Origin of the sequence: Mycobacterium neglectum (assembly GCF_002591975.1) — a bacterium.
Lineage (GTDB): Bacteria > Actinomycetota > Actinomycetes > Mycobacteriales > Mycobacteriaceae > Mycobacterium > Mycobacterium neglectum.
On record NZ_NVQE01000010.1, the window covers coordinates 1 to 57,671 of the forward strand.

Sequence of the window (57,671 nt, forward strand, 5' to 3'; positions counted from 1 at the left end):
CAAACGCACAGCGTGCGGGTTCAGAAACACAGAAAACTCGGCCCGCCGGATACGCTTCCACTGCACCCGCAAACAGCGGGCCGCAACCCAGACATCATGCTGATTGCCCGCTCAAAATCGAAGAGCCCCTATGACACGCTAGAGCCGTTGCTGAGAGAACGGCCAGATGCCTCAATTGTGCTCCTTCATATGGATTTAGACACCTATAAGAGCTGTTTGCATGCGTTGGAACCCTGCAAAGAACGGTTTGTGGCCGGATCTATACTTGTTTTTGAGTAATACCTTGTAACACACAGCGAACTACAAGCATTCTAGGAATTTCTGATTCGCTCTCGAAAGGAATGGCGATATTGAGCCTGGGGCCGCGAGATCATGGACATGAACTTCGAGATGGTTGCTAGTCGTTGGAGGCGCCTATTGTATTAGGTTCTCGCGATTCCGATGTATTGGATCGGAGAAGGCGCTTCGCCTGGGCATTCTTTCGCAAACCCTTCTGGCGATCTTTGCTCGGCGCGCCTATTGGCGATTTGATTTTCATGCTTGGTGCCGCAGGATCGCGGAAATCAGTTAGCATCGAAATTACAGGGCTACGCAAACTTCAACCGCGTCGACAACTTCGGCCAGGCCGCCCCACGCCGAAGCGCAAAGGCGCGTTCCACGCCGTGTGGTCTGTCGACAGAGACATGTTTATCGGCCACTTGCCATACCACGCCTAGCGTTGCCGGACGGCCACTAGATTACACCCAGACCCCTTGCCAGCTGCCAAAATCCAATCACTGCGAGGAGGGTAATCGCGAACTGTAAACGATATGCCCGTGACCAGTCGGCAATCGGACGCAGAACCACTTTGGTAGTGGTCGGCGCCACCAGATAACTTACGAGGATGATTTCGACGACGGCCAGCATCACTGCGACGAAGACAATGGCGGCGGTGATCTGCAGACCGATACCGGCTCCCGAGGCCGTGATAGTCGTAACCACGAAAAGAACGATAGGAGGACCCGGAAACAATGTCATGCCGAATAAGAACGAAATCCATAAGGAGCCATCCTCCCACGCTTTGTAGGCGCGGCTCCAAAGGCGGCGGAATGCAGATTCACGTTTCGCCGGTGCTTCTGTAGCGTTACCGACCTGAGGTGAGGTAACGAGTGATGCGCGGCGCCGACGCGCAACGTGTCGAGCTATCACCACGATAGCAACTGATAACGTGAACAAACCCAGTCCGATTTGAGTATTCCTGGCGACGGGACTAGTAGGTGTGGAGAAATCGTGAGCAAAAGAAATCGACGATGGGGCGAAATAGAGCATCAATAGTGGGATCAGCATAAAGGGTATACTCACCATTACGCTTCCACACCAAAACGCGAATAGGTTCTGCACACCCCGCGGTCGCGAGAGCAAAAGAACTATGACACCGACGACTCCCGGATTGAGCGCCCATAGCAGGCCCACCACCACCACGGAGCTCCACATAGCCCGCACACTACCTTGTCTAGCTATCCTCAGATGACCGTCCCGCGCCTAGCTGAAACTTGTAGCTGCGCGTAGAAGCGCATGCCTTTCACGGACGTAGAACGTTGTCGACCCAACTCGGAATCATCATGGATTGAGCTGTGGGTTCGGCCATTTTGCTGCCGTGCTTAGGACAGTACGCGAGTGGATATGGGCAGGTGGCATACGTGCGATCGGTCTCGGCGTGGTGGTGGTGTGGGCGGTGCGCCGTATCGACCTTGCGGCAACCAGAGTAGGCGGCAGCGGCAGGCAAAACATCCCAGATGGTTCCCATGGTTAGCCGTCGCAGCAAATCTTGTCGAGGCAGGACGGGGCGCAGCGAGATCGGTAATGCATGCTGATCGGTGCCAGACAGGTTATTAGGGGTTGTCTCGTTCTGAGCGCGCATGTGTCCCCTGGATTGGCGAGGATCCGACCGGCAGAATTCTCAGAAACACTGGGAGGCGTATAACTGCACCATCGCGGATCGGCACACGGGTTGTGAAGGAAACGACCTCTACCTCAAGGCGCCTGCCTCGCTGGGTCTTCATCTCAAGACGACCTGGAAAACGCTTAGGGGTCGACAACCAATCCAGGGTGCTCTCGATGGACCGCGCCAGATTCATAGAATTCACTATACCTGCCGGATGAGACCCGTAGGAGCAGTGAGACCCAGTATACGGACACGGATACACCACTCCCATTGCAGTGCAACGTGTTTGGAGAACCTAGGACGGTATGCCTTGAACCATCCCAGGGCCATGCGACTTTGGGGCTCACGCCGCGGACCGGAATACCCGAATCGGTGCGGTGACCGCCGCCGACTCGCTCGTTGATCCCTTTTTGTCGGCAGGACCAGTCTGCGGCGCCGTTCTTGCTCCCACGAAACTGCACCCTCCGAAGGGGGCGGGCACGCGTCAAGAACGCGAGACGCTTCATTTGTCACGAGACGAAACTGGTGCCTTTCGTTCCGCCCGGCCGGGGTAAGACGCATCGTCTTCCAGGTCCAGCAACCCGAGAGCCCCGTATTGCCTCGCCGCTGGTGACCGGTCTGCCGACTCCAGCCTTCTAAATTGGGCACCTTGCCGGTAGTTATTCGTCAACTATTGGGCGCTCGATGCCTCGGCTCGTGGCTGCAGCGGCAACGGGTGGGGAGCTCAGACGTGATAAGGTTTCCTCGCGTCGATTCTTTTGTTGAGGAGGGCCAATTGAACGAGATTGTCAAGGAATGCCGTTTATGTGGATCGACTGGTCCTCATCAAACTATTGCCGTTCGCGAGATGCAATTTGGGACTCAAGAATTGTTTCAATATTATTGCTGCGCGGTCTGCGATACTTTGCAGATCGTGGATTTGCTCGAGAGTGAAGAACTCGAGCGGCATTATCCAATCGATTACTACTCCTACAATGTGTCAACCCGGCCGCGGATTCGCCGTTGGCTGGCCACACAACAAGACCGGTTTGAACTGCAAATGGGCGGCCGCCTGGTCGGTGCCGTCATAGCGGCGGTACCACACAGCATCCGCACTGTCATCGGGACTCACGATGCGAGCGGAGATGTCGTCAGAATGCTCGGTCAACTATCACTTGAACGCGACGCGCGAATCCTCGACGTGGGCTGTGGTGGCGGTGCGCTGCTTGATCGGTTGGCACGAGTTGGATTCAACAACTTGTTCGGTGCAGATCCGCTACTTGCCGGCGATGGCGAGACGCCCGAAGGCGTGCCGCTGATGAAGCGATATATGAGTGATGTGCCTGGCGAATTTGACCTCATTATGTTCAATCATTCGCTCGAGCACGTACCCGACCCCGTCGCGACTATTAAGGCGGCATATGAAAAGCTCGCTGACGGGGGTATTTGCTTAGTTCGCCTACCGACGACCTCATCCGAAGCGTGGGAAATCTATGGGGCGGACTGGATAAGCGCCGACGCACCTCGACATACCGTTATCCCGTCCCGGTCGGGAATGGCGCTGGCAGCTGAAACGGTGGGGCTGCGAGTGGAGAAGACGTTCGACGATTCGACTTTCCTTCAGTTTATTGGAAGCGAGGCCTATCGGCATGATATTGCGTTGACCGATCCGCGATTTCTTCCGAAAGTGCTACGGATGTTCGGGTGGAAGAAAATCTGGAATTGGCAGAGGCGGGCGGAACGCCTAAATGGGCAGGGCCGTGGTGATTGCGCAGGGTTTGTCTTACGGGCCAAGTGACGGCATCCGCAGCGGAGCTGGCAAACGGACACCCTAGCCTGCGCGCGAGACCTACCGACAAGAAGTGACCAATACCGGAGCGACAAGCTAGTGCGACCGGCTGAGGTTCTAGGTGCCCGCCGTCTATCGTTGAGGACACAGTCGCTGCGACTCGGCGATTCAATCAATGGCCGCCCCGACTTCGCGCCGCGGCGCTCGGATTCGTTCACCATGACCGACTTGCACGCAAACTCCAGCACTGAGGCGCACGCCACTCGCCATCCAAGGCGCTCGAAAGACCGAGAGTTGGCGACCTTGGTTGCGGTGCCGCGGAAGCCCTGCGCGCTGATGCTATGGTTGCCGCCGTGGCGAACAGGCTGTCAGTCGGCGCCCGCCTCAGGTTGAGGTTGGTGCGCACGGAATACTGGCTCGCGCGCACCCTTCTACCCGATGTCTATGCCAACGATGCGTTCGTCAGTTTTCACCGCCACGCGTTCCTCGAGGACCCTGACTTCCAGCGCGCCTACGAGCGCGGCGCACGCGCCCTAGGCGGCCAGGACTGGTATCAGTGGGAGTGGCGCGTGCACATCGGCTTGTGGGCAGCGGCCAATGCCAGCCAGCTCGATGGTGATTTTGTCGAGTGCGGTGTCAGCTATGGGTTCTTGAGCAGTGCCGTAATGGAGTTCCTGGATTGGGATCAGCTGGGCAAGACGTTTTATCTCCTCGACACCTTCGCTGGCATCGATCCCCGGTTTATCACTGCCGGCGAACGCCAGGCTGGGGCTCTCGATAGAAGCGAGCTAAATCTGCGCAACGGTATGTACGTCAGCGGAGTCGACGGTGTCAAAGCCAATTTCTCGCAGTGGAGCAATCAGCGCATTATCGTCGGCGCGGTTCCGGAAACGCTCGAGCAGGTCGAAGCGTCATCGGTGGCCTTCCTGCATATCGACATGAATTGTGCTCCCCCTGAAGTCGCCGCGCTACGGTTCTTCTGGCCGAGGCTTACTCCCGGTGCCTTCGTGCTGCTGGACGATTACTCCTATAGAGGGCACGAAGAGCAGCGCCTGGCCATGGACGCCTTGGCGAGCGAATTAGGGGTTCCGATTTGCGCTCTACCCACTGGCCAGGGCTTGCTCATCAAGCCGGTACGTTGAGCCCGTGAGGGCCAATCCCTTAATACTGAATTTCTCGGGAATGTTGAATGGCTAGAGCCTTTTGGGAAGTAAGGTTTCGCATCGCTTGGCGCGCCGAGCAAATGGGGTAAATGCAGTAGCCCGGCGAGAAACAGCCCAAGAATAATATGCCTGCCTTTCTGGACCACCACACTTCCGACGCGCCATAAAGCCATCGATGGATGCCCTGAAGCCTGGCGCCGCAATGTTCTGCAACCACTCCACTCCCGCTGGCGGTCACAAGTGAATACGCGGTCCTGCACACACTTCTAAATGAGCTCTGCGGAGAGCCAGGCTTGTATCAACCTAAACTCGACAGTGTTCCGACGAATTTTCGCTCGGCGGCATGACAAGCGCAACGTCCACGAAACGATTTCCAGAAACTCGAGCAGACCATCACCGCCTCGGCTACTGGCATGTGGCTGAAGTATTCGCAATTTCTGCTGGCTCAGTAGTGCGATCTGTGTAGATATCGCGCTGGACGGCGACTCTTCGGGGATGCTTCTTTAGAGGATCACTGAAATACGTTGTAGCACAATGAAACTAGTCGGCGGCGCAGTGGTGCGCATCCCAGTGTTCATCGCGATTATGCCGGCTGGGTCTTTGCTCATCCAGAGTTCACGGGTTCCGTCAAAAGAGAACGGCGAATGGCACCTTATTCGTCGCAACGAGCCAGTCAGTATCGATTTGATCAAGCACCGTCTTGGCAACATTCTGGTGTTCGAAACGAGTCGCTGGTATTTGGGTATGCAAAGCCCCTGCCGCGCTGGGAACAGATAGCCCGAAGTAACTTTCGATCGCCGACCGCTGGCATCTACGCAGCGCAACCGCTGCACACTCGGACACTGACCGGCGATCGGCTTGCTTACTCAACGTGGACGATTCCGAATGCGGAACTCAGCGACAGCCAGATGTCGCGGCAGCAGATTCCGGTACTAATTCGTGACCTTGAGAAGTGTCCTGCAAAAAGCTAATTCGACCTTCTCAACGAAAAGTAACGTCGCCTTCTGCGCAGGACGAATGTTGAGCCCTCCGAAGCGGAGCATCCTCGGTGACCTGCTCGATTCACTCAGGCTTTTGCTGATCAAACGCCTGCTGATGGGCGCTGCGCGCCACCACTCACCCTCGCGCAAAGCGTGGTGTTTGGACAATCGCGGCCACCACAGTGGTCCTCTCCCGTGCTGTAGACTCGATGCTCGTCACCGGTAACGATGGGCGTCGCCCTTGTTGCCACGGTTCCCGGTTGCTGTACCGTCTCGCAGCTACACCAGTGATGAAATTCCAGGTCGCCCGGCACGTCGGTTTAGCGAGTTCAGGGCTACGCCGGTGGCTTTTGCCTGCCCGTTTGCTGCGATCGCGGTCTTTTTTGGCGGATTTCACGGTGGCGGTCGCCAAACCGCTTAGCGAGCCCACAGAATATTCATAAACCGGCAATCTCGGCAACTAGGCGGTCCCCGTAGGATTCGGCCGTGAGCTGGATAAACAGCAGCGATTATTGACGCTGTGGTTAATTAGTGAGCTTGGCTCCATATTGTTTGCTGGCATGGCCAACCTTGGGAACCTCGTGAGAATGTTTGGCCTTACCCTGCTGCCCGCGGAAGGTTTGCGATAGGCTCACCATCAGTTTGCGGTACACGATGACTACCCTGGAGAGTCGTGAGCATCAATCCGTTCGACGACGACAACGGCAGCTTCCTCGTCTTGGTCAACGACGAGGAGCAACACAGCCTCTGGCCGAGCTTTGCCGACGTGCCTGCTGGGTGGCAGGTGGTTTACGGCGAAGCGGACCGTGCTGCGTGCCTCGAGTATGTAGAGGAGCATTGGCCGGATATCAGGCCGAAGAGCCTGCGCGAAAGGTTGGCGCAGGGCGGAACTCTTGACGGCTAGCCGGTTTGGCGGGGGAAGTCGAAGCATGGAACCCAACAATGGGGGATTGCCGCTTTCGCGAGGCCAGCTGGATATCTGGCTTTCGCAGGAAAGCGGTCTCGTCGGAACGGAGTGGCAGCTCGGCCTCCTCGTAAGAATTGACGGCGCGATTGAACGCGATCTTCTGCACCAGGCGATCCGTCAAGCCCTGCAAGAAGCTGAACCGGCCCGGGCCGCGTTTTTTGAGATGGATGGCCAAGTCTTACAGAAGCCGGTTGATTACTCCGACCTCGAGTTGCCGTTCTATGACGTCAGCGATTCGGACGATCCCGCGGAAAGAGTCCGCGAGATAGCCTCGTCAATTCAGCACACCCTGATGCCGCTCACCGGCAAGTTGGTGACATTCGCCCTATTTAAGACTCAGCCAGATCAATATTTTGCGTTCGGCTTGGGCCACCACATTTCTGTAGACGGTGTGGGCATGGCGCTGGTCTGCCGTCGAATCGCATCGATTTACACGGCGATGGTCAAGGGGGAACCCGTCTCTCCCGCATATTTTGGCTCCCTGCGGGACTTGGTCGATCTCGAGGCTGGATATGCAGCGTCCACCGACTTTCAGGAAGACCAAGTCTACTGGAATAACAATCGTCCGCCGGAGAGCGGACTGGATCACCGAGCGTCCCAACTAGCCAGCCGGCATGACGCGTACGCGCCTTCGGCGTCCGTTCAAGTAGGTCAAGCGGCCATTGGTGGCATCAAGTCGCTGTCAAAGACATTGCGCATCCGGCGGCATACGGTGATGACCGCGGCGTTGGCGTTGTTGGCGCGATCGTGGTCTGGCAACGGCTCAGAGGTCGCGCTGGACTTCCCGGTCAGCAGGCGGGTGGGCGAAGAGTCGAAGACACTTCCTGCAATGCTCGCCGGAATGGTACCTCTGGTGCTGTCGGCTCCACCCGACGCTACGGCAGGCGAGTTCTGTCGGCACGTCGATTTGCGCATACGAGAGCTGTTGCAGCATCAGCGATTTCCGGTACACGGCCTCGATGACGACGGAAACTCTCGGGGTCCCAGGCAGACATCAGATCGGGTCGCGATCAGCTTCCTGCCGTCCCGGCTCACGCTGGACCTCGCAGGCGTTCCGGCAACAGCGGCCTTTACCAATCACGGCCCGATGGGTCACTTCGGATTGTTCTTCTCCGGCGCCAGCGACCAGATGTTCGTCGGCACCGCCGGTCCGGGGCAGCCGTTCGCCAGCTTCGGAGTCGCAAATTTGGCGGAGCGCCTGGAGCGCATTGTGGTGGCGATGGCGGCCGACCCGGATCGGCCACTGTCATCCATAGATGCGCTGGACGCAGAAGAGCACGCGACTCTGGAACGCATCGGTAATAAGGCGGTGTTGACGCGATCGGCGTCCGCCCGGCTCTCGATTCCGGAATTGTTTGCCACGCATGTGGACAGCTCACCGGAGACGGTGGCGCTGGTGTGTGGGGAGCGGTCGTGGAGCTATCGCGAGCTGGACGAGGCGGCCAACCGCCTGTCGCACCTGCTGGCTGACCGCGGCGCCGGGCCGGGTGAATTCGTCGCGCTGCTGGTTCCTCGCTCCGCGGAGGCGGTCATCGCGATTCTGGCCGTGCTCAAGACCGGGGCCGCCTATGTGCCGATCGACCCGTCGATGCCGGAATCACGGTTGGAGTTCATCCTCGCCGATGCCGCACCGATCGCGGCGATCAGTACCTCCGGGCTGCGGTCGCGGCTGGACGAGACCGATGTGTTGGTCATCGACGTCGACGATCCCGCAATCGATGCGCAACCCAGCACAGCGCTGCGGAGTCCGGCCCCTGACGACTTGGCGTACGTCATCTACACCTCGGGAACCACCGGAACACCCAAAGGTGTGGCGGTCACCCACCACAGCGCCGGTCACCTGATGAGAGATCTGGAAGCCGGTTTCCCCCAGCCAGCCACGTGGACGTTGTGTCATTCGTTGGCGTTTGACGCGTCGGTGTGGGAGATCTGGGGTCCGTTGCTACGAGGTGGGCGGCTGGTAGTCGTGCGCGAAGCGGTCGCGAGCTCACCCGAGGATCTTCACGCCCTGCTGATCTCCGAACAGGTCACCGTCTTGACTCAAACCCCCTCGGCGGTGGCGATGCTGTCGCCCGAGGGTCTCGAATCGATGGCGTTGGCGGTGGTGGGCGAGGCTCTCCCGACCGAGCTGGTCGATCGGTGGGCGAGCGGGCGGGTGATGGTCAACGGCTACGGCCCGACCGAGACGACGATTTGTGCGACGGTCAGTGCACCACTGTCGCCGGGGTCCGGTGTGGCGCCGATCGGTTTGCCGGTGCCCGGAGCGGCACTGTTCGTGTTGGACACCTGGATGCAGCCGGTGCCAGCCGGTGTCGTCGGTGAGTTGTATGTGGCCGGCGAAGGGGTGACGGCCGGCTACCTAGGTCGGTCCGGCCTGACGGCGTCGCGGTTTGTGGCGTGCCCGTTCGGGGAGCCCGGCGGGCGGATGTATCGCACCGGGGATCTGGTGTGCTGGGGCGAGGACGGGCAGCTGCAGTATCTCGGCCGCGCCGATGAGCAGGTCAAGATTCGTGGCTTCCGCATCGAGCTGGGGGAGATCCAGGCTGCGCTGGCCAGCCTGGACGGGGTGGATCAGGCCGCGGTGATCGCTCGCGAGGACCGCGCCGGAGACAAGCGCTTGGTGGGTTACATCACTGGAGCCGCCGATACGGCCGAACTCCGGGCCCGACTGGCGGATCGGCTACCGCCCTACATGGTGCCGACCGCGATCGTGGTGTTGGAGAGGCTGCCGCTGACGTCCAACGGCAAGTTGGATACCCGCGCCCTGCCGGCACCTGAATACCAGCGCCTCGGCGCTGATTATCGGGCCCCGGCCACGGCGATCGAGGAGATCCTGGCCGGCATCTTCGCCCAGGTATTGGGGGTTGAGCGGGTCGGGGTGGACGACTCGTTCTTCGACCTGGGCGGCGACAGCATCTTGTCGATGCAGGTGGTGTCACACGCCCGGGCGGCGGGAGTGCTGTGCCGGCCACGCGACATTTTCGTTGAGCAGACGGTGGCCCGGCTGGCTGCGGTGGCCACGGTGGTCGGAGGTGAGGCCGCGGTCGTCGATGAGGGTATCGGCGCGGTGGTGCCCACCCCGATCATCCGCTGGTTGCACGACATCGAGGGCCCGGCCGCGGAGTTCAACCAGACTCTGGTGCTGCAGGCCCCCGACGGGGTGAGCCAGGCCGACGTCGAAACTGTTCTGCAGGCGCTGCTGGACCGGCACGCCACGCTGCGGTTGCGCGCCGAGGACCACGACGGGACCAGCGAGTGGTCGCTGACGGTGCCCGAACCCGGCTCGGTGAACGCCGGCGATTGCGTGCATGTGGTCGACGCGTTGACCGATGAGGCGGTGGTGGCGGCGCGGTCACGGTTGAACCCGGCCGCGGGGATGATGCTCAGTGCGCTGTGGGCAGCCGGGTCGAGCCAGTTGGTGTTGGTGATCCATCACTTGGCTGTTGATGGGGTGTCGTGGCGAATTCTGTTGGAAGACCTCAACATTGCTTGGGCCCAGCATCACAGCGGGCAGCCGGTGGAGTTGCCGACGGGCGGCACCTCGTTTCAACGGTGGGCCTCGCTGCTCGACGACTATGCGCGCAGCTTGACGGTCGTCGCGAATACCGAGGCCTGGCGGCAGGTGGCGGCGCTACCGAGCGCCTTGCCTGCGCCACAACCCGAGGTCGATACCTACGCCAATGCCGGCCGGCTGGCGGTGTCGCTGGATGTGGACACGACGCGGCAGCTGCTCGGTGAGGTGCCTACGGCGTTCCATGCCGGCGTGCAAGACATTCTGCTGGTCGCGTTCGGGTTGGCCTGGGCAGAGTTCATGGGCCACGGCACGGCGCCGATGGGCTTTGATGTGGAGGGCCACGGCCGCCATGAGGAGCTGGGTCCGGACGTCGATCTGTCGCGCACGGTGGGCTGGTTCACCACCAAGTACCCGGTGGCGTTGGCTGTTGGTGGGTTGTCATGGGAGCGGGTCACCGCCGGCGACGGCGTTATGGGTCCTGTCATCAAGAATGCCAAGGAGCAACTGCGGGCGCTGCCCGACGGTCTTACGTATGGCCTGCTGCGTTACTTGAACCCCGATGTCGATCTCGGTGGGTCGGATCCGGTCATCGGGTTCAACTATCTGGGACGGTTGGGCGCGGGTGCGGGCGATCTTTCCGATGATCTGTGGCGGATCAGCCCGGACAGCCTGTCGATGGCCGATGTCGCTTCGGCGGTGCCCATGCGACTGGCGCACACGGTGGAGCTCAACGCCGGCACCGCCGATACTGATGCCGGCCCCCAATTACAGGCCGCATGGACGTGGGCGACCTCCGCGGTCGATGGCGGTCAGATCGATCGGCTGAGCCAACTGTGGTTTGAGGCGCTGGCGGGCATTTGCGCGCATGTGCGCCAGGGTGGGGGCGGGTTGACCCCGTCGGATCTCGCGCCCGCTCGACTGAGCCAAAAGCAGATCGATGACCTTGCGCGGCAGAATCGGTTCGCCGATGTGCTGCCGCTGACTCCGCTGCAGCAGGGACTGTTGTTCCAGGCCGGCTTCCTGGAGGGGTCCGGCGACGATGTTTATGCCGTGCAGCTGGGCATCACTGTGGCCGGAGCTTTGGATCCCGACCGGCTGCGTGATGCGGTGCAGAACATGGTCAGGCGCCACCCGAACGTTGCGGCGCGGTTCGTCTCGGAACAGTTCGACGAGCCGGTGCAGATCATCCCGGCTGATCCCGAAATCGCTTGGCAGTACGTCGAATTGAACCCTGACGCCGGTGTCGGTGTCGATGAACGGATCGAGCAGATCTGCGCTGCCGAACGTACGGCGGTGTGTGACCTGTCTGGTGCCCAGCCGCTGTTTCGTGCTGCACTGATCCGCACGCCGGAGAACCGCCACCGGCTGGTGGTGACCATTCACCACATCGTGATCGATGGCTGGTCGCTGCCGGTGCTGTTGCAGGACATCTTCGCCGGTTACTTCGGGCAGCGACTGCCCGCGCCCGTGCCGTACCGCAATTTCGTGACGTGGCTTGCCGATCAGGATCGTGAAGCTGCGCGCGCGGCCTGGGGCGAGGTGCTCAACGGTTTCGACACCCCCACATTGGTGGCGCCGCCGGCGCAGGCCGGTGTGCGTGGAGTGCAGTCCTACCGGCTCTCCGCGGAGATCACGCAGACGCTGGGGGAGTTGGCGCGCGCTCAGCACACGACAGTCAACACGGTGATGCAGGCGGCGTGGGCGCAGCTGCTGATGTGGTTGACCGGTCATCAGGATGTCGCGTTCGGCTCCGCGGTGTCGGGGCGTCCGGTGGATTTGGCCGGCGCAGAGTCGATGGTCGGGTTGTTGATCAACACGGTGCCGGTGCGCGCGAACATGACCGCGGCGTCCACGGTGGCCGATCTACTGGATCAGTTGCAGCGCGACCACAACAACACTGTCGAGCATGAGCATCTGGCGTTGGGTGAGATTCATAAGGTGACTGGGCAGGACCGCCTGTTCGACACCCTGTTCGTCTACGAGAATTATCCGATCGACCCCGGCGCGCTGTTGAGTGTGCAGGACTTGGCGGTCACCGATTTCAGCAGCCGCGAATACAACCACTACCCCCTTTCGGTGGTGGCGACGCCGGGTCACGAAGTGAGCCTGCGCGTCGAATACGACACCGACGTGTACGACGCAGACGCAGTAAAGACTCTGCTCGGTCGGCTTGAGCAGGTGTTGGTGGCCATGGCCGCCAATCCGACCCAGCAGTTGTCGTCGATCGATCCGCTCGCTGCCGGCGAGCGTGACGAACTCGACGAATGGGGCAACCGGGCGGTGTTCGGCCGGCCGGCCACGACGCCGATGTCGATCACGGCGATGTTCGACGACCAGGTGACCCGCGCCCCGGAGGCGGTGGCGGTGACGTTCGAGGGTCGGTCGATCACCTACGGCGAGCTCGATGAGGCCGCCAATCGGCTGGCCCATCGACTGTCCGGCCTCGGCGCGGGCCCGGGACAACGTGTTGCGCTGCTGCTTCCCCGTACTCACGAAGCGATCGCAGCGATCCTGGCGGTGCTGAAAACCGGTGCGGCGTATCTGCCGATCGATCCCGCCCATCCCGATGCCCGAATCGAATTTGTGCTCGGCGATGCCGCGCCGATCGCCGCTGTCACCACCGCGGACCTGCGTGCGCGGCTCGAGCAGTTTGATGTGCCCGTTATCGATGTCGATGATCCCGCCGTCGAAACCCAAGCTGACGCCGAGCTCTTCACGCCGTCGCCCGACGACATCGCGTACATCATCTACACCTCCGGCACCACCGGAACCCCCAAAGGCGTTGCCGTCACTCACCGCAACGTCACCAGGCTGCTGGAATCACTCGACGTCGAACTGTCGCTGGGGCAGGTGTGGACGCAGTGCCATTCGCTGGCATTCGACTACTCGGTGTGGGAGATCTGGGGTGCGCTCCTTTACGGTGGGCGACTGCTGATCGTGCCGGATTCGATCGTCCGTTCACCGGAAGAACTCCACGCGCTGCTGGTCACCGAACAGGTCAGTGTCCTCAGCCAGACGCCTTCGGCGTTTTACGCGTTGCAGACCGCCGACGCACTGCAGCCGGAGCTGGGACAGCAGCTGAAGCTTCAGACGGTGGTGTTCGGCGGCGAAGCGCTTGAGCCGCAGCGTCTTTCGACGTGGATGCATAGCCATCCGGGACTGCCGCGCATGATCAACATGTACGGCATCACCGAGACGACGGTGCATGCCTCGTTCCGGGAGATCGGCGAGGGGGACGTCGCCAGCAACTCCAGCCCCATCGGCCTGCCCTTGGAGCACCTTGCCTTCTTCGTGCTGGACCAGTGGATGCGGCAGGTGCCAGCGGGTGTGGTCGGCGAGTTGTATGTGGCCGGCGCCGGGCTCGCTAGTGGCTACGTCGGTCGGTCGGACCTGACGTCGACGCGGTTCGTCGCATGCCCCTTCGGAGGTCCGGGGACGCGGATGTATCGCACCGGGGATCTGGTGCGCTGGGGTGCTGATGGGCAGCTGCGGTATGAGGGTCGTGCCGACAAGCAGGTCAAGATTCGCGGCTACCGCATCGAGTTGGGGGAGATCCAGGCCGTGTTGGCAGGTCTGGACGGCGTCGACCAGGCGGCGGTGATCGTCCGTGAGGACCGTCCCGGTGACAAGCGGCTGGTGGGCTACGTGACCGGCGCGGTCGACCCCACCACGGCGCGCGCGAAGCTCGCCGAACGCCTACCGACGTATATGGTGCCCGCCGCTGTGGTGGTGCTGGAAACGCTGCCGTTGACGGTCAACGGCAAGTTGGACTCTCGCGCCCTACCGGCACCGGAGTTCAACGACGCCGACAGCTACCGCGCGCCGTCCGGTGCATTCGAGGAGATCCTGGCCGGCATTTACGCCGAAGTCCTTGGGGTCGAGCGGGTCGGTGTCGACGACTCGTTCTTTGACCTGGGCGGCGACAGCATTCTGTCGATGCAGGTGGTGGCCCGCGCGCGGGCGGCCGGGCTGGTGTGTCGGCCGCGCGACATCTTCGTCGAGCAGACCGTAGGTCGACTGGCACAAGTGACCGTTTTCGCCGACGGCGAATTCGGTGCGGTCGATGGGGGCATCGGGCCGGTGGTGTCCACCCCGATCATGGGTTGGCTGAACAGTCTGGATGGCCCGGTTGATCAGTTCAACCAGACGGTGGTCGTGCAGGCCCCCGCGGGAGTCGGCGAGGCCGATGTGGTCGTCGTGCTGCAGGCCCTGCTGGACCGGCACGGCATGTTGCGGCTACTCGAAGATGACGACGGCGCCGGCGGCCTGTCATTGAGCGTGCCCGAGGTGGGCGCGGTTGATGCGCGCAGTTGCCTGCACTCGGTGGTTACCTTCTCTGATGAGGCCTTGGTGGAGGCGCGGTCGCGGTTGAACCCGGCCGCTGGGGCGATGCTCAGCGCGTTGTGGGTGCAAGACACCAGCCAGTTGGTGCTGATGATTCACCACTTGGCGGTGGACGCTGTGTCGTGGCGAATTCTGTTGGAAGACCTCAATATTGCGTGGGCCCAGCATCACAGCGGACAGGACGTGGCGTTACCGACTGGGGGCACCTCGTTCCAGCGGTGGGCCTCGCTGCTCGATGAGCATGCGCGCAGTACCGCGGTGGTGAAGAACGCCGAGGCGTGGCGGCAGGTGGCCGCTGTTCCGGCCGCGTTGCCTGCGGTCAAGCCCGAGGTCGATACCTACGCCAATGCCGGGCAATGGTCGGTAGAGCTGGACGCCGACACCACCCGGCAGCTGCTGGGTGAGGTGCCCGCGGCGTTCCATGCCGGCGTGCAAGACATCTTGTTGATCGCCTTCGGGTTGGCCTTCGCCGAGTTCTTGGGGTCCGGTAGCGCACCGATCGGCATCGACGTCGAGGGTCACGGCCGTCAGGAGGATCTGGGCGATGCTGACTTGTCGCGCACGGTGGGCTGGTTCACCTCCAAGTACCCGGTGGCGCTGAGCTTGGGGGGAGTGTCCTGGGAGCAGGTGACCGCCGGCGACGCTGCGTTGAGTGCGCTGATCAAGGACGCCAAGGAGCAACTGCGCGCGCTGCCCGATGGGCTGACCTACGGTCTGTTGCGCTATATGAATCCCGATGTGGATCTGGATGGGTCGGATCCCTCGATCGGCTTCAACTATCTGGGCCGGTTGGGCGCGGCCGCGGCCGAGCTGTCCGAGGATTTCTGGCGGATTAACCAAGACGATGTGTCGATCATCGCCGCGGCCACCGCGGTGCCCACACCGCTCGGCCACACCGTGGAGCTCAACGCCGGCACCATGGACACCGACACTGGCCCGCACCTGCACGCGACGTGGACGTGGGCGACCTCTGCGTTGGATCACGAGCAGGTCAGCCGGGTCGGCCAGTTGTGGTTCGACGCGCTGGCCGGTATCTGCGCGCACGTGCGACAGGGTGGCGGCGGGTTGACCCCGTCGGACGTCTTGCCGGCCCGGGTGAGCCAGCAGCAGATCGACGAGCTGACACAGCAATACCCGATCGCCGACGTGCTGCCGCTGACCCCGCTACAGCAAGGGCTGTTGTTCCACACCGGCGCCGCGCCCGGCAACGAGGATCTGTACGCGGTCCAGCTGGACATCACGGTGGCTGGCCAGCTCGATCCCGAGCGTCTTCGCAGCGCCGTGCAGAACATGGTGAATCGTCATCCGAACCTGGTGGCCCACTTCAACGAGGACTTCGGTGAGCCGGTGCAGGTCATCCCGGCCGATCCGGCGCTGACATGGCAATATGTCGAGCTGGACGGTCGCGCCGCCGATATCGAGGACCAGATTCAGCAGTTGAGCACCGCCGAACGCGCCGCGGTGTGCGACCTGGTCGACAACTCGCCGTTCAGAGCTGCATTGATCCGCACAGCGGAAGACCAGTACCGGTTCGTGCTCACCAATCACCACATCGTGCTGGACGGCTGGTCAAAGCCGATCATGTTGCAAGAGATATTCGCCGGCTATTTCGGTGCGCGGCTGCCCGCGCCTGCGACCTATCGACGGTTTGTCACCTGGTTGGCTCGACAGGATCGGGATGCCGCGCAGGCAGCGTGGCGTAAGGCGCTCGCCGGTTTTGACAACCCAACCCTGGTGGGTCCGCCAGGCCGATTGGCGCTCGGGCCGCGTGGCGTCGAAGAGTTCCAGGTGTCCGCCGAGACCACGCAGGCGCTCAGCGAGCTGGCGCGTTCATGCCACACCACCGTCAGCACGGTGCTGCAGGCGGCGTGGGCCCAGATGCTGATGTGGCTGACCGGCCACCACGATGTGGCCTTCGGCACCGCCGTTTCCGGGCGGCCAACTGATTTGCCGGGCGCGGAATCCATGGTCGGACTTTTGATCAATACCGTGCCTGTACGGGCAAGCGTCACACCAGCCACCACAATTGCTGATTTGCTGAATCAATTGCAGACCACGTACACTGACACGTTAGAACACCAACATTTGGCGCTGAACGAGATCCACCGCGCCACGGGGCAAGACCAACTGTTCGACACAGTCTTTATCTACGAGAACTATCCGATCGACACGGCAGGCATGTTGAACGTGCCCGAAATGGCGATCACCGGCTACACCAACCGCGAGTACAACCACTACCCGCTGTCGGTCCAGGCTGTGCCAGGTAACGAATTGGGCCTACGGGTCGAATTCGATATGGACGTGTTCACCACCGCCCGCATCGGAAAGCTGGTTGATCGGTTCCGGCGCGTGCTCGAAGCGATGACCGCTGACACGAGGGGGAAGTCATGAGTGCCGATCCCACACGGACACTTTTGTCCTTGGACCTTCTCGACGACTTTGAGCACGACCAGCTGGCTGAGTGGGGCAATCGGGCGGTGTTGTCCCAGCCGGCGAGCGCGCCCGTGTCGATTCCGGTGTTGTTCGCCGCGCAGGTGGTCCGTGCCCCGGAGGCGGTGGCGCTGGTATGCGGCGAGCGGTCGTGGACGTATCGCGAACTGGATGAGGCCGCGAACCGGTTGGCGCACCTGCTGGCCGACCACGGCGCCGGACCGGGTGAGTCCGTAGCGCTGCTGATTCCCCGTTCCGCCGAGGCGATCATCGCTATCTTGGCGGTGCTCAAGAACGGGGCGGCGTATCTGCCGATCGATTCCGCGCATCCCGACGAGCGAATCGCATTCATGCTCGGCGACGCGGCGCCCATCGCCGCGATCACGTCGGCGGGCCTGCGTTCGCGCCTCGAGGGGTCCGACCTGCAGGTCATCGACTTCGATGATCCCGCCGTCGACCGCCAACCCAGCACCGAAGTGTCGATGCCGGTGCCTGACGACCTGGCTTACATGACCTACACGTCGGGCACCACCGGCGTCCCCAAGGCGGTCGCGGTCACTCACCAGAATGTGACGTCATTGGTTGAGTCATTGCGCACCGACCTGCCTTCGGGGCCAGGTCAGGTGTGGTCGCAATGGCATTCCCTGGTGTTCGACGTCTCGGTGTGGGAGATCTGGGGTGCGCTGCTGCACGGTGGCCGACTGGTCGTGGTGCCCGAAGCGGTGGCGAGCTCGCCGATAGATTTCCACAACCTGCTGGTCACCGAAAAGGTGAGCATCCTGTGCCAAACCCCGTCGGCGGCAGGGATGCTCTCGCCGGAGGAGTTGGAGTCGACGACGCTGGTGGTGGCCGGGGAGGCGTGCCCGACGGAGTTGGTGGATCGGTGGGCGACGGCTGATCGGGTGATGATCAACGCGTACGGCCCGACCGAGGCAACCATTTACGCGGCGATGAGTAAGCCACTGACACCGGGATCGGATGTGGCCCCGATCGGCTCGCCGGTGCGCGGGGCGGCGTTGATTGTGCTGGACAAGTGGCTTCGGCTGGCGCCGGAGGGCGTGGTCGGTGAGCTGTACGTGGCCGGTGCGGGGGTAGCGGCCGGCTATTTGGGTCGGGCTGGCCTGTCGGCGTCGCGGTTTGTCGCGTGCCCGTTCGGCGGACCCGGTGCGCGGATGTATCGCACCGGCGATCTGGTGCGGTGGGGCGAAGACGGACAGCTGCACTACCTGGGCCGCGCCGATGAGCAGGTCAAGATCCGCGGCTTCCGCATCGAGCTCGGCGAGATCCAGGCTGCACTGGCTCGGCTGGACGGGGTGGAACACGCAGCGGTCATCGCGCGTGAGGACCGTCCTGGCGACAAGCGTCTGGTCGGATACATCACCGGGACCGCCGATCCGGCCGAGGTGCGCAGCGCGCTGGCCAATCGGCTACCCGCCTACATGGTGCCCGTCGCGGTGGTGGTGCTGGAGGCGCTGCCGCTGACCGTCAACGGCAAACTGGACAAGCGCGCCTTGCCGGCGCCCGAATTCCGGGGCAACGGTGCTGACTATCGCGCTCCGGGCACCCCGGTCGAGGAGATCCTGACCGGGATCTATGCCCAGGTGCTCGGGGTCGAGCGGGTCGGGGTCGATGACTCGTTCTTCGACCTGGGCGGCGACAGCATCTTGTCAATGCAGGTGGTCGCCCGCGCGCGCGCCGCCGGGGTCCTGTGCCGGCCGCGCGACATCTTCGTCGAGCAGACCGTGGCCCGGCTGGCGTCGGTGGCCAAGGTGGTCGGCGGTGAGGCCGCGGTCGTCGACGAGGGCATCGGTGCGGTGACGGCTACCCCGATCATTCGGTGGTTGCAGAGTGTTGACGGCCCGGTCGGGGAGTTCAACCAGACGCTGGTGCTGCAGGCCCCGGCCGGGGTAACCGAGGCCGACGTCGTAAGTGTGTTGCAGGCGCTGCTGGATCGGCATGCCACGCTGCGGCTGTGTGTCGAGGACGACGGCGCCGGCCAGTGGTCACTGCATGTGCCCAAGGTGGGGTCGGTCGATGCCCGGCCGTGCCTGTATGTGGTCGACGCGTTGACCGATGAGGCGCTGATAGGGGCGCGGTCTCGGTTGAATCCGGCTGCCGGAGCGATGTTGAGCGCACTGTGGGTGCCCGACACCGGACAGTTGGCGCTGATGATCCATCACCTGGCCGTCGACGGGGTGTCGTGGCGGATCCTGTTGGAAGATCTCAACATCGCCTGGATGCAGCATCACGGCGGGCAGCCGGTGGAGTTGCCGACGGGCGGGACGTCGTTCCAGCACTGGGCTTCGCTGCTGGAGGAGTACGCCCGCAACCCGCAGGTCGTCGAGCAGGCTGAGGCGTGGGGGCAGGTGACGGCGGCTCCGGTCGCGCTTCCTGCGGTCAATCCTGCGATGGACACCTATGTCACGGCCAAGGAGTTGTCGGTGTCGCTGGATGCCGCCACCACGCGGCCGCTGCTAGGTGAGGTGCCTGCGGCGTTTCATGCAGGGGTGCAAGACATTCTGTTGATTGCGTTCGGGTTGGCCTGGACGGAGTTCTTGGGCACCGGGCAGGCGCCGATCGGCTTTGACGTCGAGGGCCACGGCCGCCATGAGGAGCTGGGCCCCGATGTCGACTTGTCGCGCACGGTGGGCTGGTTCACCACCAAATATCCGGTGGCGCTAACCGTCGGCGGGTTGTCGTGGGAGCAGGTGATCGCCGGTGACGCCGCGCTGGGCCCAGTGGTCAAGGACGCCAAGGAGCAGCTGCGCGCCCTGCCTGATCCGTTGACCTACGGCCTGCTGCGCTATCTGAATCCCGAGGTGGATCTGGGTGGCTCGGATCCGGTCATCGGGTTCAACTATCTGGGTCGCCTCGGTGCGGGTGCGGGTGATCTTTCTGATGACCTGTGGCGTATCAATGAGGACGGCTTCTCGGTGGCCGCGGCGGCCTCGGCGGTGCCGATGCCGTTGATGCACACCGTGGAGCTCAACGCCGGCACCATCGACACCGATGACGGTCCGCAACTGCAGGCCTCCTGGACGTGGGCGCCGTCGGCGCTGGATCCCGACCAGGCCGACCGGTTGAGCCAACTGTGGTTCCAGGCCCTGACGGGGATCTGCGCCCATGTGCGCAACGGCGGCGGCGGGCTCACCCCCTCCGACCTCGTCCCGGCGCGACTGAACCAACAGCAGATCGACGATCTGACACAGGAACACGACATCGTCGACGTGCTGCCTCTGACACCGTTGCAGCAGGGGCTGCTCTTCCACTCCACCTTCGCGCGGGGTTCGGGAGACGATCTGTATGCGGTGCAGCTCGACATCACCGTGACCGGCGCCCTCGATGCCCACCGCTTCCGCGATGCGGTGCAAACCGTTGTCGCCCGCCATCCCAACCTCGCGGCCCGCTTCTCTGAACAGTACGGCGAGCCGGTGCAGATCATCCCGGCCGATCCGGTGATGGCGTGGCGGTACCTCGACCTCCGCTGGGATGACCGGAACTCCGATGCCGAGGTCCAGCAGCTGTGTGCCGCCGAGCGTGTCGCGGTCTGTGACCTCGCCGACCGGCCGACCTTCCGCGCCGCGCTGATCCGCACCGCGGGCAATCGGCATCGGTGTGTCCTGACCTTCCATCACATCGTGATCGATGGCTGGTCGCTGCCCATCCTGTTGCAGGAGATTCTCGCCAGCTACTTCGGACAGCGGCTGCCCGCCGCCGCGCCGTATCGCAACTTCGTATCCTGGCTGGCCGATCAGGATCGCGACGCCGCGCGCACGGCCTGGGGCAAGGTGTTGGACGGCTTCGACGCCCCCACGCTGGTCGCGCCGCCGGCCCTGCCCGGGCCCCGCGGTGTGGAATCGTATCGGCTGTCGGCCGACCTCACCGGCGCGCTCGGCGAGTTGGCGCGGTCGTGTCACACCACCATCAACACCGTGCTGCAGGCCGGTTGGGCGCAGCTGCTGATGGGGCTGACAGGTCAGCATGATGTCGCTTTCGGCACCGCGGTTTCCGGACGGCCTGCCGAATTGGCCGGCGCCGATTCGATCGTCGGCCTGCTGATCAACACCGTGCCGGTTCGCGCTGACATGACTGCGGCGACCACCGTTGCCGACTTGCTGGCACAGCTGCAACGCCACCACAACGACACCGTCGAGCACGAGCACCTGGCGCTCAACGAGATCCACCACGTCGCCGGTCATGATCAACTGTTCGACACCCTGTTCCTGTACGAGAGCTATCCGATCGACACCAGCGCGTTCTCGGGTGTGCACGAGTTGGCGATCACCGAGTTCAACAACCGCGAATACAACCATTACCCACTGTCGGTGATGGCGTTGCCGGGCCACGAGCTGGGGCTTCGCGTCGAATTCGACTCTGACGTCTTCGACGTCGCCCGCATCGCGTCGCTGATGGAACGCTTCGAGCGGCTCCTGATTTCCATGACCGTCGACCCCACGCGGCGGTTGTCGTCAGTGGACGTGCTCAACATCGACGAGCACGCCCACCTCGACGGATGGGCCAACCGGGCGGTGTTGGGTCAACCGGTCACCGCGCCGATGTCGATTCCGGCTGTTTTTGCAGAGCAGGTGGACCGCGCTCCCGCGGCGGTGGCTCTGACATTCGAGGGTCGGTCGATGACCTACTACGAGCTCGATGAGGCCGCCAACCGGTTGGCGAACCTGTTGGCGATGTACGGCGCTGGCCCAGGTGAGTCCGTGGCGTTGCTGGTTCCGCGCTCCGACGATGCGATCGTAGGGATGCTCGCGGTGCTCAAGACCGGCGCGGCGTACCTGCCGATCGATCCGTCGGTGCCGGAGGCACGGTTGGAGTTCATGCTCGGCGACGCCAAGCCGATCGCCGCCGTCACGACCGCCGACCTTCGGGCACGGCTGGACGGGTCCGACGTAGCGGTAGTCGAAGTCGACGAACCCGCTGATTACCTCCACTACAACACCTTGCTGACCCCGGCCTCCGACGACATCGCGTACCTGATTTACACGTCCGGCACCACCGGTGTCCCCAAGGGCGTGGCGGTGACCCACGGCAACGTCACTCAAGTGCTCGAGTCACTGCACGCCGAAATACCTGCGGGGCCAGGCCAGGTGTGGTCGCAATGGCATTCGCTGGTTTTCGACGTCTCGGTGTGGGAGATCTGGGGTGCGCTGCTGCACGGTGGCCGGTTGGTGATCGTGCCCGAGGCGGTGGCAGGATCGCCGACCGATCTGCACGATCTGCTCGTCACCGAACAGGTGACTGTGCTGTACCAGACACCGTCAGCGGCAGGGATGCTGTCCCCCGAGGGGCTGGAGGACACCACGCTGGTGGTCGCCGGTGAAGCCTGCCCGACCGAGCTGGTGGACCGGTGGGCTCCTGGACGGGTCATGATCAACGCTTACGGACCAACCGAGGCAACGATCTACGGGGCGATCAGCGCGCCTTTGGTGCCTGGCTCGACTGTGGCCCCGATCGGTTCTCCCGTCCCCAGCGGTGCGACGTTCGTCCTGGACGAGTGGCTGCGGCCGGTACCGGCAGGCGGAGTAGGCGAGCTCTATCTCGCGGGCCGTGGCGTCGGCGTCGGCTATGTGAACCGATCCGGATTGACCGCATCCAGGTTCGTGCCCTGCCCGTTCGGGGCGCCGGGGGCCAGGATGTATCGAACTGGTGATCTGGTGCGGTGGGGCCGCGACGGCCAGCTGGAGTATCTGGGTCGTGCCGATGATCAGGTCAAGATCCGCGGCTATCGCATCGAGCTCGGTGAGATCCAAGCAGCTCTGGCCGATCTCGACGGAGTGAATCAAGCTGTGGTAATCGCCCGCGAGGATCGTCCTGGCGACAAACGCCTGGTGGGATACGTCACCGGGGCCGCCGAGCCGGCCGAGATGCGCCGCCTTTTGGCCAACCGGTTGCCGGGTTACATGGTGCCGGCCGCGGTCGTAGTGCTCGACGCGCTGCCGCTGACGGTCAACGGCAAACTCGACATGCGCAGCCTGCCCGCGCCCGAATACCAGAATGCCGCGCGCTACCGCGCCCCGTCGAACGCGATCGAGGAGGTCATCGCCGGCATCTTCGCCCAGGTGTTGGGTGTGGACCGGGTTGGTGTGGACGACTCGTTCTTCGATTCGGGTGGAGATTCGATCTCTGCGATGCGGGTCATCGCGGCGGTCAACACCGCGCTGGATGCCCAACTCGCCGTCCGTACGTTGTTCGAGTTCCCGACGGTGAGTGGTCTGAGCCGCCGGTTGGACACTGACTCGCAGGCGACTGCCGCTCATGGACCGAGGTTTGCGTCGGTGCACGGCGACGCCGCTGAGGTGCATGCCGCTGATCTGACACTGGACAAATTCATCGACGCCTCGACGCTGTTGGGTGCGCCGTCGCTGCCCGGGCCGAGTGCTGAGGTGCGGACCGTGCTGCTGACCGGGGCGACCGGTTTCCTCGGGCGTTACCTGGTGCTACAACTGCTGGAGCAGATGGAGCAGGTCGACGGCACGCTGATCTGTTTGGTGCGCGGCAAGGACGACCAGGACGCACGGCGCCGTCTAGAGAAGACCTTCGACAGCGGCGATGCGCAGCTGCTGCGCCGCTTCCAGGAGTTGGCCGCCGGGCATCTGCAGGTGGTGGCCGGCGATAAGGGCAAAGCGGACCTGGGCCTGGCGCGGGAGGCTTGGCAGCAGTTCGCCGACTCGGTGGATCTGATTATCGATTCGGCGGCGTTCGTCAACAGCGTGTTGCCCTACAGCGAGTTGTTCGGCCCCAACGTGGTGGGCACCGCCGAGCTGATCCGCTTCGCGTTGACAACCAGGCTCAAGCCCTATGCGTTTGTGTCGACGTCGGATGTGGGCCGCCAGGTCGAGCCCTCGGCGTTCACCGAAGATGCCGACATCCGCGAGATCAGCTCGACCCGGATGGTCGACGGCAGTTACGCCAATGGCTACGGCAATAGCAAGTGGGCCGGTGAGGTGCTGCTGCGTGAGGCCCATGACCTGTGCGGGCTGCCGGTCGCGGTTTTCCGCTCGGGCATGATCATGGCCGATCCGACGTACGCTGGCCAGCTCAATGTGTCCGACACCGTCACCCGCATGGTGCTGAGCATCATGGCCACCGGTGTCGCACCTGCGTCGTTCTACCAACTCGACGCCGACGGGAACCGGCAACGTGCGCATTTCGACGGGTTGCCCGTGGACTTCGTTGCCGAGGCGGTCGCGACGTTGGGTACCGCGGTGGTCGACGGGTTCCAGACTTACCACGTCATGAACCCGCACGACGACGGTATCGGGATCGACGAGTACGTCGACTGGTTGATCGAGGCTGGCTACTCCATCGATCGCATCGCCGACTTCGGGGAGTGGCTGCAGCGCTTCGAAACCGGCCTGCGCGCCCTGCCGGATCAACAGCGCCAGCATTCGGTACTGCAGATGCTGCTAATGCTGCTGCAGGGTTCGCAGGATCTGCAGCCGCCAGAGCCGGCACTTGGCTCCTACGCGCCGGCCGATCGGTTCCGTGCCGCGGTTCAAGAAGCGAAGATCGGACCCGACAACGACATCCCGCACGTGTCGGCGCCTGTCATCGTCAAGTACGTCACCGACCTGCAACTGATCGGAGTCCTGTAGACAAGTGGAGTTCCCTTATGGGGATTTCGCTCCTGATAGCGCTCAAGTCGGTGCTACTCGGACTCATCCTTCTCGCCATGTCCCGGCCGGAGTAACGGGCGTGTGGATGTTTGCGACATACTAGCCAGGGTTCGAGCTGGGCGGTTAGAGTCGGGTTCGCGCAGGGGTATTGAGTCGATTATGGGGAAGGATGTCCACATGATCAAACTGTCGCTGACCAGAACCGCGGCCGCGGTTGGCGGGTTGGCATGGTCGTTGACCGGTTGGGCAGGGGTCGCATCCGCTCAGCCCGATTATGGCCCGATGGTCAACACAACGTGCACTTACGACCAGGCGATGGCAGCGGTGCATGCAGAAAATCCGATGGCTGCGCGGTACCTCGACGCGTCGCCGCCGAATCTGGAATTCTTGCGTGTGTTCCTCGCTTCGTCGCCAGACGAGCGCATGAACCTGATTCGCCAGGTGGAGGACTACCCAGGCGCAACGGAAGCATTTCCAATTATCCAACAGATGTTTGCCAGCTGTCATAACTACTGAGTGGACAAGCGTTCCCTTGGGCTGATCATGAAGCCGCCGCCCTGAGGCGGCAGCCATCGGCAATCGTGGGGATGAGAGCGGGGAAGCACTGGCTGCAACCGAGGGCGCTCGATGCTTCGTTCCCCCTCACTCGCCATTCGCTCGGAATCACGAAGAGCCGTCAGCCGGCTTCGCGGCCGGCGGCCCGTTCGAAGAGGTCAGCGGTGTGCGCGATGCTCTCAGCGGGTGTGGTCATTTGGGTGGCAAGGTGGCGGGCTCGGGTGGCGTATTGCGGGGTGAGGATCTGTTGCAGGTCGGCAGCGAGCGTGTCGGCGGTTGTGGTTGAAAACCGTCGGGCGGTGCCGACGTGGAGGCGTTTGAGCTGGTTTCCCCAATAGGGCTGGTCGGCCGAGCTCCACAGGATCAGCGTGGGAACCCCAGCGCGCAGGCTGGCTGCGGTGGTGCCCGAGCCGCCGTGGTGCACTACGGCACGGCAGGCGGGAAAGACCTCCGCGTAGTTGGCCGCGCCGACCACCTTGACGTGATCGGGGTGGGGGACACCGGTGAGGTCGGTGCCGCCGGCGCATATCAACGCTCGCCGGTCCAGTTGGGCGCAGGCGGTGCTGATCATCTCCACGGTATCGGCGGGGGATTCGAGAGGGATACTGCCGGTGGCGAAGCAGATCGGTGGTGTTCCCGCGGCGATCCAGGCCGCGACCTCACGATCGGCTTCGGTGGTCAATTGCATGGTAAGCGCGCCGACGAAGGGTCGCTGACCATTCCATTTGGTCCATTCTGCGGCGAGTCCGGGCACGGAAACAGCGTCGTAGGCTTGGATTTCTAGCCATCGGTGCTCGGCGATGCGTCGCGGTGATCGGCGGGTCGCCCTTGGAAGGCCCAGTACGCGACGTTGGGTGTCTTCGACGGTGCGTGACGAGCGCCAAAACAGCCACTCTGAGAGGGTGCCTGCCGAACGGATCAGCGGCGACGGGATCATCGGAATGAGCTGGCCGTTGGGCCTCATCGGGAAGTGATGCAGCGCGATCAGCGGAATGTCGAAATGCTCTGCGACGTTGGCTGCGGCCTGCTCGAAGTTAAGTCCGGTCGAGAGCAGATCGGCGCCGTCGGCCAACGATGTCAGCGTCTTGCTGACTTCTGCCCAGTTGCTGATGATCGGTGCCCACAGGTCGCGCAGCAACCCGACCGGGTTCCGAAAGAAATTCGACCAGAAATGGCGAACGTGATCCGCGTTGAGGAGCGCCTCTACTTCTGGGCCGTAGGACACCGTCGCCAGTCCTGCCGCCTCGACGAAGCCGACAAGGTCGGGCGGCACGGCCATATGCACCTCGTGGCCGCGGCGCAACAATTCGCGACCGACAGCCAGCGAAGGCTCCACATCGCCGCGACTTCCGTAGCACGCCAGGGCGAACTTCATCCCGGGGTCCTAGCCTTTCGTTGTCGTGCAGGTCGGGGGCGTCGAGATCCCGAACATCATCTCAGGATCACGGACTGATGGAGGGGCTCAGCGCTGGTTCCCGGGTCGCTGTGGCGTGAAACCGTAGTCAGCGATGCAGCGCCCGGTGGGCTGCCCCGCTTCACCGGCGCACTTTTACTCCTCGACAAACGCACTTTGAATTACAAAGATAGCAAAAACCCAGAACTACCAGACTGCTTACAGTATGTTTGCTGCATCCGTCAAAATACCTAGAGAGTTGAACCTTTTCGACGACGATAATTCAGCTCTTCGTCTTTGGTTCAACGACGAGGAGCAGCAGCCTATGGCCTGCCTACACCGACTCGTCCACGTCGCAGGCGAGCGTGACCAATTCGCCATCTGGGTCGGTTCCAATGGCACCGGCGGTCGTCGGCTGAGTAAAAGACCTGCCCAAGAATTTGCGGAAGCGTCGATATTCGTTCATCACTGCAGCCCACACGCCATTGGTGCGAGGACGGTTTTCGGCGCATGGTCTCGAGGGTGCAAGAGGCCTTCGAGGCGTCGCGAGTTCTGTGCAGCCGTTTGCGCAGTTCGAAGTATTGATGGCGGATCGGTTGCAGCGCGGGGGCTGACAGCCATGGCCGCCGATTTGGGGGAAGAGTCGTGACAACTGATGCGGGGCGGCGGTTGTTGTCGATCGACGTGCTCGACGACACCGAGCACGACCAGCTGGCGCAGTGGGGCAATCGGGCGGTGTTGTCCCAGCCGGCGTGCGCGCCGGTGTCGATTCCGGTGTTGTTCGCCGCGCAGGTGGCCCGCGCCCCGGAGGCGGCGGCGCTGGTAGGTGGCGAGCGGTCGTGGACGTATCGCGAACTGGATGAGGCTGCGAACCGGTTGGCCCACCTACTGGTCGAACACGGTGCCGGACCGGGCGAGTTTGTGGCGCTGCTGCTTCCCCGGTCCGCCGAGGCGATCATCGCTATCTTGGCGGTGCTCAAGACGGGTGCGGCGTATCTGCCGATCGACCCCGCGCATCCTGACGCCCGGATCGAATTCATGATCTCCGACGCCGAGCCGGTAGCCGCGATCGCCACCGCGGGCCTACGTTCGCGTCTGGACGGGTCCGACGTATTGGTCATCGATGTCGATGATCCCGCTCTTGGCGCCCAACCCGACACCACACTGCCGATGCCGGCACCCGACGACCACGCCTACATGACCTACACGTCGGGCACCACCGGTATCCCGAAGGGCGTGGCGGTCAGCCACCACAACGTCACCCAGCTTCTGGAATCACTGCATGCCTGCCTGCCCTCTGGGCCGGGGGAGGTGTGGTCGCAGTGGCATTCGCTGGTGTTCGACGTCTCGGTGTGGGAGATCTGGGGTGCGCTGCTGCACGGGGGCCGACTGGTGGTGGTGCCCGAAGCGGTGGCGAGCTCACCGATAGATTTCCACAGTCTGCTGGTCACCGAAAAGGTGAGCGTCCTGTGCCAAACCCCGTCGGCGGCAGGGATGCTTTCGCCGGACGGGTTGGAGTCGACGACGCTGGTGGTGGCTGGGGAGGCGTGCCCGACGGAGTTGGTGGATCGGTGGGCGACCGCCGATCGGGTCGTGGTCAACGCGTACGGCCCGACCGAGGCAACGATTTACGCGGCGATGAGTAAGCCGCTGACACCGGGATCGGATGTGGCCCCGATCGGCTCGCCGGTGCCCGGGGCGGCGTTGATTGTGCTGGACAAGTGGTTGCGGCCGGCGCCGGAGGGTGTTGTCGGTGAGTTGTATGTCGCCGGTCGTGGGGTGGCGGCGGGCTATATGCGCAGGTCTGGACTGACGGCGTCGCGATTCGTGGGGTGCCCGTTCGGCGGGCACGGTGCGCGGATGTATCGCACCGGCGATCTGGTGCGGTGGGGCGAGGACGGACAGCTGCACTATCTGGGCCGCGCCGATGAGCAGGTCAAGATCCGCGGCTTCCGCATCGAGCTCGGTGAAGTGCAGGCTGCACTGGCCCGGTTGGACGGGGTGGATCAGGCGGCGGTCATCGCGCGCGAGGACCGCCCCGGCGACAAGCGTCTGGTGGGATATATCACCGGGACCGCCGATCCGGCCGGGATCCGGAGAACACTGGCAGATCGACTCCCGGCCTATATGGTCCCAGCTGCGGTGGTGGCGTTGGAGGCGCTGCCGCTGACGGTCAACGGCAAACTGGACAAGCGCGCCTTGCCGGCGCCTGAATTCCGGGGCAACGGTGCTGACTATCGCGCCCCGGGCACCCTGGTCGAGGAGATCCTGACCGGGATTTATGCCCAGGTACTCGGGGTCGAGCGGGTCGGGGTCGACGACTCGTTCTTCGATCTGGGCGGGGACAGCATCTTGTCGATGCAGGTGGTGGCTCGGGCGCGTGCGGCCGGGGTCATGTGCCGGCCGCGCGACATCTTCGTCGAGCAGACCGTGGCCCGGCTGGCGTCGGTGGCCAAGGTGGTCGGCGGTGCGGCCGATGCGATCGATGAGGGTGTGGGGCCGGTCGTGGCCACCCCGATCATGCGTTGGCTACACAGTGTCGAGGGCCCGGTCGGGGAGTTCAACCAGACGGTCGTGCTGCAGGCTCCCGCTGGGGTGACCCAGTCCGATGTGGTGGTGGTGCTGCAGGCGCTGCTGGATCGGCATGCCACGCTGCGGCTGTGCGTCGACGACGACGGCGCCGGCGGCTGGTCGATGTCAGTGCCCGAGGTCGGTTCGCTCGATGCGACCGGGTACGTCCGCGCGGTGGATGCGTTGTCGGATGAGGCGCTTGTCCAGGCCCGGTCGCATTTGAATCCTGCCGCCGGCGCGGTGCTGAGCGCGTTGTGGGTGGCTGACACTGGCCAGTTGGCGCTGATGATTCACCACCTGGCTGTCGACGGCGTGTCGTGGCGAATCCTGTTGGAAGACCTCAATATTGCCTGGGCGCAGCATCACAACGGGCGGCAGGTGGAGTTGCCTGCAGGGGGGACGTCGTTCCAGCGGTGGGCCTCACTGCTCGAGGAACATGCGCGCCGACCGGAGGTCGTCGAGCTGGCCGGCGCCTGGCGGCGGGTGGAACAGATCCCGGCAGCGCTGCCGGCGGTGGAGCCCGCGGTGGATACCTATGTCAACGCCGGGCAGTTGTCGGTATCGCTTGATGTCGAGACGACTCGGCCGCTGCTGGGCGAGGTGCCTGCGGCGTTTCGCGCTGGGGTGCAAGACATTCTGTTGATCGCGTTCGGGTTGGCCGTCGCAGAGTTCCTCGACGCCGGCGACACACCGATTGCGATCGATGTGGAGGGCCACGGCCGCGATGAGGAACTGGCCGCCAACATCGACTTGTCGCGCACGGTCGGTTGGTTCACCTCCAAGTCTCCGGTGTCGCTAGCTGTGGGCGGGCTGTCGTGGGCGCAGGTGGTTGCCGGTGACGCGGCGCTGGGCCCGGTGGTCAAGGCCGCCAAGGAGCAGCTGCGTGCGTTGCCAGATGGTCTGACCTACGGCCTGCTGCGCTACCTCAATCCCGAGGTGGATCTCGGCGGATCCGATCCGGTGATCGGGTTCAACTACCTGGGCCGGCTGGGCGCCGGTATCGGCGATCTTGCCGATGACTTGTGGCGAATCAACGAGGACGGTCTGTCTGTCGCGGCGGTGGCCTCGGCGGTCCCGATGCCGTTGATGCACACCGTGGAACTCAACGCCGGCACCCTCGACACCGACGCCGGTCCACAGTTGCAGGCCAGCTGGACGTGGGCGCCCTCAGCGCTTGGCTCCGAGCAGGTGGATCGGTTGAGCCAGTTGTGGTTCCAGGCGCTGACCGGAATCTGTGCGCACGTGCGCGGCGGTGGAGGTGGGCTCACGCCTTCAGACCTTGCTCCGGCGCGACTGAGTCAACAGCAGATCGACGAGCTCCAGCGGCAGCAGCAGTTCGCCGATGTGCTGCCTCTGACACCGTTGCAGCAGGGCCTGCTGTTCCACGCGCGCTTCGCGCATGGCCCCGGCGACGACGTGTATGCGGTGCAGCTGGACATCACCATCACCGGTCCGCTCGACTCACACCGGCTGCGTGAGGCGGTAGAAACGGTCATTCGCCGCCACCCGAATCTGGTGATTCGCGTTTCTGATCAGTTCGGCGAACCGGTGCAGATCATTCCCGCCGACCCGGTCATGGCGTGGCGCTATCTCGATCTCCGGTGGGACGACCGCCAGTCCGATACCGAGGTCCAGCAGCTGTGCGCCGCCGAGCGTGCCGCGGTCTGCGACCTCGCCGACCGGTCGGCATTCCGGGCTGCGCTGATCCGCACCGCAGCCAATCAGCACCGCTTTGTACTGACCAACCATCACATCGTGCTCGACGGGTGGTCAAAGCCGATCCTGTTGCAGGAAATCTTCGCCAGCTACTTCGGAGAGCGGTTGGCTCCGCCGGTACCGTACCGACGGTTTGTCACCTGGCTGTACGCTCAGGATCGCGATGCCGCGAAAGCGGTGTGGCACAAGGTGTTCGATGGTTTTGACACCCCCACCTTGGTGGCTCCGCCGGCGCAGGCGGGACGGCGTAGCGATGCGTCGTTCCGAGTGTCTGCCGAGACCACGCTGGCCCTTGGCGAGTTGGCGCGCTCGTGCCACACCACGGTCAGCACTGTGCTGCAGGCGGCGTGGGCGCAGCTGCTGGCGTGGCTGACCGGCCAGAACGACGTTGCCTTCGGTACCGCGGTTTCCGGACGCCCGGCTGAGATGGCCGGGGCGGATTCAATGGTCGGTCTGATGATCAACACGGTGCCGGTGCGGGCACGCATGACGGCGGCGACCGCGGTCGCGGACCTGCTGGGCCAACTGCAACGTCACCACAACGACACCATGGAGCACGAGCACCTGGCGCTCAACGAGATTCACCACGTCGCCGGTCAGGATCAACTGTTTGACACAGTTTTCGTGTACGAGAACTATCCGATCGACGCTGCCGCGTTGTTGGGCGTGCACGAGTTGGCCATCACCGAGTTCAGCAATCGCGAGTACAACCACTATCCGCTGTCGGTGGTGGCTATCCCGGGTCATGAACTGGGCCTTCGCGTTGAATTCGATACCGACGTGTACGACGCGGCCGGCATCGAGGCGCTGATCCAGCGGCTCAACCGATTGTTGGTGGCCATGACCGCCGATCCGGCCGCGCGGGTGTCGTCGATCGACCTGCTCGATGCCAGTGAGTACGACCAGCTGGATGAATGGGGTAGCCGCGCGGCGCTGACGGAGCCGGCGCCCACCGAGAAATCGATTCCGGCATTGTTCGCGACGCAGGTTGCCCGCGACCCCGCTGCGGTGGCGGTGACGTTCGAGGGTCGGTCGATGACCTATGGCGAGTTCGATGAGGCGGCCAACCGGTTGGCGAACCTGTTGGTAGCCAAGGGCGTTGGCGCTGGCGAGTGTGTGGCACTGATCTCGGAGCGATCCGCTCAAGCCGTCGTGGCGATTCTCGCGGTGCTCAAGACCGGGGCGGCGTATCTGCCGATCGACTCGGCGGTGCCTGCCGCGCGGTTGGAGTTCATCCTCGCGGACGCCGCGCCGGCTGTGGTGCTCACGACCGCCGGGCTGCGGTCGCGGGTAGACGAGCTCGATGTGGTGGTCATCGATGTCGACGATCCCGCAATCGGTGCCCTGCCCAGCACTGCGATGTGTGCTGCGGCTCCGCAGGACCTGGCATACATCATCTACACCTCTGGGACCACCGGAGTCCCCAAAGGGGTTGCGGTCACCCACGGCAATGTCACCCGGCTGATGACGTCATTGGATGCCGGCTTGCCGCGCCCGGGCGTGTGGGTGCTGTGTCATTCGTTGGCGTTTGACGCTTCGGCGTGGGAGATCTGCGGTGCATTGCTGCGCGGCGGACGGCTGGTGGTGGTGCCCGAGGCAGTGGCAAGCTCACCTGAGGATTTCCGCGATGTGCTGGTCGCCGAAGAGGTCAGCGTCCTGACTCGGACCCCGTCGGCGGTGGCGATGCTGCCGCTCGAAGGATTGGAGTCGATGGCGTTGGCCGTGGTCGGTGAGGCCTGTCCGACCGAGGTGGTCGATCGGTGGGCGCCCGGGCGGGTGATGATCAACGCGTACGGACCAACCGAGACCACGATGTGTGTGGCGATCAGCGCGCCGTTATCACCGGATTCTGGTGTGGTGCCGATCGGTTCGCCGGTGCCCGGGGCAGCGCTATTCGTGTTGAACTCGTGGCTGCAGCCGGTGCCTGCGGGTGCGGTCGGTGAGCTGTATGTGGCCGGCGCGGGCGTGGCGTGTGGCTACCTGGGTCGGTCGGATCTGACGTCGTCGCGGTTCGTGGCGTGCCCGTTCGGCGAGCCGGGAGCGCGGATGTATCGCACCGGCGATCTGGTGTCCTGGGCTGCTGATGGGCAGCTGCACTATCTGGGGCGCGCCGATGAGCAGGTCAAGATCCGCGGCTATCGCATAGAGCTCGGTGAGATCCAGGCCGCCCTCGTCGAACTCGACGGGGTCGAGCACGCGTTCGTGATGGCCCGCGAGGACCGCCCCGGCGACAAGCGCCTCGTGGGATACGTCACCGGGACCGCAGACTCGGCCGAAGTCCGTGCCCGGCTGGCAGATCGGCTGCCGCCCTACATGGTGCCAGCCGCGATCGTGGTGTTGGAGACGCTGCCGCTGACATCCAACGGCAAGTTGGACACCGCGGCCTTGCCGGCACCGGAGTACCGCGGCAATGGCAGTCATTACCGCGCCCCGACGACTCCGCTGGAGGAGTTCCTGGTTGGGGTTTATGCCCAGATTCTCGGTGTGGAGCGGGTCGGGGTCGACGATTCCTTCTTCGACCTCGGCGGGGATTCGATATCCGCGATGCGGGTGATTGCCGCGGTCAACACTGGCCTCGATGCTCAGCTCGCGGTGTACACCTTGTTCGAGGCGCCGACGGTCAGCAGCTTGAGCCGGCACTTGGACGGCGATACCGGCTCGCTGACGTCTGCAGCGCACGGGCCCAGTTTTGCATCCGTGCACGGCAGTGACGCCGCACAGGTGCATGCCCGTGACCTGACGCTGGACAAGTTCATCGACGACACGACGCTGACCGCCGCCCCCACGCTGCCAGGCCCCAGCGCTGAAGTACGGACGGTCCTGCTGACCGGGGCAACCGGATTCCTCGGGCGTTACCTGGCCCTCGAATGGTTGGAGCGGGTGGGATTGCTCGGTGGCACGCTGATCTGTCTTGTGCGAGGCAAGGACAACGAGGACGCGAGACGCCGTCTGGACAAGACCTTCGATAGCGGCGACCCGCAACTGCTGCGGCATTACCAGGAATTGGCCGCCGGGCATCTGGAGGTCATCGCCGGTGACAAGGGCAAAGCCGACCTGGGACTGGACCAGCAGACCTGGCAGCGCTTGGCCGACACCGTCGACCTGATCGTCGATTCCGCAGCCTTTGTCAACGGTGTCCTGCCGTACAGCGAGTTGTTCGGCCCCAACGTCGTGGGCACCGCCGAGCTGATCCGCTTCGCGCTGACCACCAAGCTCAAGTCCTACACATTCGTGTCCACTGCCGACGTCAGCCAACAGATCGAGGCGTCGGATTTCACCGAGGATGCCGACATCCGGGTCGTCAGTGCTACCAGGGCCATCGACGGCAGTTATGCCAATGGCTACGGCACCAGCAAGTGGGCCGGTGAGGTGCTGCTGCGCGAGGCCCACGACCTGTGCGGGTTGCCGGTCGCGGTGTTCCGCTGCGACATGATCATGGCCGACACCACGTATGCCGGTCAGCTCAATGTCGCCGACAACGCGGCTCGGATGGTGCTGAGTGTGGTGGCCACCGGTGTGGCTCCTGGCTCGTTCTATCAGCTCGACGCCGATGGCAATCGGCAGCGTGCGCACTTCGACGGATTGCCTGTGGATTTCGTCGCTGAGGCGATCGCGACGTTGGGTACGCAGGTGGTCGACGGGTTCGACACCTTCCACGTGATGAACCCCCACGACGACGGCATCGGTCTCGACGTGTACGTGGACTGGTTGATCGAGGCCGGGTATCCGATCGAGCGCATCGACGACTTCGGGGAGTGGCTGCAGCGCTTCGAAACCGGCCTGCGTGCGCTACCCGATGAGCAGCGTCAGCATTCGGTGCTGCAACTGCTGCTGGTGCATGGTGTTGGCGATTTTCAGGCCCCAGAGCCGGCACTGGGCTCGTATGGGCCGACCGACCGATTCCGCGCTGCGGTGCAAGAAGCGAAGATCGGCCCCGACAACGACATCCCGCACATCACGGCGCCTGTCATCATCAAGTACGTCACGAACTTGGAACTACTCGGTCTGCTTTAGTCACCTGTCGCGATGCCGGTCGCGGCGGTCCTACACGGTGCGAGCCAGCCGGTCGGCAAGCAGTCCGGCGAACTTCGCCGGATCCTCGGGGATGTCGCCTTCAGCGAGAAGCGCTGTGCCATAGAGCAATTCGGCAGTTTCGGCGAGCCGGCGCAGGTGGGCATCGTCGCCGCCGGCCTTATGTGCCTGCTGCAGGGCAGTGACAAGTGAATGCTTCGGGTTGAGTTCCAGAATCCGCTTCCCGACTGGAACCGCCTGTCCGGAAGCCCGGTAGATGCGCGCGAGTGACGGTGTCATTCCGAAGGCGTCGGTGATCAGGCAGGCAGGGGACTCGGTCAGGCGGGCGGACAACCGTACTTCCTTGACGTGATCATTCAGGGCTTCCGTCAACCAGGCGAGCAGGTCGGCGAATTCGCGCTCCTGCTCCTCCCGCTCAGCGGCGTGCGCCGCCTTGTCATCCTCGGAGTCCAAGTCCACCTCGCCCTTGGCTACCGACTGCACTGACTTGCCGTCGAACTCGGTCACCGACCCCACCCATACCTCGTCGACCGAATCAGTGAGCAGTAGTACCTCGTAGCCTTTCGCCTTGAACGCCTCCAGATGCGGCGACTTCAGAAGTTGCTCACGCGACTGTCCGGTGGCGTAGAAGATCTGCTCCTGACCGTCTTTCATGCGGTCGACATATTCGGACAGGGTGGTGAGTTCCTCATCGCTGTGCGTCGAAGCGAACGACGAAATACGCAGCAACGTGTCCTGGTTTTCGAAGTCCGACATCAGGCCCTCTTTGAGAACCTGGCCGAACTGGGTCCAGAACGTGCGATAGTCCTGTGGCCGCTCTGACTGCAGATTCTTGACCGTCGACAGGACCTTCTTGGTCAGACGGCGGCGGATCGCCGTGAGCTGCCGATCCTGCTGCAGGATTTCGCGAGAGACGTTGAGCGACATGTCCTGTGCGTCGACGACGCCCTTCACGAAGCGCAGGTACGTCGGCATGAGCTCGTCACAGTCGCCCATCACGAAGACGCGCTTGACATACAGCTGCAGCCCGGTCTTGACGTCGCGGGTGAAGAGGTCGAACGGGGCGTGCGACGGGATGAACAGCAGTGCCTGGTACTCGAACGTGCCCTCGGCCTTCATCGCGATGACCTCGAGCGGGTCGTCCCAGGCGTGAGCGATGTGCTTGTAGAACTCCTTGTACTCGTCCTCGGAGACCTCGTCTTTGGACTTGGCCCACAGTGCCTTCATCGAGTTGAGGGTCTGCGTTTCGAGGGTGACGAGCTCCTCGCCGCCCTCGGCCGCCGGTGCACGGCGCTCGACCTGCATCCGGATCGGCCAGGCGATGAAGTCGGAGTACTTCTTCACCAACTCCCGCAGTTTCGGGTCAGACGTGTAGTCGTGCAGCTCGTCCTCGGCGTCTTCGGGCTTGAGGTGCAAGGTCACGGACGTTCCCTGTGGGGCATCGTCGACGGATTCGACGGTGTAGGTGCCATCGCCGCTGGACACCCATCGGGTGGCAGCACTTTCGCCGGCCTTGCGCGTGAGCAGCTCGACCTTGTCGGCGACCATGAACGTCGAGTAGAAGCCGATACCGAACTGACCGATCAGTTCCTCGGAGGCGGCCGCGTTCTTGGCCTCCCTCAACTGCTGACGCACTGCGGCGGTACCCGATTTGGCGAGGGTGCCGATCAGATCTACGACCTCCTCGCGTGTCATCCCGATCCCGTTGTCGCGAACGGTAAGGGTGCGCGCGTCCTTGTCCGCCTCGATCTCGACGTGCAAGTCAGAGATATCGACGTCCAGGTCCTTGTTCCGCAACGCTTCAAGCCGCAGCTTGTCGAGTGCGTCGGAGGCGTTCGAGATCAACTCCCGCAGAAAGGAGTCCTTGTTGGAGTAGACCGAGTGGATCATCAGATCCAGCAGTTGGCGTGCCTCCGCCTGAAACTCCAATTGCTCGACATGTGCAGTCATGTGATTCCTGTTCGACAACAGCTTCGATTTCAGACACCCGCAAAGATCGTACCCAGCTCCCGGATCGTGCTGACGACCTAGTCGACCCCAGCGAACACTCATGTATTAGCTTGAAGCGCAGCCGACTCTATCTACCCGCAGTTCGATTGCTGAAGAGGTGATATGAACTCCTTGGCGTCGGCCTTTGCCGCACGCTTGCCCAGCAGCAACAACCATCTGTTCGTTTTCCAGGACGGGACGTGGATCCGCCATCCATGGGCCGAGGTCCATGCGCGATCGGAAAACATCGCTGAGTGGCTGCTCAACGACGAGGTGGCCGCACTCGGCCTGACCGCCGATCCCACCGTGGAACTGGTCGCAGCGATCCTTGGCGCCATCCAGGCCGGCACGGCCGTTTCGATTACTCATGGGCCGGTGCGCGGCGCCAATGCGGATCAATGGGCTCACACGACCCTGAGCCGGTTTGCGGGGATGGGGATCAGCCACGTCCTGAGCCGGGGCACCCACCTCGAACGGTTGTCAGCCGTCGACGGACCTCTTCTGGTCAAAGAGCTCGATTCCGTTGCACCGGTTGCGCGTTCGACCACATTCGTGCCGCCGAATAACCCGGCTCCGGTGGCGATTCTCCAGGGCACCGCGGGTTCGACGGGAATCCCTCGGACGGTGCAACTATCGCCGGATGCGGTGCTGGCCAACCTGAGCGGCCTCAACGCCCGCATCGGTGTCACGCCGGACGACGTCGGCTGCTCCTGGCTACCGCTGTATCACGACATGGGGTTGAGCTTCCTGCTTGCGGGTGCGCTGGCCGGCACGAACGTATGGCAGGCGCCGACGGCGGCGTTTCAAGCGTCGCCGTTCCGGTGGCTGAACTGGCTGACCGAGAGCCGGGCGACCGTCACCGCGGCACCGAATATGGCCTACGGCTTGATCGGTAAGTACTCGCGACGCGTCACCGACGTCGACCTGAGCAGCATGCGCTTCGCACTCAATGGCGGTGAACCCATCGATTGCGAACTCACCGGGCGATTTGCCACCGAGATGGCCCGCTTCGGGTTCTCCGCAGGCGCGCTGGCGCCGTCGTATGGAATGGCCGAATCCACCTGTGCGGTAACGGTTCCCGAGCCGGGCCGCGGCCTGATTGCCGACGAGGCCGGCCACGCCGTGCTCGGCGACGCGATAGCCGGCATGTCCGTGCGCATCGAACCACGCGACGATGCGACGACCACCGGAGGCGCCGGGCTCGACGTCGGCGAGATTATGATCCGCGGCTCATCGATGATGTCGGGCTATGTCGGCGAACCACCGCGCGGCGGCGACGAATGGTTCGCGACGGGCGATCTCGGTTACCTCGTCGACGGCGGCCTGGTGGTCTGCGGGCGCGCCAAGGAACTCATCACAATCGCGGGGCGCAACATCTTCCCCGCCGAGGTCGAGGGGGTGGCCGCGACGGCGCCAGGTGTTCGCGAGGGTGCCGTTGTCGCCATCGGCGTCGGGGAGCGCTCGATCCGGCCCAGCGTCATGATCGTGGCCGAGTTCCGTGGGCCCAACGAGGCGGACATCCGCGCCGATGTCGTTCAGCGGGTCGCGTCCGAATGTGGCGTCGTGCCCTCGGACGTCGTCTTCGTCCGCCCCGGCTCGCTGCCGAGGACGACGTCGGGCAAGTTGCGCCGGCTCGAGGTCAAGCGCGGCCTCGAGGCCGGCGAGCTCTAGGCCCGTCGAAAAGTGAAAGGATGACGCGCGTGGCCGAGCGTGTCAGATTTCCGAGCACCACGGGGCCCATATTGGCGGGTCTTGTCGATCTTCCCGACCGTGAGCTGCGCGGATGGGCGGTCTTCGCGCACGGCTTCACTCTTGGCAAGGACAGCCCCGCGGCCAGCCGGATCTGCAAGCAGCTCGCCAACGAGGGCATCGGTGTGCTGCGGTTCGACAATCTCGGCCTCGGCGATTCCGAGGGCGACTGGGGCGACGGTTCGTTCTCGAACAAGGTCGACGACACCGTCCGCGCGGTTGAGTTCATGAACTCCACGGATCGCGAGGTGAAACTGCTGGTCGGCCATTCATTCGGCGGCTCGGCCGTGATCGCCGCCGCCCATGAATGTCCGACAGTGCCTGCGGTCGCGAGTGTCGGCGCGCCCTACCAGCCCGCCCACGTCGAGCACACATTCGATGCCCTGTGTCAGCGGATAGAGGCCGAGGGCGAGGCTCCCTTCTTCATCGGCGGCAAGGCGTTGACGCTCAAACGGCACTTCATCGAAGACGTCCGCGCGGCCGATCTCCACGAACGCATCCGGACGCTGCGTCGCGCTCTGCTCGTGATGCATTCGCCCACCGACAACACCGTGGGCATCGCCAACGCCAGCGACATCTTCCGCGCTGCCAGGCACCCTCGCAGCTTCGTCTCGCTCGAGGGCGCAGACCATCTGCTCACCGGCAAGAACCAGGCTGCGCGGGCGGCCAAGATCATCAGCGCCTGGGCCGACCCCTACCTCTGACCAGACGGCACTCGACGCCGAAGTGGTCTGAGGGGAAGACACGCGGGAGGTCGGGCGAGATCGGCTGTGTGCCCAACAGTTCGATACTCGCTGCGCGCCAACGGGTTCCCTTGAGAAGCACACGGTCGAACCGCACCTGCCGCTTCTTGTTCCGTGCGTCAAAGCGCATGTGATTGATCGACGTATCTTCGGTGAAGCCGGGTTCGTGTGGGCGCAACGCGGGCCAAATGTCGCAATACGGCGGGGCGATCCGGTCGTTTTCCGCGTCGCGCATGTTGAAATCGCCCAGTAGCACGGCATCTTCGGCCGACTTCTGCGCTCGAAAGATCCTGCGCAACTGCCAGCGCCGCAGCCGTGCCGAAGACTTGCCGCTATCTAGGTGCAGACAGCAGACGCTCGGCCGAAGGTCGTTGACAGCTAGCTCCGCCTCGAGGAATCCGCGCGATTGCCGCGTCGGCAGCCGGGAGTAGGTGGTGCGGGTAATGGGCACCCGGGACAGCATCAGCATTCCGTAGTTCCCGGCATCGCCGCCGACTGCCGATGCGCTCAGATACTCGTCGCGTACCCACGGCTGGTCGAGGAAGATCTCGAGCGCCGCGGGTGTGACCTCTTGGAGCGCAATCACATCCGGTCTGCGCTCGCGCAGCAGATCTACGATCGCGAGGTAGCGCTGCTGGGCGTGGTAGTCGTCGAACCAGATGTTGAATGTGGCGACGGTCAGTTCGTCGCGGTCGACGGCGACATCGGCACTGGCACTGACATCGGCATCCACCCACCGGTGCGTCTCCGCGTCGAACCTGCGGACCGCGACGCTGCGGCGGCGTCGAAGTAGCCTCACCGCAGCTTGACGACGACTTTGCCCTTCGCGCTGCGGTCTTCCAGCGACGCGATCGCATCGGCGGCGCGCTCGAGCGGATAGATCTCGGGGGTGGGCGCGGACACCTCGCCCGAGGCCAGCAGCGGCTCGAGTTCCGCCCACTGCTCGAGCAGATAGCCCGGATGCGTGCCCGCCCATGCACCCCAGCCGACACCGACGGCGTCGACGTTGTTGAGCAGCAAGCGGTTCACCTTAACCTCGGGGATCGCCCCGCCGGTGAATCCGATCACGAGCAGTCGCCCGCCGGGTGCCAGCGAGCGAAGTGAATCGGTGAACCGGTCGCCGCCGACGGGATCGACGACGATGTCCACGCCGCGGCCACCGGTCAGCTCCTTTACTGCGTCCTTGAAACCGTCGGCCAGCACGACATCCGATGCGCCGGCGGCCTTCGCGACTGGAATCTTGTCTTCGGTGCTGACCACCGCGATGGTGCGCGACGCGCCCCATGCCGGTGCCAACCGCAGCGTCGACGTGCCGATGCCGCCCGCCGCTCCGTGCACGAGGACGGTCTCGCCCTCGGCGAGGCGACCCCGGGTCCGTAAGGCGTGATGCATCGTGAGGTCGTTGAACAGCAGACCCGCACCGGCCTCGAAGGACACCGAGTCAGGCAGCTTGAACACCCGGTCGGGTTGCAGCGCAACGACTTCCGCCATCGCCCCGCACAGCATCGTAAGTCCGCACACCCGATCGCCCGCCGAGACGTGTGCGCCGTCGGGTGCGCTGCGCACCACGCCGGCGATTTCGGCGCCAGGTGTGTAGGGCATCTCCGGCTTGTACTGGTAGAGCCCGCGCGACTGCAGCGCATCGGGGAAGGCCACCCCGGCAGCGTGTACGTCGATCAGGACAGCGCCGTCGCCTGCCGGTTCGTCGATCTCGACGAGCTTCGCCGCTTGCGGTCCGTCCAGGCTGGCTATCTGTATCGCGCGCATTGTGGCCTTTCTTTCGTCGACGCCACACCATTTAACTCCTGCGGGAACTCCGACCAACCGACCGGTAGGCTGAAAGATCCGGCAATGTTGCCGAGCGCGAGGGGAGTACCCATGGCGGGAGGTCAAAGAGGCCGATCGCAGGTGAGAAGATTCGCCGCGGCCGAGGCGTTGGGCCGCGGGCGCAGCGTCGGCGTGCGTTCCAAGGACGGCATCCGCCTGCACGCCGAGGTCTTCGGACCCGAGGACGGTTACCCCGTCGTGCTGGCTCACGGCATCACCTGCGCCCTTCGAGTGTGGGCCTACCAGATCGCCGACCTGGCGAAGGATCACCGCGTCATCGCCTTCGATCACCGCGGCCACGGCCGCAGCGCAATACCCGTCGGGCGCAGCGGCTACAGCCTGGACTGCCTGGCCGGCGACGTCGACGCTGTGCTCGAGGCAACGTTGAAGCCGGGGGAGCGCGCCGTCATCGCGGGCCACTCGATGGGCGGTATCGCGATCTCGTCGTGGGCGGAGCGTTATCCCGGTCGGGTGTCAGAGCTCGTCGATGGAGCCGCCCTGATCAACACGACCACCGGCGACCTGCTGCGTCATGTGAACTTTCTGCCGGTGCCGCCGCCGCTGGCCGCCGCCCGCGTCCTCACTGCGGGCACATTGCTCAAGACGTTCGGCGAGGCTCCGCTGCTGCGAGTGGCTACGCGCACGAGCCGACGATTCGTGTCTTCCCTGGCGGTCGGCCGCGACGCCGATCCTGCGATCGCGGAGTTCATCTACGAACTGTTCACCGCGACCCCGCCCGCCGGACGAGGCGGTTGGGCCCGCACGCTCGTCGACCATCTCGGACCGCAACACATCGGGTTGACGAACCTGTCGGTGCCGACGTTGGTGATCGGCAGCGAGCAGGACAGGTTGTTGCCGATGGTGTCGTCGCGCCGAATCGCCAAAGAGGTGCCGAATCTCGCGCAGTTCGTCGAACTGTCCGGCGGTCACTGCGCAATCCTCGAGCGTCCCGAGGCGGTCAACAAGCACCTGCGCTGGCTCATCGACTCGGTCACCGAGGAGCGACGGGTCAGCTCCTAGCCGACAGCTCCCGGTCCACCTCGTCGGCCGCGCGCTGTCCGGAACGGATGGCGCCGTCGAGGAAACCTGTCCACTTGTCGGCGGTTTCCGTTCCGGCCCAATGGATGCCGTCCACCGGTTTGCGCAACCACGGCCCGTACGTCGTCCATGAGCCCGGCGGCACCGCGGCCGTCGGCCCACCGGGTGCGAATTCCTCTGCGCTCCAGCAGTGATCGAGATAGTCGATGGGCTCCAGTGCCGCGTCGCCGAACAACGTCGCGAAGCCGGCCAGCGCACGGTCGCGCCGGTCGGCGGGAGGCAGGGGGTCGAAGGTCCGCGCGTCGGTGAAGCCGAGCAGGATGCCCGGGCCGTCGTCGGAATCGCCGGGGCTGACGTCGAACGTGATGAAAACCGGTCCTTCGTCGGACAGCGCCTCACCCGACAGGCCATCGGTACGCCAGAACGGTGTCTCGTAGGCGGCGTAGGCCTTGCTCAGGTTGCCCTGCGGCCAGTGCTGGGCAAGCTTGCCGTACTCGGGGGGCAGGTCCGGCAGGAAAGCGATGCCTTTGCGATGTTCCGGCGGAATGGCGACGATGACGGCCTTCGCCGCGATCGTCCCCTTATCCGATGTGACGGTCAGCGTGGCTAGCGTGCCGCTGGTGTGCCGTTCGATACTGCGCACCACTGAGTCCAGCACCACGCGTGGACCGAGTTCCTCGGCCATCCGAATCGCGATCTGCTGAGTGCCGCCGGGGAAGCGGTCCTGCTGGGCGCCGCCCTTCACGTCGAGCATGCGGGCGAGACCGCCTGCGGCCTTGACATAGCGCACCGCATGCAACATCGACACCGCATCGGGTTCGCAACCCCATGTCACTCGCGCCATGATCGCCATCAGGTCACGCGTTCCTGCGCTCGCGTGCACGTACCGCAGCCACTGGTCGAGCGTCTTGGAGTCGAGGATCTCGGCGATCGGCGACATCCACGGCTCGTCCACCGGAACGCGCCGGCTGACACGGTCGAACCGCCACTGAATCCGCGACACGTCGAGCAGCTCGATGATGGACAGCTTGGGAATGGTGCTGCGATAGGCGCGGACCTTGCCGCGCCACCGGATGAGGTTCTTGCCGCGGCTGTGGGTCGGTACGGTCTTGCAGCCCAGTTCGGCGGCCATCGCGACGACGGCGTCCTGGGTCGGGCCGACGAACGTTCCGCCCAGGTCGACCGGAATGCCCGCGATGTTTGTCGTCGACGATCGGCCGCCGACGCGGTCACGCCCCTCGAGTACCACCACGTCGCGGCCGCGTCTGTCCAGCTCGCGGGCGGCGGCCAGGCCTGCGAACCCGGCACCCACGACGACGACGTCGGCATTCGTCGGGATTGTCACGCCACTAGGCTCTCACGCTGTGAAGGTCATGACAGCGTTGTTCGGCCCGACGGATGCGATCGAACGCGCGCACGCGCTGCGCGAAGCGGGTGCCACCGGGGTATTCACGTTCGAGGGACCGCACGACGTGTTCGCCCCGCTGATGGTCGCGTCTACCGTCGGGGGTCTGGACCTTATGACCAACGTGGCAATCGCGTTCCCACGCAACCCCGTTCAGCTCGCGCATCAGGCCAACGACATGCAGCTGCTGGCGCAGGGGCGCTTCACGCTGGGCCTCGGCACGCAGGTGCGCGCCCAGATCGAGAAGCGCTACGGCGTCGCCTTCGACAAGCCGGTCGCGCGGATGAAGGAGTTGGTCGGGGCGCTGCGTGCGATCTTCGCTGCGTGGAATGACGGCGAACGCCTGGATTTCCGCGGCGAGTACTACCGGCACACCCTTATGACACCGACTTTCAACCCGGGCCCCAATCCGTTCGGCCCGCCCCCGATCTACCTCGGGGCACTCGGTCCGCTGCTGACCCGAGCGACCGCCGAGGTCGCCGACGGCCTGCTGGTCATGCCGTTCGGGTCGAAACGCTTCCTGCACGAGGTGACCATGCCCAACGTGCGCAAGGGGCTGGCCGCGGCGGGCCGTGATGCCGCGGAGCTCGAGGTCGTGCCGGAGATCATCGTGTCCGTGGGAGAAGACCACTCCGCTGCCCGGCGCCTGCTGGCGTTCTACGGGTCGACGCCGGCTTACCGACCGGTACTGGATGTGCACGGCTGGGGTGACATGCAACCCGAGTTGAACGCGTTGTCGAAGCAAGGACGCTGGGAGGACATGGCCGGGCTCATCGACGACGACGTGCTGCACACCATTGCGGCCTGCGGCAGTCCCGCCGACGTTGCCGCCCACGTCCGTGACCGGGTCGACGGGGTGGCCGAACAAATCTGTCTCTATCAGCCAGGACCGATCGCGGTGGAGTCGTTGGCGTCGATCGTGGACGCGCTCGGGTCCTGACCCATATCGTGGTACCCAGCCGAACCAAGGGAGGTTGCGGATGGAGCGTTCGGACGAGTACTTCGATGTGTTGATCATCGGCGCGGGGATTTCCGGGATCGGCGCCGCATATCGCATCCACGAGAAGAACCCAGGCCTGTCCTACACGGTGCTCGAGCGACGGGAACGTATCGGCGGGACCTGGGATCTGCATCGGTATCCCGGCATCCGGTCCGACAGCGACATCTTCACTCTGAGCTACCCCTTCGAACCGTGGACCCGACCGGAGAACGTCGCCGACGGACAGGACATCCGCGAATACCTGGTCGAAACGGCGCGCAAGCACGGCATCGAGGAACACATCCGGTTCGGCACCCGCGTCATCTCGGCCGACTGGGATTCGGCCACCGATACCTGGACGGTGCAGACCGAGACCAACGGCGAGCCGAAGTCCTACCGCGGTCGCTTCTTGTTCTTCGGCACGGGCTACTACAACTACGACGAGCCCTACAAGCCGAACTTCCCCGGCATCGACCAATTCACCGGTGAAGTGGTGCACCCGCAGCAGTGGCCGGAATCGCTGGATTACGCCGGCAAGCGGGTCGTCGTGATCGGCAGCGGCGCAACAGCCATCAGTATGATCCCGTCGTTGTCGGAGACAGCGGGCCATGTCACGATGCTTCAGCGTTCGCCGTCCTACGTCATGACGACGCCGCGCATCCATCCCGTGGTCCAGGCCATCCGCAAGGTACTGCCCAAACGCGCGGGCAATACAGCCGTTCGGCTCTACAACACCATCTTCACGGTGCTGGTCTACGCGATCGCTCGTGGGGCGCCGCGGTTCAGCAGGTGGATCGTGCGCAGTGGGGCGAAACGCGCTCTGCCCAAGGGGTATCCGGTCGACGTGCACTTCAAGCCCAAGTACAACCCTTGGGACCAGCGCCTTTGCGTCGCGCTCGACAACGACATCTACGAGGCCATCGCCGACGGTCGTGTGGACGTGATGACCGACCAGATCGACCATATCGATGCCACCGGGATTGCGTTGCGCTCGGGGGAGCGCATCGACGCCGACGTGATCATCACCGCCACCGGAATTCAGTTGCAGGCTCTCGGCGGCGTCGCGTTGAGTGTCGACGGCGCAGAGGTCAAGCCGCAGGATCGGTTCGTTTACAAGGAGCACATGCTCGAGGACATTCCGAACGCCGCATGGAGCGTCGGCTACATCAATGCCTCGTGGACACTGCGCGTCGACCTCACCGCCCGATCGGTGGCGAAGCTGTTGGCGTACATGGACTCCCACGGCTACACCCACGCGTATCCACATCTTGGCGACAAGCCGATGCCCGAGAAACCGGCGTGGAACATCAACGCCGGCTACGTCCAGCGGTCCGGACATGTGCTGCCCAAGTCCGGAACCCATCGGCCGTGGAACGTGCGCCATAACTATGTGCTCGACGTCATCGACCACCGATTCGACCGCATCGAGGAGTCAATGGTGTTCGGCCGAGCGCACGACAGAGCAGTGAAGTCCGCCTAGGAGGTTCTCATGACTGAATACAGCGACGTGCTGATCATCGGGGCGGGCTTCTCCGGCATCGGGGCGGCCTACCGGATCCGCGAGAAGAACCCGCACCTGAGCTACACGATCCTGGAGAGGCGCGAGCGCCTTGGCGGCACGTGGGATCTGTTCCAGTATCCCGGCATTCGGTCGGACAGCGACATCTTCACGCTGAGCTTTCCGTGGGAGCCGTGGACGCGTAAGGAGATGATCGCCGACGGCGCCGACATCTGGCAGTACATGGCAGACACGGCGCGCAAGCACGGCATCGACGAACACATCCGCTTCAGCACCCGTGTCATCGCCGCCGACTGGAATTCGGCCACCGACACCTGGACCGTTCAGGCTGAACAGGACGGCGAGCTCAGGACCTATAGCGCGCGGTTCCTGTTCTTCGCCAGCGGCTACTACAACTACGACGAGCCGTACTCGCCGCCGTTCCCCGGCATCGAGGACTTCACGGGCGACGTGGTGCATCCGCAGCACTGGCCGGACGGATTCGACTACGCGGGCAAGCGACTGGTCGTCATCGGCAGTGGCGCGACCGCGGTCAGCATGATCGCGTCGCTTGCCAAGACGGCCGGGCATGTGACGATGCTGCAGCGCACACCGTCGTATCTGTTCTCGGTACAGCGGGTGCAACCGGTGATCAACGGCATACGGAAGGTCCTGCCGCGCAGAGCATCTCATGCGGCGGCTCGTGTGGCCCTTTCGTTGTTCGGTGCCGTGCTCTGGCTGGTCTCCCGCCGGGCACCCGGCTTCAGCAAGCGTCTGTTGCGCGCCGGCGCCGAAAAGAACCTGCCAGCGGGATACGACATCGACACCCACTTCACGCCGCCGTACAACCCGTGGGATCAGCGGATGTGCTTCATCCTCAGCGGCGATTTCTACAAGGCGGTGGGCAGGGATGACGTCGACATCGTGACCGACCACATCGACCACGTGGACGCCACCGGCATCGTGTTGAAGTCGGGCAGACACCTCGACGCCGACGTGATCATCACCGCGACCGGAATCCAGTTGCAGGCCCTCGGTGGAGTTGAGATCCGCATCGATGGTGAGGAGATCAAGCCGAACGAGCGGTTCGCCTTCCGGCGTCACCTTCTCGAAGATGTGCCCAACGCGGCATGGTGCTTCGGTTACTCGAACGCGTCGTGGACGCTGGGCGCCGACATGACGGCGCGCTCTTTCGCCAAGCTGTTGTCCTACATGGATTCCCACGGCTACACACACGCCTACCCGCACCTCGGGGACGCCCACATGCCCGAACAGCCCGTGTTCAACCTCCAGTCGGGTTATGTGCTGCGCGCACCGAATGTGCTGCCGAAGTCGGGGGTGCGCAGGCCGTGGGAAGTGACGCACAACTATCTGCGCGACGCGATCGGCAAACGGTTCGAGGACATCGAGGAGTCGATGGTGTTTGGCCGCGCGACTACGGCGTCCGCACCGCAAGCCCAGTCTGAAGCAGTCGGCTAGCGGAGAGCCCGAAGGTCGACTTGAACCGGTCGGCGAGGTGCGATGGACTCGCAAAGCCGGACTTCATCGCGGCCTCGGTCAGGTTGGCGCCGCCGGCGATGGCGGTGCCTGCGTGCACGAGCCGCACCCATATCCGGTAGCGCCGCAGGCTCGTCCCGAGTTCGCCGCGGAACAGATGCAGGAATCGCGACTCCGACAGCCCGGCCTCGATGGCGAGTTCTCGGGACGACACCGCGCTCGCCGGGTCGGTCCGGATCCGGCGGGCCGCGGCGGCGATGCGCGGATCGATGGCGCGCAGGGCGGTAGGCGCGGCCAGGTCGAGCCATCGGCGGGCGCTGTCGTCGTCGGCGGGAGTGAACGTCAGCTGCGGCTCTGCCGTGTGAGTGACTCCTATTTCGCCGCGCCACTCCGTCATCCGGCTTCGACAGGATTCGGCGCGAACAGATGTCGGCTCCAGGTAGCAGGACACCAGCCCGCGGCCGAGGCAGGTGAGGTGGTGTGTCAGCCGTGGCGGAATGAGCAGGCTCGTAGCTTCGGAGGTGGCGCCGTCGGGGGTCGTCACCGCCAACGGTCCGTCGATGCCGACGGCAAAACACCATACCGATCCCGAGTGCGGCTCCAGATTCAGGCTCGGGCCGGCATACAGCGCTTGGCCCGGCCACAGCCAGACCGTCGGGCAGCAGGTTTGTGGAAGCGCCGCCGCCGTCTGAGCCGTCATGCTGATCTCCTAGGTCAACCGCACAGGAGGCTACCGTGACGATCGCGGTCATCGCCGTTATCGGCGTGTTTTTCGCGGGGATGGGCTGCTACGCGCTCGCGGCCCCCGCAGCGATCATCCGCCCGTTCGGCATCACTCTTGGTTCAGCGGCGGCGCGCTCGGAGGTCCGCGCGGTGTATGGCGGGTTCGGGCTGGCGATCGCTGGCGTGCTGGGGTACGCAGCGGTCGCCGACGGTGACGTCCGGACGGGAATCTTGATCGCCGTCGGCGCCGCGCTGGCGGGGATGGCGTTCGGCCGGCTGGTGTCCGCGGTGCTCGACGAACGAACGGCGTTCTATCCCAACTGGTTCTACTGCCTGGTCGAAGCCGTCGCGGCCGCCACCCTCTTCGCGATTTGTGGAGTCTGAGCCGCGCTCACCGCAGCCAAGACTCCACAAATCGCGCCACTAAGGGGCGACGGTGAGCCAGTCGGCGAAGCCCGACGGGTCGTGCCGCCCGAGCGCACCGTGCTCGAACAGGCCCCAGCCCTCGACGGACTTGCCGTTCTCGGTGCACACGGCGCGGCCGACGTGGTCGATGACGCCGAAGCCCGCCCGGCTCACGATCGCCGGATCGGTCATGTCGTATGTCAGGCGCTCGGTGAACTTGTCGCCCTTCCACATGCCGTGTATCCAGTCGGAGTCACCGCCGTAGCCGCCGCCGACGTGGATCGGCACCGGCAGCTTGGACTCCACGTCAAAGTGCACTGCGGAGCCGTCCTGCGCGGTCGCCTCGATGGTCGCGCCGGTCGGGATCCGCGTGCCCGACGTGTAGTGGATCTTGACCCGCGGCCAGCCCATCTGCTCCACCCGCCCGTCGCGCCAGATTCGCGTGACGTCGTTGAGGCTGCGGAAACCGTTGGGCTCCTCCTGGATGATCAGGCAGATCGCGAAGTCGTCGAACGCCATCGGCACGTACAGCCACCACATGCCCTCGAACGGCGGATGCGCCGGCCGGCCGGCGGGCTCGGCCTCACCGATCGGCCGGATGCCCCATGACCGATCCCGGCTGCCGATCCAGACGTCAGGGTCGACGGCGATATCCTCGCCGTCGATCGAGATCGTTCCGGCCCAACTGCCGACCTGGGCGAACCGTTGTGCGTCCAGCGTCACGCGCGTCCCCGACCGAAGCACGTGGCGCTGCTCCTGGATCACATCGAACAGTCCGTTCCAGGTGAGATCGGCGGCGATGCCCTCGGTCTCTTCGAGGATGATCCGAAGTTTGTGCAGCGGTTCGGTGACCTCGACGCGGTAGCCCAGCACGTGCTGGTTCAGCCGGTCGGAGTCGATGCCGTCACTCAGGTGCACTGCGGTCTGGGTATCGCCGCGCCGCACCAGGAAGAACGCATCCTTGACCCCGAGGTTGGGGTAGTAGCCGAGGCCGGTGATCAGGAAGATGTCGCCGGTGCGGTCGTGGGCGTTGAAATAGGAGCGGTCATAGAAGTTGCGGTCTGACGCCCCTGGCCACGAGATCGGTTGCGGTATCTGGTGAATCGGGAATTCGTCGGTGGGTCCGAGCATCAGGCGTCAACTCCAATGAGTCGTTTGAGTACAGAGCCGTGGTAGAACAGCGATTCGACGTCTTCGGGCTTTTCCATCTCGCCGAAGCGGACCCGCCGGGCGGTGGTCCGCATGAAGACGCAGCACCAGATCACGCCGGAGTACACGTAGAACCAGTTCAGGTCGCCGAGCTCGACTCCACTGCGCTCGGTATAGACGGACCGCACGTCCTCCTCGCGCATGACGTCGGGCAGCCCGGGTAGGCCTGCCAGTCCGGCCAGCTCCTGAAAGACCATGTGGGCGAATATGATCCACGCCACGTCCATCTCGCGCGGCCCCAGCGTGGCCATTTCCCAGTCGAGCACGGCGGCGGGCTTGAACCCGTCGTAGAGCACGTTGCCGACGCGCGAGTCGCCCCACACCAGAACGGAATCGGTCGCGGCGGTGTCCTCGGGCCAGTTCTCCTCGAGCCACTCGAGGGACCGTTCCACCAGGCCGGAGCGACCGATGTCGGGAACCGCGAACTGGTACCAGGCCTTCAGCCAGTTGAAATTGCGCCGCAACGCGTTGGGCTCCGAACCGTCGTCCAGGAATCCGAACGTCTTCTCGGGCTCGGGAATCGCATGCAGTTTCGCGATCACCTCGACGGTGCTGTCCTGGAGCTCGCGCTGGCTCTCCACGGGGGCATCGGCAAACCAGTTGCCGCCGAACGTATATGGCATCACGTCGGGCGGAACGCGCCCATCGACGTAGTCCATCAGGAAGAACTGAGTGCCCAGTACCGAGCCGGTCGGTTCCAGCCAACGCACCGGCGGGACCGGCACATCGCTCTTCTCGCCGACGAGGCGGATCACGTCGAATTGATGGTCCATCCGGTAGGACGAGAACACCGGCACATCCTGCTCGGCCGGGGCGACCCGCGCCACGAACTTCTGCTCGTGCCGCTCGCCGTCCTCGTCCCAGCGGCCCGTCAGGATGATCGTCTCCGACGACATGCCGTTGGAGTCCACGCCGCTTTCCACGGTGATCTCGGGGGTGGCACCGCCGGGCAGCACAGTCGAGAGCCATCCGGACATCACCTCGGGCAGCGCGGTGAGGTCGCGGCTTGAGTGCTCCAGACGGCTGATGTCTTCGACAGCCGGTTCGCTTGGCATCAGAACTGTTCCTTCGGCCGGTAATTACGATACGATCGGTAGCGATATGAAATCAGACGCGTCGGTTGTTGACAAGACCCCGGGCGCCGGGAGGCCCCGGGATCCACGCATCGACGCTGCCATTCTGCGCGCGACCGCCGAACTCCTAGTGGAAATCGGATATTCCGGCATCACGATGGCCGCCGTTGCCGAGCGCGCGGGCACCACCAAGACGGCGTTGTACCGGCGGTGGTCCAGCAAGGCGGAGTTGGTGCATGAAGCTGCCTTCCCTGCGGCGCCCACCGCGATCGAGACGCCGCCGGGCGATATCACCGCCGACATCCGCGCGATGATCGACGCGGCAAGGGCGGTGTTCACCAGCCCCCTGGTGCGCGCTGCGCTGCCCGGGCTGATCTCGGACATGGTTGCCGATGCCGAGCTCAACGCCCGCGTCATGGGGCGCTTCACAGGGGCGTACGCCGCCGTGCGCACCCGGCTGGCCGATGCCGTCGTGCGCGGCGAGGTGCATGCCGACATCGACCCCGACAGGCTCGTCGAGGTGATCGGCGGGGCCACCCTGATGCGGATCCTGTTGTGGCCCGAGGAGCCATTCGGTGCCGATTGGGTGGACCAGACCACCGCCATCGTCGTCCACGGCGTGGTCGCATAGCCCTTATCCGCGTACCCACCTAGCTGCGAGTGACCGTGTCTGTACGGCAACGCGCTGCGAGTCGTGTGCAGTTCAAGGTCGCTCGCGCCAGCCTCAGCGCTCGATCTGGCCCTTGTTGCGCTCGGCCACCGCGCGGAACCGATCACCAAGGCCCTCGAAGTCGCGGAGTTGCGCGTTCGCGATCTTCGCCTCGGCGGCCAACGCCGGATCGATGACGGCGGAAGCACCCGTCGTGTAGATCTCCTTGAGCCCCAACATGGTCGGACGGGGAACCTCGGCGATCTGCGACGCCAATTCGATTGCCCGGTCGAGCAGGTGGTCGTGGACGACAACCTCGGTCACCAGGCCGATGTGCTCGGCCCGCACCGCGTCGACGACTTCGCCGGTCATCGACAGGCGCCTGGCCATTCCGAGACCGACGAGCTGGGGGAGACGTGCAGTCATGCCGCCACCGGGCAGGATGCCGACGCGAGCGTGGGTGTCGGCGAACACCGCCCGCTCCGAGGCGATGAGAAAGTCGCAGCCGAGCGCCATTTCGAGGCCGCCGGTGAACACCGCCCCGTTGATCGCGCCGACGATGGGAGTGCGCATCTTGCCGGTGGCCTCGATGCAGCTGTGCGAGCGGAACTCCGCGAAGTACTTGGAGCCGTCGCGCTGCGCCTCTTTCAGGTCGACGCCGGCGCAGAACGCCGGGTCGGTGCCCGTGAGCACGACGGCGCGCACCGACTCGTCGTCGTCGGCCTCGGTCAATGCGGCATACGTCGCACGGATCAGATCGCGGCTCAACGCATTCCGGGCCTCGGGGCGGTTGAGGGTCAACACGCGCACCGGACCGTGGTCGGTGACGAGAACGAGCGGAGCGGTGGTCATCACACGAATGTAGCGGGCTGCGATTCAAGAGGAGTACATTCAATTACGTATCCGTTTCGTAATTGTATGGAGATTGTTCCGATGGAGCAGGTGTTGGTGGTGGGAGCCGGTCCGGCGGGTTTGGGCCTGGCGTGTGCCCTTATGCAACACGGCATAGCCGTCCGTGTCGTGGACAAGTCCCCCGGACCGGCGACAACGTCACGGGCGAACTTCCTGCATGCGCGTGGATCGGAGGTGCTCGACCGACTCGATGCACTCGGTGATCTGCCGCAGCGCTCGGTGCGCGCCATGCAGATCACGAATTACCTCGGCGACAAACCGATCATGCGAATCCGGTTCGGTGACCCCGGCATGCAGACGGCTGCTCCTCCCATGGTCATCTCGCAGGCGGAGGTCGAGGCAACGCTGCGGAGCCGGCTCGCCGAACTCGGCGGCACGATCGAGTGGGGCACACCGCTGGTCGGCGTGCGACAACACGCGTCCGGTGTAGTCGCGACCATCGGCGACGAGGAGACGACTACGGCATGGCTGGTCGGCTGCGACGGCGCCACCAGCACCACCCGCAGGCTCGCCGGCATCGGCTTTCCCCGGGTGAAGCTCAGCGAGCGGTTCCTGCTCGCCGACGTCGCATTGGACTGGGATCTGGATCGTTCGGGAACAACCGGCTGGATCCACCCGAGTGGGATGATCGGCGTGATGCCGATGCCCGGCGGGCTGTGGCGCGTCTTCGCGTACGATCCGGGCCAGCCAGCCGAAAAGCCAACCGAGTCAGAGATTCTCGCCCGGCTCGAGCAGATCCTTCCCGAAAGGACCGGCCGTGATGTTCGCGTTCTCGACGCCGACTGGCTGTCGATATTCACCGTGCACCGCGGGCTCGCCGACACGTACCGGCATGGTCGTGTGCTGATCGCCGGCGACGCCGGCCACATCCACGCACCATTTGGCGGGCAGGGCATGCTCACTGGGCTCGGCGACGTGGAGAACCTCGCGTGGAAGCTCGCCCTCGTCGTCAACGGCGGCGCCGACGACGCACTGCTCGACACCTATGAGGCGGAGCGGAGGCCGCTGGCCACCGAGGTGTTGCGCGGCACAAGCGCCGTCACGCGAATCAATGTGGCCCAGGGCCGTTTCGGGCGCTTCATCCGCGACCGAATCGTTGCTCCCATCTTTAAAATTGCTGCCCTTCAACGGTTGGTGACCTTTAAAGCCTCGCAGCTGTGGGTGAGCTACAGACGGGGTCCGTTGGCCGAGACTTCGCGATTGAAAGCGAGGCTGACAGGGAAGCCCAGACCCGGAGACCGGGTTGCGGATCGCGAGTGCTTCCGCACCGACGGCGCGCCGACTCGGCTCTATGTAGAGCTACGCGGACAGTGGGCGCTGCTGACTTCCGACGACTCGCTGCGGCAGACGGCCCGTGCTCATCTAGGGAACCGCATCGCCATGTTGCGCAGTATCGATCGCGACACCTGGCTGGTGCGGCCCGATGGCCACTTGGCCTGGCGGGGTGACGATCCCGATGCGTTGGAGCACTGGTTGCGCTCGGCTCTGAGCAGCGGAAGCGTCCGATGACGACTCCCGCGCGCGGTCGGCCACGAGACCCCGCGCTCGACACCGCGATTCTCACGGCGGCGCTGGATTTGTTCATCGAGCACGGTATCGCCGGGACGAGTATCGAGCAGGTCGCCAGGCGGGCAGGGGTGGGAAAGCCGACGGTCTACCGACGCTGGTCGAGCAAGGAGCAGCTCGTCGCCGATGCGATCGAGAGGTTTGTCGCGACCGGCGTTCATTGGCCGTCACGCGAGGAGATCGACGCCGTAGGACCGCAGGAGTTGATTCGCCGCAACATCGACGCGGCCGCGCGCACTTCCGCGGACGTGACATTCCGTGCTCTCGTGGCCCAGATCTACGGATCGGCGGTGACGCATCCGCTATTGATGCGTACGTACTGGGACCATTACGTTGGTCCGCGGCGCGCACTCGCCATCGCCATGCTCCAGCGGGCCCAAACTGAGGGTTCCGTTCCGCGCGACGCCGATCTCGACGTGCTCGTCGACATGCTTGCGGGCGCTGTCACCTACCGTGTGCTGCAGCCTGATCCGCCGACGGCTCGGCAGATGCGGCGCTACCTCGAATCCGCTTACCGCCAGGTCGGGCTGTTGCCGTGACGAGCTAGCGCAGGAACTGGTTGGCGGTGTTCGCCAAGTCCAGCAGCGGTTGCGGCAGGGCGCCGAGGGCGAACGTGACCGCCGCGGTGACCGTGACGACGGCGGTGCTCAGCACGCTGGGTACCACCACTGTCGGCGCGTCGTCGGGCGGGTCGGTGAAGAACATCAACACGATGACCCGTACGTAGAAGTACGCGGCGACGGCGCTGGCGAGTACGCCGACGATGACCAGCGGTATCGCGCCGCCCTCGCCCGCCGCCTTGAACACCGCGAACTTGCTGACGAACCCGCTCGTCAACGGGATACCCGCGAACGCCAGCAGGAACAGCGAGAACACCACCGCCACAACGGGGTACCGCCTGCCCAGTCCGGCCCAGCGCGCCATCGCGGTGTCCTCCTCGCCGGCCGAATTGCGGACCAGACTCACCACCGCGAATGCCCCAACGGTGCTGAACCCGTAGGCGAACAGATAGAACAGCGTCGACGACAGGCCGGCTTCGTTCTCGGCGATCACACCGGTGAGGATGAATCCGGTATGCGCCACCGCCGAGTACGCGAGCATGCGCTTCACATCGGTCTGCGTGATCGCGGTGATTGTGCCGACGACCATCGTCAGGATCGCGATCGCCCAGAGCACCGGGCGCCAATCGTCGCGCAGCTCGGGCAGCGCGACGTAGAACAGCCGCAGCATCGCCCCGAACGCCGCGATCTTGGTGGCTGCGGCCATGAACGCGGTGATCGGAGTCGGAGCGCCCTGATACACGTCGGGGATCCACGAGTGGAAAGGCACGGCGCCGACCTTGAACAGCACGCCCACCAGCACCAGCCCCGTACCCATCAGGGCCAACGACGTCTTGCCGGAACCAGCCGCCACCACTTCGGCGATCTCACGCAGATCGAGCGTCCCTGCGTAGCCGTAGAGCATCGCGGCTCCGAACAAGAAGAATGCCGACGAAAAGGCGCCGAGCAGAAAATATTTCAGCGCCGCTTCCTGCGAGAGCATCCGATTCCGGCGGGCGAGCCCGCACAGCAGGTACAGCGGCAGCGACAGCACCTCGAGCGCGATGAACATCGTCAGCAGGTCGTCGGCGGCCGGAAACAGCAGCATGCCGCCGACGGCGAACATCGTCAGCGGGAACACCTCGGTCTGGATGACACCGGCCTTGGTGGCGAGCTGTTCGGCGACGGAGCCGGGAATGGCGGACGCCTGCGGCGTGAACCCGTCCAGCCCTCGAGTTCCCTTGTCGCCCTGCGATTCTGTCCCGATCTGACGTTCGGCGATGAGCAGGATGCCAAGCACCGCGACCAGCAGGATGGTGGCCTGCAGGAACAACGCCGGTCTGTCGATGACGACGGCTCCCATGATTGCCGAGCGGCCGACGGTGTCGTGCATATCGCGCGTGAGGGCCACCACGGCGACGAAAGCTGCGGCCAGCCCGCCGAGGCACAGCACGAGCTGGGCGGCGTACCTACGTTGGCGCGGCAGAAATGCCTCGACGAGGACGCCGGCGATCGCCACCCCGAACACGATCAGCATCGGGGACAGCAGGTCGTACTCGACGACGGGCGTTTGCAGGTTCATCGCGTCGGCCCTTCTGCGAACTGAGGAACCGGATCAGGTTGGTCGATCGTGGTCAGCGTGTGGGTGACCGCGGGGTTGATCACGTCAAGTGCGGGTTTGGGGTACACGCCCAATACGATCAGCAGCGCGATGAGCGGTGCGATGACGAGGATCTCGCGTGGTACGAGATCCCGTAGCTTCTCGTTGCCGTCCTTGACCGGACCGGTCATCATCCGTTGGTACATCCACAGGATGTACACGGCGGACAAGACCAGTGCGGTGGATGCGAATACCGCGAACACCGGATAGCGGGTGAATGTGCCGACCAGCACCAGGAATTCGCTGATGAACGGCGCCAACCCGGGCAGAGACAGTGTCGCAAGGCCCGAAATCAGGAAAGTGCCTGCCAGGACGGGCGCGACTTTTTGCACGCCGCCATAGGAGTCGATCAGGCGACTGCCTCTGCGCGACACCAGGAACCCCGCAATCAGGAACAGGGCTGCGGTCGAAAGGCCGTGGTTGACCATGTACAGCGTCGAACCGGACTGCCCCTGACTCGTCATCACGAAGATGCCGAGGATGATGAAGCCGAAGTGGGAGATCGACGTGTAGGCGATCAAGCGCATCACATCGGTCTGGCCGATCGCCACAATCGCCCCGTAGACGATGCCGATCACCGCCAGCGTGATGATCATCGGACGGAAATACGTTGCGGAGTCCGGGAACAACTGCAGGCAGTACCGCAGCATGCCGAACGTGCCGACCTTGTCCATGATCGCCATCATCAGCACCGCGCTGGCGGGCGTGGCCTCGACGGCGGCGTCCGGCAGCCAACGGTGGAACGGCCACAGCGGCGCCTTGACCGCGAACGCGAACATGAAGCCGAGGAACAACAGGTTCATCACGGCCGGATTGACGACGAACTCGCCGCTCGACACCGCTTCGACGATCAAGCGGAAGTCGAACGTGCCGCTCTCGAAGGCATCGCTGCCTGCGGTGACGACGTAGAGGCCGATCACCGCGGCCAGCATGACCAGGCCGCCGAACAGGTTGTACAGCAGGAACTTCACCGCCGCCTTAGAGCGACCCTCGCCCCCGAAGCCGCCGATGAGGAAGTACATCGGGATCAGCATCGCCTCGAAGAAGACGTAGAACAGCAGGATGTCCAGCGAGACGAGAGACATGATGACCATGCCCTCGACGGCCAGCGTCAGTGCGAAGTACGCGTGCGTCGAGCGACCACCCCATGCGGCCTCGTCGCTGACGTCGTTCCAGCCGGCGATCAGCAGCAATGGCACCAGCACCGCGGTGAGCGCGACGA

Annotated in this window: 30 protein-coding genes and 1 pseudogene (1 of these 31 running past the window's edge); 18 read left to right on the top strand and 13 right to left on the bottom strand. The window is 64.4% G+C overall.

Annotation, left to right across the window (positions count from 1 at the left end; translation table 11 throughout):
* Positions 1-279 (top strand): annotated as a pseudogene (locus CSQ99_RS31760) (hypothetical protein); the annotation flags it as partial.
* A 453-nt stretch (positions 280-732) separates the two neighbouring features.
* On the opposite strand, the gene CSQ99_RS10310 reads toward CSQ99_RS31760, so the two are convergent.
* Together CSQ99_RS10310 and CSQ99_RS31315 are read right to left on the bottom strand one after the other, a co-directional pair.
* Positions 733-1,473 carry a GAP family protein gene (locus CSQ99_RS10310; RefSeq protein WP_099038959.1) on the bottom strand — a complete coding sequence of 247 codons (741 nt, stop codon included), beginning with the start codon at positions 1,471-1,473 and terminating at the stop codon, positions 733-735.
* Positions 1,474-1,871: 398 nt separating this feature from the next.
* The gene (locus CSQ99_RS31315) at positions 1,872-2,117 is read right to left on the bottom strand and encodes a hypothetical protein (RefSeq protein ID WP_099038960.1); all 246 of its coding nucleotides are present in this window, start codon (positions 2,115-2,117) and stop codon (positions 1,872-1,874) included.
* A 582-nt stretch (positions 2,118-2,699) separates the two neighbouring features.
* On the opposite strand from CSQ99_RS31315, the gene CSQ99_RS10320 reads away from it, so the two are divergent.
* The 6 genes from CSQ99_RS10320 (at position 2,700) to CSQ99_RS10345 (ending at position 25,237) form a co-directional block, all read left to right on the top strand.
* A complete protein-coding gene (locus tag CSQ99_RS10320; protein WP_425437807.1) occupies positions 2,700-3,701 on the top strand; it encodes a class I SAM-dependent methyltransferase in 1,002 nt (333 codons plus the stop codon).
* 332 nt (positions 3,702-4,033) lie between these two features.
* Positions 4,034-4,834, top strand: a complete 801-nt coding sequence (locus CSQ99_RS10325) for a class I SAM-dependent methyltransferase (protein ID WP_425437808.1) — start codon at positions 4,034-4,036, stop codon at positions 4,832-4,834.
* 1,674 nt (positions 4,835-6,508) lie between these two features.
* On the top strand, positions 6,509-6,739 hold the full coding sequence (locus CSQ99_RS10330) for an MbtH family protein (RefSeq protein ID WP_099038962.1): 231 nt from the start codon (positions 6,509-6,511) through the stop codon (positions 6,737-6,739).
* Between the two features lie 25 nt (positions 6,740-6,764).
* Positions 6,765-17,051 carry a non-ribosomal peptide synthetase gene (locus CSQ99_RS10335; protein WP_099038963.1) on the top strand — a complete coding sequence of 3,429 codons (10,287 nt, stop codon included), beginning with the start codon at positions 6,765-6,767 and terminating at the stop codon, positions 17,049-17,051.
* A complete protein-coding gene (locus tag CSQ99_RS10340) occupies positions 17,048-24,700 on the top strand; it encodes a non-ribosomal peptide synthetase (protein WP_099038964.1) in 7,653 nt (2,550 codons plus the stop codon). Before CSQ99_RS10335 ends, CSQ99_RS10340 begins: the two co-directional genes overlap by 4 nt.
* Positions 24,701-24,898: 198 nt before the next feature.
* Positions 24,899-25,237, top strand: coding sequence for a hemophore-related protein (locus CSQ99_RS10345; RefSeq protein WP_099038965.1), 339 nt, complete (start codon positions 24,899-24,901; stop codon positions 25,235-25,237).
* 160 nt (positions 25,238-25,397) lie between these two features.
* Here CSQ99_RS10345 and CSQ99_RS10350 read toward each other — a convergent pair whose 3' ends face one another.
* Positions 25,398-26,651 carry a glycosyltransferase gene (locus CSQ99_RS10350; RefSeq protein WP_099038966.1) on the bottom strand — a complete coding sequence of 418 codons (1,254 nt, stop codon included), beginning with the start codon at positions 26,649-26,651 and terminating at the stop codon, positions 25,398-25,400.
* A 663-nt stretch (positions 26,652-27,314) separates the two neighbouring features.
* Between CSQ99_RS10350 and CSQ99_RS10355 the strand changes: the two genes are divergently transcribed.
* Positions 27,315-34,970, top strand: a complete 7,656-nt coding sequence (locus CSQ99_RS10355; RefSeq protein WP_099038967.1) for a non-ribosomal peptide synthetase — start codon at positions 27,315-27,317, stop codon at positions 34,968-34,970.
* Between the two features lie 30 nt (positions 34,971-35,000).
* Here the strand turns inward: CSQ99_RS10355 and htpG are convergent, their stop codons facing one another.
* On the bottom strand, positions 35,001-36,938 hold the full coding sequence (htpG, locus tag CSQ99_RS10360) for a molecular chaperone HtpG (RefSeq protein WP_099038968.1): 1,938 nt from the start codon (positions 36,936-36,938) through the stop codon (positions 35,001-35,003).
* 162 nt (positions 36,939-37,100) lie between these two features.
* On the opposite strand from htpG, the gene mbtM reads away from it, so the two are divergent.
* Positions 37,101-38,648 (top strand): long-chain-fatty acid--ACP ligase MbtM, encoded by a 1,548-nt coding sequence (mbtM, locus tag CSQ99_RS10365; protein WP_099038969.1) that lies wholly within the window; start codon positions 37,101-37,103, stop codon positions 38,646-38,648.
* A 29-nt stretch (positions 38,649-38,677) separates the two neighbouring features.
* Positions 38,678-39,430, top strand: coding sequence for an alpha/beta hydrolase family protein (locus tag CSQ99_RS10370; protein ID WP_099039063.1), 753 nt, complete (start codon positions 38,678-38,680; stop codon positions 39,428-39,430).
* On the opposite strand, the gene CSQ99_RS10375 is transcribed toward CSQ99_RS10370, so the two are convergent.
* Positions 39,402-40,268 carry an endonuclease/exonuclease/phosphatase family protein gene (locus CSQ99_RS10375; RefSeq protein ID WP_176560967.1) on the bottom strand — a complete coding sequence of 289 codons (867 nt, stop codon included), beginning with the start codon at positions 40,266-40,268 and terminating at the stop codon, positions 39,402-39,404. The genes CSQ99_RS10370 and CSQ99_RS10375 overlap by 29 nt on opposite strands.
* Positions 40,265-41,236 carry an NADPH:quinone oxidoreductase family protein gene (locus tag CSQ99_RS10380; protein ID WP_099038970.1) on the bottom strand — a complete coding sequence of 324 codons (972 nt, stop codon included), beginning with the start codon at positions 41,234-41,236 and terminating at the stop codon, positions 40,265-40,267. The genes CSQ99_RS10375 and CSQ99_RS10380 overlap by 4 nt, the downstream gene beginning before the upstream one ends.
* 111 nt (positions 41,237-41,347) lie before the next feature.
* Between CSQ99_RS10380 and CSQ99_RS10385 the strand changes: the two genes are divergently transcribed.
* Complete coding sequence (locus tag CSQ99_RS10385; RefSeq protein ID WP_099038971.1) at positions 41,348-42,316, top strand: alpha/beta fold hydrolase; 969 nt, start codon at positions 41,348-41,350, stop codon at positions 42,314-42,316.
* Here CSQ99_RS10385 and CSQ99_RS10390 read toward each other — a convergent pair.
* Positions 42,306-43,679, bottom strand: coding sequence for a flavin monoamine oxidase family protein (locus CSQ99_RS10390; RefSeq protein WP_099038972.1), 1,374 nt, complete (start codon positions 43,677-43,679; stop codon positions 42,306-42,308). The genes CSQ99_RS10385 and CSQ99_RS10390 overlap by 11 nt on opposite strands.
* A gap of 28 nt (positions 43,680-43,707) precedes the next feature.
* On the opposite strand from CSQ99_RS10390, the gene CSQ99_RS10395 reads away from it, so the two are divergent.
* The 3 genes from CSQ99_RS10395 to CSQ99_RS10405 are packed head-to-tail and all read left to right on the top strand — an operon-like array spanning position 43,708 to position 47,695.
* Complete coding sequence (locus CSQ99_RS10395) at positions 43,708-44,679, top strand: TIGR03617 family F420-dependent LLM class oxidoreductase (protein WP_176560969.1); 972 nt, start codon at positions 43,708-43,710, stop codon at positions 44,677-44,679.
* 40 nt (positions 44,680-44,719) lie between these two features.
* Positions 44,720-46,198 (top strand): flavin-containing monooxygenase, encoded by a 1,479-nt coding sequence (locus tag CSQ99_RS10400; RefSeq protein WP_099038974.1) that lies wholly within the window; start codon positions 44,720-44,722, stop codon positions 46,196-46,198.
* 9 nt (positions 46,199-46,207) lie between these two features.
* On the top strand, positions 46,208-47,695 hold the full coding sequence (locus CSQ99_RS10405; protein ID WP_099038975.1) for a flavin-containing monooxygenase: 1,488 nt from the start codon (positions 46,208-46,210) through the stop codon (positions 47,693-47,695).
* Here CSQ99_RS10405 and CSQ99_RS10410 read toward each other — a convergent pair.
* On the bottom strand, positions 47,652-48,413 hold the full coding sequence (locus tag CSQ99_RS10410; protein WP_099038976.1) for a helix-turn-helix domain-containing protein: 762 nt from the start codon (positions 48,411-48,413) through the stop codon (positions 47,652-47,654). The genes CSQ99_RS10405 and CSQ99_RS10410 overlap by 44 nt on opposite strands.
* Before the next feature lie 35 nt (positions 48,414-48,448).
* Between CSQ99_RS10410 and CSQ99_RS10415 the strand changes: the two genes are divergently transcribed.
* Entirely contained in the window at positions 48,449-48,820 is a 372-nt protein-coding gene (locus CSQ99_RS10415) for a DUF4345 domain-containing protein (protein ID WP_099038977.1), read from the top strand.
* 39 nt (positions 48,821-48,859) lie between these two features.
* Here CSQ99_RS10415 and CSQ99_RS10420 read toward each other — a convergent pair whose 3' ends face one another.
* Both CSQ99_RS10420 and CSQ99_RS10425 read right to left on the bottom strand, forming a co-directional pair.
* Positions 48,860-49,972 carry an Rv3169 family protein gene (locus CSQ99_RS10420; RefSeq protein ID WP_099038978.1) on the bottom strand — a complete coding sequence of 371 codons (1,113 nt, stop codon included), beginning with the start codon at positions 49,970-49,972 and terminating at the stop codon, positions 48,860-48,862.
* Positions 49,972-51,105 carry a phosphotransferase family protein gene (locus CSQ99_RS10425; RefSeq protein ID WP_099038979.1) on the bottom strand — a complete coding sequence of 378 codons (1,134 nt, stop codon included), beginning with the start codon at positions 51,103-51,105 and terminating at the stop codon, positions 49,972-49,974. Before CSQ99_RS10425 ends, CSQ99_RS10420 begins: the two co-directional genes overlap by 1 nt.
* A 46-nt stretch (positions 51,106-51,151) precedes the next feature.
* Here CSQ99_RS10425 and CSQ99_RS10430 point away from each other — a divergent pair, with 46 nt between their 5' ends.
* Positions 51,152-51,754, top strand: a complete 603-nt coding sequence (locus tag CSQ99_RS10430) for a TetR/AcrR family transcriptional regulator (protein ID WP_099038980.1) — start codon at positions 51,152-51,154, stop codon at positions 51,752-51,754.
* A gap of 93 nt (positions 51,755-51,847) precedes the next feature.
* Here the strand turns inward: CSQ99_RS10430 and CSQ99_RS10435 are convergent, their stop codons facing one another.
* Entirely contained in the window at positions 51,848-52,624 is a 777-nt protein-coding gene (locus tag CSQ99_RS10435) for an enoyl-CoA hydratase (RefSeq protein WP_099038981.1), read from the bottom strand.
* Between the two features lie 66 nt (positions 52,625-52,690).
* On the opposite strand from CSQ99_RS10435, the gene CSQ99_RS10440 reads away from it, so the two are divergent.
* Positions 52,691-54,193: an FAD-dependent monooxygenase gene (locus CSQ99_RS10440; RefSeq protein WP_245908844.1), complete on the top strand. Its 1,503-nt coding sequence runs from the start codon at positions 52,691-52,693 to the stop codon at positions 54,191-54,193.
* On the top strand, positions 54,190-54,789 hold the full coding sequence (locus tag CSQ99_RS10445; RefSeq protein WP_099038982.1) for a TetR/AcrR family transcriptional regulator: 600 nt from the start codon (positions 54,190-54,192) through the stop codon (positions 54,787-54,789). Before CSQ99_RS10440 ends, CSQ99_RS10445 begins: the two co-directional genes overlap by 4 nt.
* Positions 54,790-54,793: 4 nt before the next feature.
* On the opposite strand, the gene nuoN is transcribed toward CSQ99_RS10445, so the two are convergent.
* Positions 54,794-56,371 carry an NADH-quinone oxidoreductase subunit NuoN gene (gene nuoN, locus CSQ99_RS10450; protein WP_099038983.1) on the bottom strand — a complete coding sequence of 526 codons (1,578 nt, stop codon included), beginning with the start codon at positions 56,369-56,371 and terminating at the stop codon, positions 54,794-54,796.
* Positions 56,368-57,671: the 3' portion of an NADH-quinone oxidoreductase subunit M gene (locus tag CSQ99_RS10455; RefSeq protein WP_099038984.1), read on the bottom strand. The gene runs 265 nt beyond the window's last position; the window shows 1,304 of its 1,569 coding nt (coding positions 266-1,569); the start codon falls outside the window, past its right edge; the stop codon is at positions 56,368-56,370. Before CSQ99_RS10455 ends, nuoN begins: the two co-directional genes overlap by 4 nt.

What these genes read in the sequence shown, in the direction of transcription:
- CSQ99_RS10310 (WP_099038959.1), bottom strand. Translation starts at nt 1,473, where the DNA reads ATGTGGAGCTCCGTGGTGGTGGTGGGCCTGCTATGGGCGCTCAATCCG.
- CSQ99_RS31315 (WP_099038960.1), bottom strand. Translation starts at nt 2,117, where the DNA reads ATGAATCTGGCGCGGTCCATCGAGAGCACCCTGGATTGGTTGTCGACC.
- CSQ99_RS10325 (WP_425437808.1), top strand. Translation starts at nt 4,034, where the DNA reads ATGGTTGCCGCCGTGGCGAACAGGCTGTCAGTCGGCGCCCGCCTCAGG.
- CSQ99_RS10335 (WP_099038963.1), top strand. Translation starts at nt 6,765, where the DNA reads ATGGAACCCAACAATGGGGGATTGCCGCTTTCGCGAGGCCAGCTGGAT.
- CSQ99_RS10340 (WP_099038964.1), top strand. Translation starts at nt 17,048, where the DNA reads ATGAGTGCCGATCCCACACGGACACTTTTGTCCTTGGACCTTCTCGAC.
- CSQ99_RS10345 (WP_099038965.1), top strand. Translation starts at nt 24,899, where the DNA reads ATGATCAAACTGTCGCTGACCAGAACCGCGGCCGCGGTTGGCGGGTTG.
- CSQ99_RS10350 (WP_099038966.1), bottom strand. Translation starts at nt 26,651, where the DNA reads ATGAAGTTCGCCCTGGCGTGCTACGGAAGTCGCGGCGATGTGGAGCCT.
- htpG (WP_099038968.1), bottom strand. Translation starts at nt 36,938, where the DNA reads ATGACTGCACATGTCGAGCAATTGGAGTTTCAGGCGGAGGCACGCCAA.
- mbtM (WP_099038969.1), top strand. Translation starts at nt 37,101, where the DNA reads ATGAACTCCTTGGCGTCGGCCTTTGCCGCACGCTTGCCCAGCAGCAAC.
- CSQ99_RS10380 (WP_099038970.1), bottom strand. Translation starts at nt 41,236, where the DNA reads ATGCGCGCGATACAGATAGCCAGCCTGGACGGACCGCAAGCGGCGAAG.
- CSQ99_RS10385 (WP_099038971.1), top strand. Translation starts at nt 41,348, where the DNA reads ATGGCGGGAGGTCAAAGAGGCCGATCGCAGGTGAGAAGATTCGCCGCG.
- CSQ99_RS10395 (WP_176560969.1), top strand. Translation starts at nt 43,708, where the DNA reads ATGACAGCGTTGTTCGGCCCGACGGATGCGATCGAACGCGCGCACGCG.
- CSQ99_RS10400 (WP_099038974.1), top strand. Translation starts at nt 44,720, where the DNA reads ATGGAGCGTTCGGACGAGTACTTCGATGTGTTGATCATCGGCGCGGGG.
- CSQ99_RS10405 (WP_099038975.1), top strand. Translation starts at nt 46,208, where the DNA reads ATGACTGAATACAGCGACGTGCTGATCATCGGGGCGGGCTTCTCCGGC.
- CSQ99_RS10410 (WP_099038976.1), bottom strand. Translation starts at nt 48,413, where the DNA reads ATGACGGCTCAGACGGCGGCGGCGCTTCCACAAACCTGCTGCCCGACG.
- CSQ99_RS10420 (WP_099038978.1), bottom strand. Translation starts at nt 49,972, where the DNA reads ATGCTCGGACCCACCGACGAATTCCCGATTCACCAGATACCGCAACCG.
- CSQ99_RS10425 (WP_099038979.1), bottom strand. Translation starts at nt 51,105, where the DNA reads ATGCCAAGCGAACCGGCTGTCGAAGACATCAGCCGTCTGGAGCACTCA.
- CSQ99_RS10430 (WP_099038980.1), top strand. Translation starts at nt 51,152, where the DNA reads ATGAAATCAGACGCGTCGGTTGTTGACAAGACCCCGGGCGCCGGGAGG.
- CSQ99_RS10435 (WP_099038981.1), bottom strand. Translation starts at nt 52,624, where the DNA reads ATGACCACCGCTCCGCTCGTTCTCGTCACCGACCACGGTCCGGTGCGC.
- CSQ99_RS10440 (WP_245908844.1), top strand. Translation starts at nt 52,691, where the DNA reads ATGGAGATTGTTCCGATGGAGCAGGTGTTGGTGGTGGGAGCCGGTCCG.
- CSQ99_RS10445 (WP_099038982.1), top strand. Translation starts at nt 54,190, where the DNA reads ATGACGACTCCCGCGCGCGGTCGGCCACGAGACCCCGCGCTCGACACC.
- nuoN (WP_099038983.1), bottom strand. Translation starts at nt 56,371, where the DNA reads ATGAACCTGCAAACGCCCGTCGTCGAGTACGACCTGCTGTCCCCGATG.